General features: G+C 64.5%; 45 protein-coding genes (2 of these 45 cut by a window edge). 6 read left to right on the top strand and 39 right to left on the bottom strand.

Annotated elements, in window-relative coordinates; genetic code table 11:
* The 11 genes from ACG2LG_RS03470 to ACG2LG_RS03420 all read right to left on the bottom strand — a co-directional run.
* On the bottom strand, positions 1-932 hold the 5' end (the start) of the coding sequence (locus tag ACG2LG_RS03470) for a hypothetical protein (protein ID WP_396256335.1). The gene continues 6,064 nt to the left of window position 1, outside the view; only the first 932 of its 6,996 coding nucleotides appear in the window; it begins with the start codon at positions 930-932; its stop codon lies beyond the left edge, outside the window.
* A 34-nt stretch (positions 933-966) separates the two neighbouring features.
* Positions 967-4,293 carry a hypothetical protein gene (locus ACG2LG_RS03465; protein WP_396256333.1) on the bottom strand — a complete coding sequence of 1,109 codons (3,327 nt, stop codon included), beginning with the start codon at positions 4,291-4,293 and terminating at the stop codon, positions 967-969.
* The gene (locus tag ACG2LG_RS03460) at positions 4,290-6,479 is read right to left on the bottom strand and encodes a hypothetical protein (RefSeq protein ID WP_396256332.1); all 2,190 of its coding nucleotides are present in this window, start codon (positions 6,477-6,479) and stop codon (positions 4,290-4,292) included. Before ACG2LG_RS03460 ends, ACG2LG_RS03465 begins: the two co-directional genes overlap by 4 nt.
* Before the next feature lie 89 nt (positions 6,480-6,568).
* Positions 6,569-7,720, bottom strand: coding sequence for a hypothetical protein (locus tag ACG2LG_RS03455; protein ID WP_396256330.1), 1,152 nt, complete (start codon positions 7,718-7,720; stop codon positions 6,569-6,571).
* Between the two features lie 61 nt (positions 7,721-7,781).
* On the bottom strand, positions 7,782-9,314 hold the full coding sequence (locus ACG2LG_RS03450; RefSeq protein ID WP_396256329.1) for a hypothetical protein: 1,533 nt from the start codon (positions 9,312-9,314) through the stop codon (positions 7,782-7,784).
* A 28-nt stretch (positions 9,315-9,342) separates the two neighbouring features.
* Entirely contained in the window at positions 9,343-11,793 is a 2,451-nt protein-coding gene (locus ACG2LG_RS03445; protein ID WP_396256327.1) for an Amuc_1098 family type IV pilus outer membrane protein, read from the bottom strand.
* 59 nt (positions 11,794-11,852) lie between these two features.
* Positions 11,853-12,809: a bifunctional riboflavin kinase/FAD synthetase gene (locus tag ACG2LG_RS03440; RefSeq protein WP_396256325.1), complete on the bottom strand. Its 957-nt coding sequence runs from the start codon at positions 12,807-12,809 to the stop codon at positions 11,853-11,855.
* Between the two features lie 57 nt (positions 12,810-12,866).
* On the bottom strand, positions 12,867-13,424 hold the full coding sequence (locus ACG2LG_RS03435) for a hypothetical protein (protein ID WP_396256324.1): 558 nt from the start codon (positions 13,422-13,424) through the stop codon (positions 12,867-12,869).
* A gap of 8 nt (positions 13,425-13,432) precedes the next feature.
* Positions 13,433-14,167 (bottom strand): tRNA pseudouridine(55) synthase TruB, encoded by a 735-nt coding sequence (gene truB / locus ACG2LG_RS03430; protein ID WP_396256322.1) that lies wholly within the window; start codon positions 14,165-14,167, stop codon positions 13,433-13,435.
* Positions 14,164-15,147 (bottom strand): bifunctional oligoribonuclease/PAP phosphatase NrnA, encoded by a 984-nt coding sequence (locus tag ACG2LG_RS03425; protein WP_396256320.1) that lies wholly within the window; start codon positions 15,145-15,147, stop codon positions 14,164-14,166. Before ACG2LG_RS03425 ends, truB begins: the two co-directional genes overlap by 4 nt.
* A gap of 96 nt (positions 15,148-15,243) precedes the next feature.
* Positions 15,244-16,758 (bottom strand): phytoene desaturase family protein, encoded by a 1,515-nt coding sequence (locus ACG2LG_RS03420; protein ID WP_396256318.1) that lies wholly within the window; start codon positions 16,756-16,758, stop codon positions 15,244-15,246.
* A 73-nt stretch (positions 16,759-16,831) separates the two neighbouring features.
* Between ACG2LG_RS03420 and gluQRS the strand changes: the two genes are divergently transcribed.
* From gluQRS to plsX, 4 genes are all read left to right on the top strand, one after another.
* Positions 16,832-17,662 carry a tRNA glutamyl-Q(34) synthetase GluQRS gene (gene gluQRS, locus ACG2LG_RS03415; protein WP_396256316.1) on the top strand — a complete coding sequence of 277 codons (831 nt, stop codon included), beginning with the start codon at positions 16,832-16,834 and terminating at the stop codon, positions 17,660-17,662.
* A gap of 64 nt (positions 17,663-17,726) precedes the next feature.
* On the top strand, positions 17,727-18,233 hold the full coding sequence (locus tag ACG2LG_RS03410) for a YceD family protein (RefSeq protein WP_396256314.1): 507 nt from the start codon (positions 17,727-17,729) through the stop codon (positions 18,231-18,233).
* A complete protein-coding gene (gene rpmF, locus ACG2LG_RS03405) occupies positions 18,202-18,429 on the top strand; it encodes a 50S ribosomal protein L32 (RefSeq protein ID WP_396256312.1) in 228 nt (75 codons plus the stop codon). Before ACG2LG_RS03410 ends, rpmF begins: the two co-directional genes overlap by 32 nt.
* An 81-nt stretch (positions 18,430-18,510) precedes the next feature.
* The gene (gene plsX, locus ACG2LG_RS03400; RefSeq protein ID WP_396256310.1) at positions 18,511-19,551 is read left to right on the top strand and encodes a phosphate acyltransferase PlsX; all 1,041 of its coding nucleotides are present in this window, start codon (positions 18,511-18,513) and stop codon (positions 19,549-19,551) included.
* A 78-nt stretch (positions 19,552-19,629) separates the two neighbouring features.
* Here the strand turns inward: plsX and ACG2LG_RS03395 are convergent, their stop codons facing one another.
* The 24 genes from ACG2LG_RS03395 to ACG2LG_RS03280 all read right to left on the bottom strand — a co-directional run bounded on the left by ACG2LG_RS03395 (position 19,630) and on the right by ACG2LG_RS03280 (position 48,000).
* Positions 19,630-20,421: a cytochrome c oxidase subunit II gene (locus ACG2LG_RS03395; protein WP_396256308.1), complete on the bottom strand. Its 792-nt coding sequence runs from the start codon at positions 20,419-20,421 to the stop codon at positions 19,630-19,632.
* A 14-nt stretch (positions 20,422-20,435) separates the two neighbouring features.
* Positions 20,436-20,651: a hypothetical protein gene (locus ACG2LG_RS03390; protein WP_396256306.1), complete on the bottom strand. Its 216-nt coding sequence runs from the start codon at positions 20,649-20,651 to the stop codon at positions 20,436-20,438.
* 7 nt (positions 20,652-20,658) lie between these two features.
* On the bottom strand, positions 20,659-20,859 hold the full coding sequence (locus ACG2LG_RS03385) for a hypothetical protein (RefSeq protein ID WP_396256304.1): 201 nt from the start codon (positions 20,857-20,859) through the stop codon (positions 20,659-20,661).
* Between the two features lie 47 nt (positions 20,860-20,906).
* Positions 20,907-21,272, bottom strand: coding sequence for a cytochrome C oxidase subunit IV family protein (locus ACG2LG_RS03380; RefSeq protein WP_396256302.1), 366 nt, complete (start codon positions 21,270-21,272; stop codon positions 20,907-20,909).
* A 57-nt stretch (positions 21,273-21,329) separates the two neighbouring features.
* Entirely contained in the window at positions 21,330-23,159 is a 1,830-nt protein-coding gene (locus tag ACG2LG_RS03375) for a heme-copper oxidase subunit III (protein ID WP_396256300.1), read from the bottom strand.
* Positions 23,160-23,180: 21 nt separating this feature from the next.
* Positions 23,181-25,055, bottom strand: a complete 1,875-nt coding sequence (locus ACG2LG_RS03370; protein WP_396256298.1) for a cbb3-type cytochrome c oxidase subunit I — start codon at positions 25,053-25,055, stop codon at positions 23,181-23,183.
* Between the two features lie 126 nt (positions 25,056-25,181).
* Positions 25,182-25,955 (bottom strand): c-type cytochrome, encoded by a 774-nt coding sequence (locus ACG2LG_RS03365; RefSeq protein WP_396256296.1) that lies wholly within the window; start codon positions 25,953-25,955, stop codon positions 25,182-25,184.
* Between the two features lie 19 nt (positions 25,956-25,974).
* The gene (locus ACG2LG_RS03360; RefSeq protein ID WP_396256294.1) at positions 25,975-26,739 is read right to left on the bottom strand and encodes a hypothetical protein; all 765 of its coding nucleotides are present in this window, start codon (positions 26,737-26,739) and stop codon (positions 25,975-25,977) included.
* 49 nt (positions 26,740-26,788) lie between these two features.
* Positions 26,789-28,276 (bottom strand): cbb3-type cytochrome c oxidase subunit I, encoded by a 1,488-nt coding sequence (locus tag ACG2LG_RS03355; protein ID WP_396256292.1) that lies wholly within the window; start codon positions 28,274-28,276, stop codon positions 26,789-26,791.
* Positions 28,277-28,282: 6 nt separating this feature from the next.
* The gene (locus ACG2LG_RS03350) at positions 28,283-29,092 is read right to left on the bottom strand and encodes a c-type cytochrome (protein ID WP_396256290.1); all 810 of its coding nucleotides are present in this window, start codon (positions 29,090-29,092) and stop codon (positions 28,283-28,285) included.
* Between the two features lie 45 nt (positions 29,093-29,137).
* Positions 29,138-30,514, bottom strand: coding sequence for a hypothetical protein (locus ACG2LG_RS03345; protein WP_396256288.1), 1,377 nt, complete (start codon positions 30,512-30,514; stop codon positions 29,138-29,140).
* Between the two features lie 13 nt (positions 30,515-30,527).
* Positions 30,528-31,229 carry a c-type cytochrome gene (locus ACG2LG_RS03340; RefSeq protein WP_396256286.1) on the bottom strand — a complete coding sequence of 234 codons (702 nt, stop codon included), beginning with the start codon at positions 31,227-31,229 and terminating at the stop codon, positions 30,528-30,530.
* 109 nt (positions 31,230-31,338) lie between these two features.
* Positions 31,339-31,893 (bottom strand): DUF3341 domain-containing protein, encoded by a 555-nt coding sequence (locus tag ACG2LG_RS03335; RefSeq protein ID WP_396256285.1) that lies wholly within the window; start codon positions 31,891-31,893, stop codon positions 31,339-31,341.
* Between the two features lie 40 nt (positions 31,894-31,933).
* Positions 31,934-33,418 carry an NrfD/PsrC family molybdoenzyme membrane anchor subunit gene (gene nrfD, locus ACG2LG_RS03330; protein ID WP_396256283.1) on the bottom strand — a complete coding sequence of 495 codons (1,485 nt, stop codon included), beginning with the start codon at positions 33,416-33,418 and terminating at the stop codon, positions 31,934-31,936.
* 162 nt (positions 33,419-33,580) lie between these two features.
* Complete coding sequence (locus tag ACG2LG_RS03325; RefSeq protein ID WP_396256282.1) at positions 33,581-36,994, bottom strand: TAT-variant-translocated molybdopterin oxidoreductase; 3,414 nt, start codon at positions 36,992-36,994, stop codon at positions 33,581-33,583.
* A 22-nt stretch (positions 36,995-37,016) separates the two neighbouring features.
* On the bottom strand, positions 37,017-37,715 hold the full coding sequence (locus ACG2LG_RS03320) for a cytochrome c3 family protein (protein ID WP_396256280.1): 699 nt from the start codon (positions 37,713-37,715) through the stop codon (positions 37,017-37,019).
* A 735-nt stretch (positions 37,716-38,450) separates the two neighbouring features.
* Positions 38,451-39,755, bottom strand: coding sequence for a DUF58 domain-containing protein (locus tag ACG2LG_RS03315; protein WP_396256278.1), 1,305 nt, complete (start codon positions 39,753-39,755; stop codon positions 38,451-38,453).
* Positions 39,752-40,768 carry an AAA family ATPase gene (locus ACG2LG_RS03310; protein WP_396256276.1) on the bottom strand — a complete coding sequence of 339 codons (1,017 nt, stop codon included), beginning with the start codon at positions 40,766-40,768 and terminating at the stop codon, positions 39,752-39,754. Before ACG2LG_RS03310 ends, ACG2LG_RS03315 begins: the two co-directional genes overlap by 4 nt.
* A complete protein-coding gene (locus ACG2LG_RS03305; protein ID WP_396256274.1) occupies positions 40,765-41,877 on the bottom strand; it encodes a DUF4350 domain-containing protein in 1,113 nt (370 codons plus the stop codon). Before ACG2LG_RS03305 ends, ACG2LG_RS03310 begins: the two co-directional genes overlap by 4 nt.
* Entirely contained in the window at positions 41,874-43,310 is a 1,437-nt protein-coding gene (locus ACG2LG_RS03300) for a DUF4129 domain-containing protein (RefSeq protein WP_396256272.1), read from the bottom strand. The genes ACG2LG_RS03305 and ACG2LG_RS03300 overlap by 4 nt, the downstream gene beginning before the upstream one ends.
* Positions 43,300-44,271, bottom strand: coding sequence for a stage II sporulation protein M (locus ACG2LG_RS03295; RefSeq protein WP_396256271.1), 972 nt, complete (start codon positions 44,269-44,271; stop codon positions 43,300-43,302). The genes ACG2LG_RS03300 and ACG2LG_RS03295 overlap by 11 nt, the downstream gene beginning before the upstream one ends.
* A complete protein-coding gene (locus ACG2LG_RS03290; RefSeq protein WP_396256270.1) occupies positions 44,268-45,020 on the bottom strand; it encodes an RDD family protein in 753 nt (250 codons plus the stop codon). Before ACG2LG_RS03290 ends, ACG2LG_RS03295 begins: the two co-directional genes overlap by 4 nt.
* A 234-nt stretch (positions 45,021-45,254) precedes the next feature.
* Positions 45,255-47,531 carry a catalase/peroxidase HPI gene (gene katG / locus ACG2LG_RS03285; RefSeq protein ID WP_396256268.1) on the bottom strand — a complete coding sequence of 759 codons (2,277 nt, stop codon included), beginning with the start codon at positions 47,529-47,531 and terminating at the stop codon, positions 45,255-45,257.
* Positions 47,532-47,580: 49 nt separating this feature from the next.
* Positions 47,581-48,000, bottom strand: coding sequence for a Fur family transcriptional regulator (locus ACG2LG_RS03280; RefSeq protein ID WP_396256267.1), 420 nt, complete (start codon positions 47,998-48,000; stop codon positions 47,581-47,583).
* Positions 48,001-48,123: 123 nt separating this feature from the next.
* On the opposite strand from ACG2LG_RS03280, the gene ACG2LG_RS03275 reads away from it, so the two are divergent.
* Positions 48,124-50,628, top strand: coding sequence for a DUF1553 domain-containing protein (locus ACG2LG_RS03275; protein WP_396256266.1), 2,505 nt, complete (start codon positions 48,124-48,126; stop codon positions 50,626-50,628).
* 10 nt (positions 50,629-50,638) lie between these two features.
* The gene (locus tag ACG2LG_RS03270; protein WP_396256264.1) at positions 50,639-52,060 is read left to right on the top strand and encodes a DUF1501 domain-containing protein; all 1,422 of its coding nucleotides are present in this window, start codon (positions 50,639-50,641) and stop codon (positions 52,058-52,060) included.
* Positions 52,061-52,116: 56 nt separating this feature from the next.
* Here the strand turns inward: ACG2LG_RS03270 and ACG2LG_RS03265 are convergent, their stop codons facing one another.
* The 4 genes from ACG2LG_RS03265 to ACG2LG_RS03250 all read right to left on the bottom strand — a co-directional run.
* Complete coding sequence (locus ACG2LG_RS03265) at positions 52,117-53,400, bottom strand: citrate synthase (RefSeq protein ID WP_396256263.1); 1,284 nt, start codon at positions 53,398-53,400, stop codon at positions 52,117-52,119.
* 103 nt (positions 53,401-53,503) lie between these two features.
* Positions 53,504-54,745, bottom strand: a complete 1,242-nt coding sequence (locus tag ACG2LG_RS03260) for a DUF6786 family protein (protein ID WP_396256261.1) — start codon at positions 54,743-54,745, stop codon at positions 53,504-53,506.
* 189 nt (positions 54,746-54,934) lie between these two features.
* On the bottom strand, positions 54,935-55,732 hold the full coding sequence (locus ACG2LG_RS03255; RefSeq protein ID WP_396256260.1) for a GDSL-type esterase/lipase family protein: 798 nt from the start codon (positions 55,730-55,732) through the stop codon (positions 54,935-54,937).
* Between the two features lie 132 nt (positions 55,733-55,864).
* Positions 55,865-57,671, bottom strand: partial view of a sialate O-acetylesterase gene (locus tag ACG2LG_RS03250; protein ID WP_396256258.1) — the 3' portion only. It continues 1,595 nt past the right edge of the window; the window shows 1,807 of its 3,402 coding nt (coding positions 1,596-3,402); its start codon lies off the right edge, out of view; its stop codon occupies positions 55,865-55,867.

Raw genomic sequence — 57,671 nt, 5'->3', positions numbered from 1 at the left:
ATGTCCTCGCCGGGCTGGCGGTAGCGCAAGGTGGGTCGCCCGTATGGGTCGATGTGCATCCAGCCGGTGACAGGACCGAGCACCCCGTCCTGATAGAGCGTGCGCCAACTGCCGACGAAAGGCTTCCAATCCTCCTCGGTCGCCTCCCGTCCTGGCGGTTCCTCTTGCTCGTCCTCCGGCTTCTCGACGCCCAACTGCCTGCCGAAGGTCGGAAAGAACGCCTCCGTCCGCATCAACCCGAGCCGCGGCCCTTCCTCCTCGTCCTCCCCGAGAGGTCGAGCGGTGAGCGTGATCGAGTGTTCGCCCGACGTCACCGTAACGTCGATCGGGCTCGGTCGCGGGTTGCTGTGCTTGATCTCGACCACCATCGGCTGGTCCTCGAGGACCGACCCGGTCGCCTGCAGACCGTCGGGGCCAACGGTGAAGAGCCTGAGCGACTCGATGCGCCCGACGCGGACGAGTTCGAAGCGCTTCATCGCCTCAGCCATGTCCTCCTTGTCGACCTGGACGCGGACGCGCTCGGCGGTGTTGTTGATCCGGAACCGGACGGGTGCCTGTTCCCGGCGGACGGGACCTCCCTCCTCCCCGGGCTCCTTCAAGACGAACAGAGTGCCGGAGCCGCCGTAGCCGTCGACGGTCGCCCACAGGAAGTCATCACCGATCTTGATGTCGAAGGGGTTGTTCTTCGGTGGCTTGGAGAAGGTGGCGTGATACCGGTCGCTAATCTGGCGAATGGAGAGTTCAACCCCCGTGTTGCGACCACCGACGTGGATTTCCCAGAGCCCATCGAGACGGATGTGGCCGTAGAGCCGAACCGGTCGCGGAACCGAGTGATATTCGTTGCCGGTTTCGGCAGGTGGATCCGCCGGCGGATCCTGCGCGCCGAGAGGAAATGCTATCAGGGCGGTGGCGAGGAGGCGGAGGAATTTCATCTTCAAGGCAGGGGGAGGGAGAAGCGAGGGAGCATCACTCCCACCAGATGCGGATTTCGGTAGCGGGGGAAAGGCTTTCCCCGGGAGGAAGCCCGACACGGATGAAGAGTTCGTCGCCACCCGTCTGCCACGAACCGGACTCGGGACGAAGCGCGCGACCTTCGGCGTCGAAGAGGTCGATGCGGTCGACGAGGGCGGCTTCCGGACCTGTGACGCTGACCTGCAGATCTCCCTCCGAGGGGATGGTGCAGCGAAACCATTCGCGCCCGTTGAGCGAAAACACGGCCGGTTGATCGCCGGTTGCGGGTTCGACCGATGTGACGCGATCAACCGGCAGCGCTTCCGGGGATACCGCGGTCGGCCGGGTGGGGCCGGCAATCGCGGGCTGGAACTCGCGCAGCAGGTCAAGGTTCAGCCGATTCGTGGCTGGGTCGGCATCACCCTCGTCCGGCACGGAGGCGACCAGACGAAGACTGGTCCCCGGCTGCCACGCCTGCGGCACCGTGAAACTGACCTTGACCGGCCTTCCACGGAAGGGAGGGAGCGAGACAAGCGCGCCGCCTCCCACCTCGACCGTTTCGTAGAGGATTGAGACCCGGGTGTTGGGGCTCGGCTGATCGCCGGCGTTGAAGGCGGCGAAGGTGAACTCCCGGGTTTCGCCGGGTTGGAGATCCCGGGGAAGCTGCGCCCCGTTGGTGGCCAGCACGAGATCGTGGGCGTTGTGACGCAGCTCCGGGCTGCTGAGCTGCGCGATCCGGTCGGCCTCGTCGTTGCTGGTCGCGACGTAGCAGCCCTGGGTCCAGTCGTGCAGGCCATAGATGCTGGCCTTGTCGGAAATCAGAAAGTTTCCGGGGCCGATGCCCTCGGAGTCGATAACGACCCGGTTGGCCGCACCCGAGTCGGTGCTGGCGTCGGCGCGATAGCCGAGCGCGGAGGTAGGCACCTGGAAAAGATAGCGGCCGAAGGGAATCTGCTCCTCCAGCGTGCGCAGTTTGCGGCCGTTGAGGCTGATGCCGGTGTTCATCTCCTTGTAGTGGGCGCGATCAAACGGCGGCGTGAATTCAACCGCGACCGCAGCGTCGGTCACCGGTGCATCCGGCAGGTAGACCCGGCGCGGCTCACCCCATTCGCCATCCTTGAAATCGACCGCGAAGTTGCCTCCCAACTCGGAACCGAACCCGCCTTCCGGAGCGGTTGCCGGCAGCGGCTTGTGGTAAAACATTCGCATCCCGCCGTCACCGGTTCCGATCAGAGTGGGCGGGCCGTAGCCCGCGTCTCCGGTGGCAAACCGACCGGTGCCCTCATCATCCGGGTCGAATGCGAACAGGCTGCCGTCCTGGTTCCGGCCCGCGACGAACAGCCGGTCACCGGCGGTCGCCATCGATCCATCGGTCGCCGGAATGCGCCGCTCACCGTCCCGCGTCCGGAGGACCATGTTGCCGTCATCCGCCTTGGCGAGAAGTGCCAGCCTTCCGTCTCCGAGCGGTTCAGCATCGACCACGGGTCCGGATTCAATCCCGGTCGGCCAGTCGTCGGACTCGGTGGCCTTCAGATCCTCCGACAACGAGATCCGTTTCAACTTCCCATCCTCGCGAAAGACCGTCTCCACGCCCTTGTCGGTCCGCATCGAAACCGGGCTGTCGGCCCTTTTGCCGGGATCGCTGAGGACCACCGATTCACCGGTCTCCGGGTCCACCACCTTCACGACGTTCCTTTCCTCATCCTCGGGATCACCTTCCACGAAGGTCGCGAGTGCCGGCGCACCGGGACGAGGATTCGGGCCCAGCACGGGGCGGCTGACCGGTGCGGGACCGAAGTAGCCGTTGAGTCGGCGACCCTTGCCGGCAATCCCCCAGCCGAAGTTGAGGAACTGGGCGCCGTCGTCACGAGTTCTCCGCGTCAGATGGGTGCGCCTGCCGTCCTGGTCGGCATAGGTGGAACTCTCCTTGTCGTCCTTTTTCCCGGGGCCAAATGTGGTGATGGTTCCCTCGGGAACACCGGGGGCACCCTCGTCCTCGAACGGCTCGAGGTCCGGAGCCCGGAGGTCTGGACTCAAAATGGTCATCTCCCGCAGGCTGGTGCCGAAGGCAGTGGGAGGAAGGAACCCTCCGACCACGCCCTCGGTGTTGGCATCGAGAAGATCGAAGGTACCTTCGTCCGGATTGGCTTCTTCGTCGGCCTCGCCACCCTCGTCGATCTCGTCACTCCATTCCTCCGATTCAACGGTCGATGACTCGCCTTCCCCGTCATCCGATGACTCTTCGCCCCCGTCGGCATCATCATCCAGGGGACCGAAAAGCGTCCAACTTCCATCGTCGGCATCTTGTTCGCCCGGTTCTCCACCGTCCTCGATCTCCTCAGGCTCCAGACGGGGATTGCTGTCCGTCACAGTCAGTCCTCCCCCACCCATGCCGCCCCCGCCACCGAGGCCACCCCCGCCGCCACCACCGCCCCACTCGGTGCTGGCGGGCGTACCGTGGGTCGCGGGCATGTCGTAGCTGGATCCCGGCATGTTGGTGCAGCGGGTGCCGGAATTGCTGGAGCGGCTGGACGTGCGTGAAAGAGTGACAAAAACCGCCTTTCCTGCCGGAACCTCGGCGAGGTACGGCACCCGCTGTTGCTGATTGTGTCCGGTCAGGACGAGATCGCCCGCGAGTTTCTCGAAGCTGGGATACAGGTAGGGCCGAATCCTGACTTCAATGACTTCGCCACTCGCAAGGGTGGTTCCTTCCAGCACCGGGTCGAGGTGGATGGGGTGTGTCGGCACCGCTCCCTCGGATTCGAAATGTATGCCGAGATCCGGAATGTTGGCACCCAAGTTGCGGATTCGAAGAGTGCGCACGAGCCTCGCCTTGTCGACCGGCGCGTTGGAAATCCGCAAGGTGGTTTCGAGTTGGAGTTCCGGCTGCTGGAGGCGCACCACGCATGACTCCTTGCCGGCGGTCGCTCCTTCGTGGACGGCGGTGAGCGTGAGGGTGTAATCGTTCCGCTCGGCGACGCTTCCATGCACCAGGAGCGGAGCCTCCCAAATTTCGCCCTCCGGAATCTCTAGCACCGTGTCCGGCTCCTCCCAATCAGGCGTGCCACGACCCACGAAGCCGACCGGAAGATCGGGAAAGTGGGTCGAACTCAGCCGCAATCGGGCCACACCCGGCCCGTTGTTGCGGATCGGTATGAAAAGGCGCTGGTTGTAGTCGCGCGCGACCTCAAACCCCTCCTGCGGAATGAGGAAGCTCACCTGCGGGAAGTCCTTCGGCCCGCCTCCCGACGGACCGGGCTTGTCCCCATTGAAAACGCAGAAGCCGATCAACAGAACGACAAGCAGGATGACGGCGACCGTGATGTTTCTTCCGGATTTCATTCGGTGAGGCGTTCGATTTCGAAGGTCCAGCGGCGGACCGGCCCGGTGGAGGCGTCGGTGAACTCGACCACGGCTTCCAGCACATCCTCCGAGGACCACGATTGTCCCGCTGCCGACAGACCGAGAATGTAGGTCTCGCCCGCGCGGACCGGCAGCACCTCCGTTTCGATCGGATCCCCGTCCGCGCCCTCGTGCCACCAGTGGCCGAGGTGTTTGCCTGCCCCAGGGCCCGTGGCGAGTCGGAGCCGGACGTGGCCGTCCCCGGCGGGCGTGAACCTGAAGTGATCGCGGTCCCAGGCGGGAAGGATGGCGAAGCGGAAGGGCTGGCCGACCGCGATCTCCGACGCATCCGCGACCTCCTCGCCGGTCTCCGGTGCATCGGGTTCCAAGAGGAATTCGAGCACCGCCGTCGCCGGTGTCGGGGAAGCACGGGCATTGTGTTCATAGCGGTCGCTGCGGACCTGAACGACCACCTCCCCGCCCTCCGCAACCCTCGCTTCCCGGTAACCCGGATAGGCCGTGCCGTCCTGAATCCAGACCGGAAAGAGACCGGGATGAACCCCGTTTTTGTCGGTGCGGGTGAAGCAAACCACCCCGGCTCCGGGCGCGGATGCACGAAAGCAATCCCGGTCGCCACGGGGATTGAGCACGATCTGGAACGGCTTGCCGATCTCCACCATCCGGGCCTGCTCGGGAAGGTCGTTGGGTTCGTCGCCCTCTTCCGGAGTGAACTCGACCAGGCCCGTGATCGACTCGTCGATGGCGACCTCGTTGTGCCCGTAGTAATGGCTCCGGATCGCGAGCACGACCCTCTCCCCCGCATCGACGGCGCGGTCCCACTGACCGGAGCGGAACTCGTGGCTCCGCCCGTCGCGCTCGGTCTCACCCCACCACGGATACAGGCCTGCGGCCTTGGCCGGGCGCTGGGTGATCGTCAACTTCACAGTGCCCCGACCGGGGCTGACGAAGGTGAAATAGTCGCGGTCGAGGCGGGGCGTGAGTTGAAACCGGAAGGGCTTGCCGGGTTGGATGGGCGTCGCTTCCGTGGCGCTGTTGTTGGGCTCGTCATCGAACCGTTCCGTGAACTCGATGATGCCCTTCAAGACATCCGGCGACCCTACTTCGTTGTGGCCGTGGTAGTTGCTCCGGATCGCAAAAACCACCTCTTCGCCGGATTCCACATCCCGGTCCCACTGCCCGGGGCGACGCATGGACTTCTTGCCATTGCCGCCAACCTCCTCGCCCCACCACGGCTCGGGAGCATGGGCTTTGGATGTCTGCGTGAGGCGGAAACGCAACGTCCCCCTGCCAGGGCTCTTCGTCTTGAAGTAATCCCGATCCATCCGCGGATTCAGCTGGAAAGAGAACTCCTCTCCGACCTGGACCGGAGTGGCGGTCTCCATCGAATCGTTCGGCTCCGGACCGACGCGCGGCTCGAAGACGAACCGGCCGCGCAGCACTTCAGGCGAGGACTTTTCGTTGTGACCGTAGTAGTTGCTGCGGATTGCAAAGACGAGTTGCTCTCCCTCGCTGGCGGCGATGTCCCACATGCCGGAGCGACGTTCGTTTTTCCTGTCATCCTCACCGAGAAATTCACCCCACCAAGGATAAGGCGAGTGATCCTTGACCTCCCCGACGAGCACGAACCGTATCACCCCGTCATCAGGGGACATGAGTGTGAAGCGATCCACATCGTGACGGGGACGAAAGGTGAATGAAACCTCCTCGCCGACTTCCGTCCTGATCGCCTCGCCATCACCGTCATTCGGCTCGAGATCAACCGGGGGGAAGAACTCGAAAACCCCCACGAGCACGTCATTCGACTCCTTCTCGTTGTGGCCGTAGAAATTTCCGCGGATCCCGAACACCACCTCTTCCCCTTTCCCGACCCGACGGTCCCAGAGGCCATCCCGCCGGACGTAGCGCTTCCCGTCCTCTCCCTCATATTCGCCCCACCAGGGATGCGGGCTGTGGTCCGGGGCACCCTGCTTCAGCCGGAAGCCGATCACACCATCGCCGGGTGCGGTCAGCTTGAAGTAGTCACGGTCGCCACGGGGCGTGAAACGGAACCGGACCTCCTTGCCGATCTCCACCGAATCGGCCTGCGAGGTTTCGTTGTTGGGTTCGCTCTCCGCCTGGCAGGCGAGGCATGAAGCGATCAGGAAGAATACAAGCCGATTCAACATGAAGCTTCAAGGCTACCGGTCGATCTGCGATCAGGGCGAGCACGAAAAGCGGAGTGACGGAACGGCCATTTCAACAGGCGGTTCCGGTTTCAAGCGTTCTCCCGGGTCGCCTCGCCACTTGGGTCGGTCCCGCCCCCGGCAGGGCGAGAAAGCAGGCCGGGGTTCTCGGCGATCACCTCCGATGCGGCCTGCAACACACGCCGGGCATACCTTTCATCCGGGGCCAGCTGGAGCCGCGTCAGAATCCGTTCCGGATCCGCAATCCCTCGGCAGGAAAGCAATCCGATCACTCCCTGGTCGTCGAGCGGCTGTAGATGGACCGATAGCTCCGAGAGGCGGTCCCGCAAACCTCCACTCAAGGAGGGCACGAAGGAACTCTCCCAGACGTCGCGATTGATCGACACGATCAGGTCCACGCGGGGAGCCTCCTGCCGGATGGTCGCCAGGAATCCGGCGACACGACGGGCACCGTCGGGATCGCCGTGCACGCCCTCGAGTTCGTCGACCACCACGACGACACGCCGGAGCCGGGAAAGAAGGGCCAGCAGGGTGCCGAAACGCTCGGCATCCGCACCGTCGGCCGCGGTCTGAAGCAGACGTCCGACGCGGCCCGGATTCTCCGGCGAGGCGATCGCGTAGCGGAAGAGCGCGGCAATCCAGAAGGCGGTCTGGTTCAATGAACCTTCCGTGAGACGGCTGACCTCCAGGGAAAGGCGGGGACCGAGGACTTCGAAGTTTTCCCGGGTCCAGTGGGCGGTGACCGCCTGGGGGTGGTGAAAGTCGAAGGTTTCGACGGGACGCTTGCGCAGGGCTTCGGTCGCCGCCTCGCGATCCTGGCAGGGCACCTCGCCGGAGACGACGAGCGGCTGGAGACCGCGGGCGAAGAGATGACGGGCATGGAGATCGAGATGCGTGAGCCCGCCCGAGGCCGGCAGCACGCGGGTGAGACATCGCAGGGTATCCTCGACCGCCGCCGCGGGATCGACGTGGCGTCCATCGAGCGGGCGAAGCGGAAGGAACTCGTGACTGCCGGCAAGACCACGCCGGAGCCGTTCGAGGAGGTGGGTCTTGCCGAAACCCGCCCGGGGCGCCATCAGCAGAATCCCCCGCCCCGGCGCTTCCACCGGGGACTTGAGGGCCCGCTCGATGGCGGCACCAGCGCTCGAATTGACCGACCCTGCGTGGGGGACGGCCGCGTGGCCGAGGGTTTCGAAGTAGGGTTGAAGCGAGGGAGCCTGCATGCGCCGGTTGACCGCTCCAGACTGAAAGTCCGGTCCGCTCTCCACAAGGAAAAGAAGCGAATTAGTCCTGCGGCGCGGTCAGGTCGCGGAACTCCTCATCCAAGCCGCGCTCGCCATCGGTGCCGGGCGGAATCGACTCCAGCGTGCCGGCAAGTTGCCGGGCCAGATCGTCGCTCGGCACCTTGGTGGTCCCCGCAAGCTTGACGGTGGCCCAGCGATAACCACCGGCAGCTTTGCCGAACACCCGGGGCACCGCCCGGGTCTCGCTGAGCACGAGAAAAGACTCGGCGATTCCGACTTCGAGTTGCCCGGAAAGTGCGCCCCCCCGGCGTTCCTCGATCCGCCCGCGCACGCGCATCATGCCCTCGGACACGAGGTCGATCTCCTCGAGTGCCACATGGTCCCCGGTCCGGACCACCCGCAGCGTCGATTCCGGATCAAAACTCGGCTGCACGAAACGCGCGGTGTCGAGCACGTCGGCAATCGTTTCGAACATCGGAAAGCGATAGAACTTGAGGTCGGAGCCCGACATTCCCCGCACCGGAACATCGATGCCCAGGGCGTCGAGGCGGGTCACATCGAGGCTCACCCGACCGGTCGAGTCTTCAGGATCGGTCTCAAAAGTGCCTTCGATGATGGTCCCGAGGCCATTCCCGAAGAGGATCAGCGACGGCATGTTCTGCAGCCCGAGACCGAACTCGGCCTTGCCGCCATTCACGGGGATGGCCGGGAAGCCCTCGCCCCGAAGTTCGAACTCCGCATCCTCGACCTCCTCGGGAGCGAGGCGCATGGTGCCGAGGTGGACGCCGTCATGGCTCAGGCGGAAGGAAGCGAAATCCACATCGAAGCGTCCCCAGCGCCCGATCCGGCATTTCCCGCTTTGCAGGATGATGTTGGCCTCGGGACTCTCGGGATTCGCCACCGTGAGGCTCGTGCTGGCCTCATAGACGCCGAATGCCGCGCGCTCGCCGTCGCCAAAGCGAATGTTGAGGCGGCTCACCCGGATCGGCATGCGGAATGGCAGCGGCTCGTCCGGAAGCTCGACACGTGAGGGAGACTCCACCGCACGAAGCACCAGCTCACCACTGCCGGCGCCCAACTGCTGTCCCTGCCATTTCCCGGTGAGATGGCTCGAAACCTTCAGATCGACCCGGGGCGCGTGGACCTTCAAACGCGCGGCCGGCGAATCCTCGGGCCAGGTGAGAATGATGGTGTCGGCGGCGGCATTCACCGGCGTTGCCCGGAATGCCCGCATGTCCAGCTCGGCACCGGTCCAGGCCTCGATCCTCTCGGCCACCTGGTCGCGGTAGCCACTGCTGTTGAGATAGAAGAACCAAGCGATGAAGGCCAGAGCACCGGTCAGCAGGAGCACCATCACGAGGGAGGTCACCACGAGCGTGCGGCGGCGGCGTCTCTTCTCGGCCTCCTTGTGCGGCTGGTGAGACCTCCGCTTGCGCTTCCTGACCCGGACCACCTGACTGCCGTCGGGCCGGGTGACCAGTTGCGGCTCGCCCTCGACGTCCTGACCACCGCGCGCCTGCAGGCGGCTCATCATCTCGTCGATCGAGTAGTTGTCCGGTTCGCTTTCGGGCATGGAGGTCGGACGGGTGGGCGGCTCCACCTCAGGGGTTGAAGGGACGGCCGGCGGCGTCGACGACGCGAACCTTGACCAGGAAGATCACCGCCTTGCTGACCGATGACGTTCCCTTGCTTTGAAACAGGCGGCCCAAGACGGGAATGTCTCCCAGGATCGGCACCTTGTCCTCGTAATTCTCGGTGCGTTCCTCAAGCAGCCCGCCGATCACCATCGTCGTGCCGTCCGCCACCGTGAGGGCGGTTTCCGTCGCCATCTTGGAAAAGACCGGCATCAGGATCTCGTTGTTGGTCACCACCTGCGGCTCGACCTGCCCGAAGAATCCCGCTCCGCCGGCAATGGCTCCCCCGCTGCGGATGGGCGAGCCGTAGTTGATGAAGCCGTCGAAGTCCGTGAGGTTCGGCTTGAGATTGATGTCGACGAAGCGCTTGTCCTTGCTGGCGGTCGGCAGCACCTCGAGGATCACCCCGACCTTGCGCATGTCGAAGGCGGTCGGCGTCGCGGGCGTGACCGGAAAAATCCCTTCGGAATTCGTCCCGACCGAGTTGGGCAGTTCCGGCGGCTCATACTCGGTGGGGTAGATGAACTCACGGATGATCTCGATCGAAGACTGCTGGCCACTGCGGGTCGTGACCGATGGAACGGCGACGACGTCGCTGCCCTTCTTCTGGTCCAGTCCGCGGACGATCATCTGGACCTGACCGTCGGTGAAGAGGCCCGTGAACGACAGGATCCCCGGGGCCACACTGCTGCTCTGGGTCTGCCGGGTGGGGTTGTTGAGGATCGAGTCGATCGAATTCCCCCCGGACCCGAAGTCCCCGGACCGCAGGCCGCCCGTCATGATGTTCTCGACGTTTTGGCCGGCAGCAATCGGAACGCCGGGAATCGCGGTGAAATTCACGGGACTGATGAAGTCCGAGGCGGTGCGCGCCGACCCGCTGCCAATCGTGCCTCCTCCCAGGAACACGCTGTTGGCGGAGAGGCCGAAGGGCGAGAGAATCCAGTCGAAGCCCAGCTCTTCAAGCGTGTCCTGCTGGGTCCGGAGGATGGTCACCTCGACCACCACGGAAGTCGGTTCTTCACTGGCGATGGTATCGACGATCTGCTCGACCAGCGAATGGTTCAGCGGCGTGTTGCGCACCTGCAGGGTGCTGGTGCCCGCGTAGAATGCCGCCGTGGCACCGTCCGGAAACGGAACGCCGAGCTTCTTGAGCTTCTCTTCGGCCGTCAGGCGCTTGCCCATCAATCCCCCATCCTCCTGTTTCGGCGCGAAGGGGTCGAAGTCGGCCTGGCCACCGCCGTCATCGTCGAACGCACTGTTGGTGAGGAAATCCGGAGGCACGCGGTAGGTTCTGGAAACCAACTGCTCGGAATCCGCACCCAGCGGCCGGAAGGTCACGGCGAAAGGCTGGCGAATGGCCTGTGTCCTGGTGGATTCCGCGACGTAATCGACCAGTTGTCCGAGGGTCGCTCCGCGGAGATTGAGGGAGAAGGTGCGCTCGCGAAGCGCCTTGCCGGTTTCCGAGTCGACCCCGCCGACGTCGATCACGAAGTTCACCCCGCGCTCCAAGGGATCGAGTTCGAGCTTGTCGTTCTCGATCGACTGCTGGCGCAGGAAATCCACCGCCTCGGGCAGGGTGACATCTTCCAGAATGGCGACCGGCACGGTGATGGACTCCAGCTTGTCGGCGTAATCGACCACTCCTCCGGCGCCGGCGAGGCCACCACCCCCCCGAAGCGCCATCTCCGGTGGCACCGGCAGCTCCCACTGGCGATCCACTTCGGCGAGCATCTCGGAGCGGGTCTGGTCGTAGGCGGCCCGGTGGTAACTTGAGCGCGCCGCATCGGTGCGCTCCATCCCGCGACGGGCGGCACTGTTGTAGGGGTCGACGCGGAGGACGTCTTGATAGACGGCCCGTGCCTCGTCGAATTTGCCAAGCTCGTACGCCCCGTCGGCCTTGTAGAGAAGCAGCCGGACCTCCTCGATGTTCCCGGTGTGCTCCAGCGAGCTTGCCGGATTCGTCCGAATCGGGTCGAGCAGCTGCTGCTCCATCGCCAGCGCCGCCGGATCGTCCGGGGAAACCTTTTCGTCCAGCACGCCATCGATGACCTGCTGGGCCCCCTCGAGATCCCCGAGACGGCGGAGTTTCCGGGCGCGTTCCACTGATGCCTGGGAAAACCGCTGCAGGGCCGCCTCACGCTGGGCCGCCACCGCGGGGGCGTTTTCCGGCAGGAGATCAATGGCTCCCCGGTAGGCCTCGACCGCGTCGGCGTAGCGTCCGGCTTCATAAGCCTTGTCGCCATTGATCAGCAGTTGTTGGGCCTCCATCGCGGCCTGACCGCGGCGGCTGACCTCGGCCCTCGCCAGATCAGACATGTTCGATTCCTGACCGGAAACATCGCCCAGCGTGCAGAGGATGCCGGCAAAGCCGAAAATCCACCGGACGGGGCGCTCTGTCGGGATGCGAAGGAAAGCCATCGGGTTTCCGGGGGGTTATAGGGACCCGAACCCGCCAGCGTAAGTCGAAAATCGGGAAATTATGTCCCCTCGGATGGACCGCCCGGGGATTCCCGATGCTCATCCAGGACCGCCCGGGCCGCCTGGCAATCCCTGGCAATCTGCCGCTTGAGAGCATCCAGCGAATCGAAGCGCTGCTGGTCCCGGATGCGGCGGACGAATTCCACCTCCATCTTGCGCCCGTAGAGATCCTCCTGCTCGTCGAACAAGTGAACCTCGAGCAACCGGCTTTGCGCATCGACCGTCGGCCGGATGCCCAGGTTCGCGACCCCGTCCGAGGTCACCCCGTCGATACTCGCCCTCACCGCCCAGACCCCGTCCGGTGGATACTGCTCGTCCCCACGCTCGAGATTTGCGGTGGGAAAGCCGATCGTGCGGCCGAGTTTCTGGCCCTCGACGACGGTGCCGGCCACCGTGTAGCGACGACCGAGCATGCGCGAGGCGTCGTCGAGATTGCCGTCGCGGATGGCCTGGCGGATGCGGGTGCTGCTGATCCGGTCACCGCCCATCATCACCGGCGCCACCGCCTCGAAACGGAAGTTCATCGTCGCGGCCAGCGAACCGAGCAGTTGCCGGTCCCCTTCCCGTCGATGACCGAAGCGCCAGTCCTCGCCGGCGCAGATGGTCCGGGTGCCGGCGTCCACCAGCGCCTGGACAAAGTGCTCCCCCCTCACCTTGGCCTGCTCCTGGTTGAAGGGCAGCGCCAGCAGGAAATCGACCCCGAAATCGGCGAGGATGTCCGCCTTGTGATCAAGCGAGGCCAGCAAGCGGCGCGGAGCCTTCTCCGGTGCCAGCACCCACATCGGATACGGGTCGAAGGTCAACACGCCGGCGGAGCCGCCATCCCGGCGCGCCGCGTTCACCGCCCGGGCGATCACCGCCTGGTGCCCCAGATGCACCCCGTCGAAGACCCCGAGCGCGAGATGCACCGGGGCATCCAGCGAAGGAAGTTCAGCGATGGAAGTCAGTCGCTTCACGAAGCAATCCTTACCGGGGTGACGCCCGCTGGCCACCGCAAAGCGGTCCGGCGCCGCTCAGTCGAAACCCAGCCAAACCAGCGAACCCACCACGCCGAGGACGATGACCAGCAGCAGCACCCACAACCAGACCGGCGTGCGGTACTTGATGTGGGGTGTCTGGCGCATGATCTCGCGGTAGTCCGGGGCGAGGATGCGCCGGCCCTTCGGCGCCAGCAGCAGGTAAAGGAAGTAGCCACCGATCAAGCTGCCGATCGGAAAATTGAGGATGGAAAGACCGGCAACAATGATCCCGGGAATCCACGACCACGGTGCCAGACGCCGCAAACCCACGCCGACCACGGCCTGCAGGACAAACACCACGAGGAGAACCCCGATGATCACCAGTTCCGGACCCTGGGGCAGCGAGATGCCACCCCCGCTGGACATGGGCACCGCAAACAGGCCCACGAAGGAGATCGCCACCAGCACCGCACCCAGAATCAGAAGGGTGCCCATCCCCTTCAGGGACGCCTCATGCTTCAGGTGCACCTGGCGGATCCGCTCCGGGTCGGCGATCACCGCCTCCGCCTGGACCTCCCCGACTTCCGGAGCCTTGTAGGGATTCTCCTCCATGTGCCGGACTACGCGCCCCGCATCAGCGAGATTTCCGCAAGACTGATGATCTGCTTGAAAAGCTCATCGCGCGGCGCGGTCTTCAGGGTGTCGACGGTGATCGCGCGGTCCAGCGTGAAACGACCCGAGCGCACCCGCCGCAACGCACTGAGGTGGGCACCGCACCCGAGTTCCTGGCCGATGTCATGGGCGTAGGTCCGGACGTAGAAGCCCTTCGAGCATTCGACGGTGAAGCCGACCTCCGGCAGCTCGACACGATCGATCTGGTAGCGGTCGACGCGCACGGGCCGCGGGTCGCGCTTCACCTCCTGCCCCTTGCGTGCGAGCTTGTAGAGCGGCACGCCGTCCTTCTTGATCGCCGAGACCATCGGCGGAATCTGCTCGAACTCGCCGGTGAACTTCCCGAATGCCGCATCGATGTCCGCGGCGGAAAAACCGGGCACCTCCTTTTCCTCGATCGGCTCGCCCTGCCGATCCTGCGTGGTGGTGGTGGTGCCGAGCGTGAGCGTGCCGACGTATTCCTTGTCCTCGCTCATCAGGAGGTCCTGGATCTTCGTCGCGCGCTGGACCACGAGCATCAGCAAGCCGGTGGCCATCGGGTCGAGGGTGCCGCAGTGGCCGATCTTTTTCGTGCCGAGCGAACGGCGGGCGATCGCCACGACATCGTGGGAGGTCATGTCCGGGGCCTTGTCGACCACCAGAACTCCACTTGGAACATCGGAAACAGGATTTGGTCGGCTCATGATTCAATCTGGGAAAGTTTGGCATCCACCACCTCAAGCACCTTTTTCCGGGCTTCCTCGATCGGGCCCGGCATCCGGATCCCGGCCGCCAACGCATGGCCGCCACCGCCGAACTGCTGGCACACTTCGCAGGCATCGATCCGGCGGTCCTTCGAGCGCATCGAGACCCGGATCTTGCCTCCGTCGAGTTCCTCGAAGAACAGGGCGACGGTCACTCCCTGGATCGCACGGATGATGTCGATCAGGCCTTCGCTGTCCTCGGGCTTGAGTCCGAGCGAGCGGACGGTGTCCATCGTCAGCTGCCAGTGGGCCACGCGTCCCCCGGACCCGACTTCCAGCGTGTTGAGCAGCGAGCGCATCAGCTCCACCCGGCGCATCGGATGGTTGTCGTAGATGAGCGCGTTGATCTTCCCGACCTCGAGGCCACGGCGCACCAGGTCGGCGGCCATTTCATAGGTGGCGCTCGTCGTGCCCGCGTACTGGAACGATCCGGTATCGGTGGAAACGGCAACGTAGATCGCATCTCGGGTTTCCGGTGGCATCGGCAGGCCGAGATCGGTGATGAGATTGTAGAGGATCTGCCCGGTGGCCGGGCTGCCGTCGTCGATGTGGTTCAGATCGCCGTAGCCGGGATTCGACTTGTGGTGGTCGATGTTGATCCAGCGCTCGACATGGCCCACCGCCGCCAGGGCCTTGTCGCCCAGCCGGGGCTTGGTGGCGGTGTCCAGGGCGATCACCACATCGACCTCGATCGGCCCGGCCGACGGCGTTTCGATCCTTTCGGCGCCGGCCATGAAGGCGAGGTTGTCGGGCAGCCCGTCCTCGTTGATCAGGTGGACGGTCTTGCCCATGGCTTCGAGCGCGAACCCGAGGGCGATCTGGGAGCCGATCGCGTCGCCATCCGGTCGCACGTGGCTCAGCAGGGCGAAGCTCTCGCCCTCTTCGAGCCAGCCACCGATTTCTTGAAAAGTCGCGTTCATCAATCCGTTCCTCCGGAAACCGGGGGCGCGGATTCTCCCGATCCGCTCCGCAGGGGCAAGGACAAAGCCGGACAACCCCTCGGGCAATCGGGCGGCTCAGAGAAACGACGGTGCCAGATCCACCCGGTCGTATCCCACGCCGTGGCGGTCGCAGAGCAGGTTCGAGGAGATGCGCCCGCTTTCGTAAATCGTCGGCAGGCCGCTGCCGGGATGGGTTCCGCCACCGACGAGGAACAGGTTCTCGTATCCCTGCATGCGGTTGTGCGGGCGCAGGTAGAGCATCTGGTCGAGGGTGTGGGCGAGATTGAAGGTCGCGCCCATGAAGACATCGAGCCCGTCGCGCCAACCGGCCGGATCGATGATCCGCTCCTCGACGATGTGCTCGCGCAGATCCTTCATTCCGGTCCGCTCCTCGATGCGCTGCAGGATCTTGTCGCGATACTCGCCCTGGAGGTTTTCCCAGTCGTCGCGATACCGGGCGTTGATCGTGGGCACGAGAATGTAGAGGCCGGACTGCCCCTCCGGCGCGACCAGCGGGTCGGTCACGCAGGAATTCCGCACGTAGATGGACATGTCCTCCGACACATCCCGTTCGCCCTGGATCTCACGGACGTTCTTCTCGTAGTCGTCGGCGAAGAGAATGTGGTGATGCGGTTCGTCGCGGTAGATCTTGTCGAGCCCGAGGTAGAGCATGAAGGTCGAGCAGGAATACTTCTTCTTCCCGAGCCGCTCCGGTGCCACCGCCCGACCGTTCATCAGCGAAGTCATGGCGTGAGCGTAGTCGGCATTCACGATCGCATCGTCACACTCGAGCAGTTCGCCGTCCTCAAGCTCGACGCCCGTCACCCGGCTTCCCGAAAACTTGAGTTCCTTGACCCCGGTTCCAAGCCGGATGGTTCCGCCGTGTTCGCGCACGACCTTTGCCATCCCCTCGGAGATGCGGCACAGCCCGCCTTGAACATGGTAGATCCCGTACTTGTACTCGATGTAGGAAAGGATGCTGAAGAGCGCCGGACACTTCCACGGGGACATCCCGAGGTATTTCGCCTGGAAGGTGAAGGCGAGCTTGAGCCGGTCGTCGGTGAAGTAGTGGTCGAGGACGTCGACCACCGACCTCGCTGTGGCGACGTAGGGCAGCGCGGGCACGAGCTTGGTGCTGAAGAAGGACCGGAGCTGATGGTAGGGTCGCTGGAGGCAGGGAAAGATCGCCTTGAGCTTGCCGGCATGGTCTTCCATGAAGCGTCCGTAGCCGACCTCATTGCCCGGAAAGGCGGCGGCGACATTCTCCGCCATCCGGCTTTCGTCCGAGGTCGTCTCCATCGACAGGTCGCCCCACGAAAGGCGCGTCATCGGATCGAGCAGGACCAGGTCCATGTAGTCCTCCGGACTGCGCCCGGCTTCGCGAAAGACCTCGTCCAGGGTGAACTTCTGGTGCAGGAAGGTCGGGCCGGTATCGAAGGAAAAGTCGCCGACCTTGAGTTCCGCATTGCGCCCGCCGACACGGTCCTTTTTCTCGACGATCGTCACGTCGAAGCCTCGACTGGCGAGGATCATCCCCGCTGTCAGTCCTCCGGGGCCGGCCCCGACGATCACCACTTTTTTCGCACTCATTTGCCTTGAACGGCACATTCTTAGGCGCTCCTTGCTTGTCGCGCTAACAAAATTTCCCACCCTTTGCCAGATCGTGAGCGTCACCCGTTTCGCCCCCAGTCCCACCGGTTTTCTGCACCTGGGCCATGCCTACGCCGCCCGAGTGGCCCGGGATATGGCATCAGACGGGGGCTACCTGCTCCGCTTCGAGGACATCGACCACACGCGGGTCCGCTCCGAATACTACGACGCCGCGAGGCGGGACCTTGAATGGCTCGGCCTGCAACCGGACCGCGAAACCGACGCCCAGCTCGGGCGAAGCGACCGCCATGGAGCCGTCCTCGAGCAGTTGCGAGCGCTGGAAGCCGTTTACCCCTGCTACTGCACGCGGAAGGAGGTTGAGGCCGAGATCGCCTCGATGACGGCAGCACCGCACGGGCCCGAGGGGCCGCTGTACCCGGGAACCTGTCGCCGCCTCGACCCCGGTCAGCTTACCGAGTTCGAGGAAATGGGACGGCAACCAGCCTGGCGACTCGATGCGGAAAGGGTCGCCCGGCTCACCGGGCCGTTGACCATTCACGACCGCCGCCACGGCGAGGTCGAGGTGGATCCGGGCCTGCTCGGCGATCTGGTGCTGGCCCGGAAGGACATCGGCACCTCCTACCATCTGGCCGTCGTGGTCGACGATGCGGACGACGGCATCACGTTGGTCACCCGCGGCGAGGATCTTCTGCCGGCCACGCATGTTCACCGGATGCTCCAGAAACTGCTCGGACTGCCCGAGCCGGAATATTTTCATCATCCGCTGATCACCGACGAAACCGGACGCCGTCTGGCAAAGCGCGACGACGCCCGTTCGATCCGGCACTACCGGGACCAGGGGCTGCGGCCGGACGAGGTCCTGACGATGCTGCCGCCGGACTGAATCCCGCGGACGTCCCGGCCTTCTCCGGATTGGACAATCGCCGCCCATCACCGATGATGCTCCCATGAGCGCCAAACGCCTCCTGATCGACCTCAAGATGCTGCCCGAGGAGGGCAAGGATCTCGAAGGAGAGCTGCCTGCGGAAATTTTCGACCTTCCCAAGGGCGATGCCGTGCCCACCGGCCCGCTCCGCTACGAGCTGAGGGCCCAGCGTTTCGGCTCCGAACTGCTGCTGACCGGTTTCCTCTCGGCACCCTTCGAATTCACCTGCGTGCGGACCCTCCATCCCTTCGTGCAGACCATCACCCTCGAGCAGGCCGCCGTTTCTCTGGAAATCGAGGATGGCGGTCCCATCGACGCCACCGACGCCCTCCGCGAGGAGGTTCTGATCCACTTTCCTTCCGATCCGCGCTGCGACGAGGGGGACGAACCCCAGCAATGCGAGATCGATCCTCGATATTTGGCGGTGGACAAACCGGGGGTGGATGCGGTAGAGACCGCGCCCCGCGAGGCAACAGACGACCGATGGTCGGCCCTCGATGCCCTCAAGAACACCGATCCCGACCACTAACTCACTTTTTGTCATGGCCGTACCCAAGCGTCGACAGTCCAAAAGCCGCCAGAAAATGCGCCGAGGCGCCAACCGCTGGCGCGCGCCGATCTTCAAGACCTGCCCCGAGTGCGACAGCCGCGTGCCGTCCCACATCGCCTGCCCGTCCTGCGGCTACTACCGCGGCCGGAAGGTGCTTGAGGTCGATTCGTTCTAAGCCCCCCGGGCCGGACTCCTTCCATCGCCGCCCCGGGGATTCCCGGCGCGGTGATTTTCTATTTCCGGACCCCCAGATTCGATGAGAGTTGTGCTCGATGTGATGGGCGGTGATCGCGCCCCGGAGGTCAATCTGGCCGGTGGTGCCGATGCCCTCGGTCGATACCCGACCCTCGAACGACTGTTCCTCGTCGGCGACAAGGACGTCATCGAGCGGGAAGCTCCCAACCACGGACTCGACCTCTCCGACAAGCGTGTTGAAGTGGTTCATGCTCCCGAGGTCGTCGGGATGTCCGAACCCGGGGCCAAGACGATCCGGCGCAAGAAGCAGTCGTCGATCTCGGTCGGCATGGACCTGGTCAAGGCCGGCGACGCCCAGGCATTCGTGTCGGCTGGAAACACCGGCGCCTGTGTGGCCGCCGCCCAGCTCAAGCTCCGGTTGATCGCCGGAATCGAGAGGGCCGGCATCGCGACCGGTCTGCCGAACGACTTCGGCCCCTGCCACCTGCTCGATGCCGGGGCCAACCCCGAGGCCAAGCCTTCCCACCTCCTCGGCTACGCGATCATGGGCGCGGCCTTCTCCAGCGGCGTCTACGGCGTCGACAAACCCCGTGTCGGACTGATGTCGAACGGCGAGGAAGACGAGAAGGGCACGGCTTTCACCAAGCAGACCTTTGCGATGCTGAAGGAGTTCGAGGCCAGCGGCCGGGCCCCCTTCGAGTTCGTCGGCAACATCGAGGGGCACCACCTCTTCGACACCAAACTCGATGTCTGCCTCTGCGACGGCTTCGTCGGCAACGTGGTCCTCAAGAGCTGCGAAGCCACCGCCAAGACCCTTTCCAAGAGCCTGAAGGCCTCCCTTACCGCCTCACCGCTCCGAAAGCTCGGCGCCCTGCTGGCCCGGGGTGCCTTCGCCGAACTGAAGGAAAAGATGAGCGCCGAGGCCTACGGCGGAAGCCCGCTGCTCGGCGTCAACGGCACGGTCATCATCGCCCACGGCGGTTCCACCGCCCTCGCGATCCGCAACGCCATCCGCACCGCGGTCGAAAGCGTCGACCACAAGGTCAACCGCCACATCGCGGAAGCGCTGGAAATGATTCAGCGAGTCGGTCAGGAGCCCTGATCTCCCGAGGCCACTTTCGCGAAACTCCCGGCCGTCGCGACGGTCCAGCCAGGCGAACGGGCCGAACCAACCGCGGATTCAGCGAAGCGCGACCTTCTCCGGCGTGTTGGCCTTGAGCGAAGCCGCCGACTGCTGGCCGGCCCACTCGTTGAAGGCCGAGGCCGAGATGACCTCCATGTTCCCCGCCATCCGGGCGTGACCGTCGCCACAGAGCTGGGCGCAGACGACGTAAGTCTCCATTTCCTCGGTCGGCGTGAACCACATCGGGATCTCCCGGCCCGGAATCGCGTCCTGCTGGATGCGCATCGGCACGATGGCGTAGCCGTGAATGACGTCGTTGGAGGTGATGTTGAGGATCGCGGGCCGGTTGACCGGCAGCTTCAGGACCGAGGCAATGAAGTCGTCGTGGGCATTCGGATCATCGAGGTCGATACCCGGGTCCATGTTCGAGGTCTTGAGGCGGTGGTCGATGCGACCGAACTTCCCGTCCTCACCCGGGTAGTGATAGGTCCAGCCATACTGGTAACCGATCACCCGCACCCTCACCGGGTCCTGCTGCTGGACCACCTCCCAGGTGTCGGTCCGTTCCTTCCACAAGGGGAAGGCGAAACCGAGAAGAAGCACCGCTTCGAGAATCACGATGCCGATCTCGAGGTGCGACGAAACGTGGTTGCGCACGCCGTGGTAGGAGGCCTTGGGATTCGCGCCCTGGCGGAAACGCACCAGACAGAAGAGGAGGAACAGCGTCCAGCCGATGAACAAGGCGATCATCAGCCAGTGGACCACGTCCATCATGTGATCGACGCGTCCGCCATGCGTGGAGAACGACTCGGGGATGCCGAGGAATTTCGAGGGACTCAGGGAGGTCATGAATGGGAAGGCAATCAGTGGGTGGAAACGGGCTCGGGGCCGTCATCCCGAAGCTCGGGATCCAGCGCCTCGTGCTCACGGCGGGCGATGCGCACCATGAAGAAGCCGATCGTGCCGAGCATCCCGAGGATCACCACAAGCAGGAACATGATCGACCACCCGGCCGCGTTGGGACCGTTGCTGTCGACGAAGTTCTGGGCACAGGTGGTGCAGGCGATGAAGGCATTCATGGCGGTGTCAGAGGAGGATGTTTCGTGCTTTGCGGTAGAAATAGACGCCGTAGACCGGCATACCGACCGAACCGAGGGCACCGATCACGCCGAGGCCGGTCATGGTCACGCTGGTCTCACCCGAGAACCCGAAGGCCCAGACCGCAAGGAACAAGAACAACAGGGTGGTGACGGTCACGAAGACGATGTGAAAAGCGCGGAGTGACATGGTGAAGAATGATAAGTGCCGAATGGTGAATGACAAATGGACTTCGACTATTCGGAGATGACCGCAGACGGCTGGCCGCCGGTGGAAAACCCGTCGTAGTGGATGGGATCACCTTTCGCGAGGAAGATCAGGGCGACCATCGCTGCTCCGAAGAAAAGCCCCATGCCGAAGAGCCAATAGACCCAGACCTTCTCGTGGTTGAGGTGCATGAAGATCAGGGCAACCAGCGTGGCCTTGGTGGTCGCGATCAACAGACCGAGGATCATGTCCCACACATCGAAGCCGTGCCCGCCGATGTCCATCCACGGAATCGTGGCCACCATCACGGTCAGCACCGTGCCCACGAAAAGAGCACCACCGATGATGAGGTAAAGCCGGATGGACTTCTTGATTTCTTCAGGACTGTCGGCCATGGAATCTAGGATTTTGGAATTTGAAATTCATCATTCGTCATTGCGACCGCAGGCCGCCTACATCAGGTAGAAAATCGGGAACGCGAAGATCCAGACGAGGTCGACGAAGTGCCAGAACAGGCCGCCCACCTCGACGCGGTTGGCGAGCCACTCGGGATTCGTCAGATACATCCTGCGACCAAAGAAGAGGTAGTAGCCCAGCACGATCGCTCCTCCCACGACGTGCAGGCCGTGAAGTCCGGTGATGGTGAAGTAGATCGCATAGTAGGAATTCCACTTCGGGGTGAATTTCGACTCGAGAAGGATCTCGGCACGCGGGATCGCGATATGAGGGAAGCTCCGGGCTTCATAATTCGGCCCCATGAAGTGCTCCTTGAGCCCCATCTTCACCTTGGGCGGGGCGTTGGCGTTGTCGGCCAGCTCGATCGTCGGCAATCCCTCCCCGCCCTGCTCCCTGTGAGCCTCGATCGCATCCATGTAGTAGGCGATTTCCTGCCAGCCCATGCGGTAACGGTCCTTCTCTGTCGGGACGCGGTTCTTCTTGGCGAGGATCTCCTCCAGCTGGCCGACGGCCTGCCGATGCAAGGTCCACAGGTCGGCGACGACCGGGTTCTCCTTCACCAGCCAGGAGTTCTCGATGGCGATCTCGGGATCGAGGTTCTTCTTCTCGGCATCCATCGCCAGGTGCTGGAAGTCGATGCCGTCGACCTCGTGGAAATCGACCGGACTCGGCTTGTAGGTGCCCGTCAGGGCCGTGCCGTCCCTAAGCGCGATCGACGTGTTGTCCGGCTTGTAGTCGGTGATCACGTTGCGGCCCTTGTGGCGGACGACGATGGGCTTGTCGCTTTGGAAGCTGGCTGAGTTCGGGGCCGGAAGCTCGCGGCTGGCGTAGGTGACGCCGTCGATCAGCACCTCGACGCTATCCCCGTTGCCGAGCTTGACCGAATCGATACTGACATCTTGGGCCATCTTCGCCCTCATCCCGGCCTTCCAGCGGGTGTAGGCCAGCTTGCGCTCGTCGGCCTCCAGTTCGAAGCCCTTGGGATAGGCAGCCGCAAAGGCCGCCTCGCCGAGCAGGTCGTTCTCCTCGACGTCCGCCCACTTGATCTCCCAGGCAGCCCGCAGGTATTTTTTGCGGGCCGTGGCATTCCGGACGGCGTTGTCCTTGTAGGCATCGGCGATGGCTTCCAGAAGGTCGAGGCTGAGCACTTCGCCCTTGGCGAAGACCAGTTCCGGCTTTTCCTCACCCGGTGCATTGAAATCCATTTTCTCTGCCAGGGTGATCGTCGCCCCGTCGTGCTCGGCATGGGCGAGCAACTCCTCAAGCCAGGGCTTGTAGTAGCGGTTGAGGTTGAAACTGGCGGACTCCACCGCGAACACGTGCTGGTTGATGGCGATCTTGTCGCCGTCAAGGTCGAGGACATAGTCACCCTCCCCATGGTCCGCATCCCCGTGATCGGTGCCGTCCTTCTTCTCCTTGAGATAGCTGGCGTGCCCCTCGACCATCGTGAAGTCGACCATCCGGACCGCCTGGTGCTTGAACTTCACACCGTATTCAACGGCCTTGAAGCCCATGAAGACCAGAGCGCAGAGGACCGTCGCCCCCATGAAGATCTGGAAGTTCCGCCAGTTCCGCATCTTCAGCGAAGCCCAGGCGAAGACGACCGTCACCGACGAGGCGATCAGGATGAAGGTGTTGATCAGGCCGGGCAGCACCGGAAGGGTTCGCTCGGGCCAGGGATAGTCGGCTCCGATCCGGAGGAAGACGTAGCCCGAGAACAGGCCACCGAAGAGCATGACCTCCGAGGCGAGGAACAACCAGATGGCGATCTTCGAGTTGAAGAGCCCGGTGTCCTTGCGCGGATTGACGACGTAGGGGATTTCCATGTCTGGGTAGCAAAAAGGTGATCAGTGTGCGGCGGGGCTTTCCTCCGGCTTATCCGCCGGCCTGGGTGCCTCGATCCACTGGGGAAGAAAGTCCTCGTCGTGGTCGGGCCGGCTGTATTCGTACGGTCCGCGGTAAACGACCGGATCGGTGGTGAAGTTGCCGTGACCCGGAGGCGTGGGAGTCGCCCACTCGAGCGTGGTGGCGTTCCAGGGGTTGTCGCTCCCGACCTTGCGGCCGAAGAACTTGCTCCAAACCAGGTTGACGAGGAAGGGAATCTGGGCCAGCGCCATCAGCCAGGCGCCGTAGGACATGACGATGTTGAGATCGATGTGCTCGGCAACGGTCTGGCCGAAGACGTTCGCGCTGTCGGGATCCACGGCGAGGTAGGAATCACCGCCGTTGTACCAGCGACGGTGGAATCCGGCCATGCCCTGCGTCAGCATCGGGAAGAAGATCATGTTCATGCAGATCAGGCTCGGCCAGAAATGCAGGTGGCTGAGGGTCCGGCTCATGAACCGGCCGGTGATCTTCGGGAACCAGTGATACACCCCGGCGAAGAGACCGAAGAGGATGCCGGGCGCCACCACGTAGTGGAAGTGGCCGATCACGTAGTAGGTGTCGTGGAGGTGCAGGCCGACGAGGTTGAAGGCCAGCGGCAGACCGGTGAGACCGCCGATGCCGAACATCGGCAGGAAGGCGCAGGCCCAGATCATCGCCGGCGTGAAGCGGATGGAACCCTGCCACAGTGAAATGATCAGCGAGGTCAGAAGGATCACCGAAGGGATCGAGATCAGCACCGTGGTGATCTGGAAGAAAGTCGAAACCACCGGACCCATGCCGGTCATATACATGTGGTGGGCCCAGACGATGAAGGAGAGGAAACCGAGGACCAGGACCCCGTAAACCATCGCCTTGTAGCCCCACAGCGGCTTGCGGGTGTTGGCCGGGATGATTTCCGCCACGCAGGCGATCGCCGGCAGCAGGAGGACGTAGACCTCCGGGTGACCGAGGAACCAGAAAAGGTGCTGATACAGCAGCGGCGAACCCCCACCCGAAATCTCCAGCAACCCCTCGGCCTGCGTGTAGAGCCCGGTGGGCATGAAGAAGGAGGAACCGGCGACCCGGTCCATCAGCTGCATGATGCCGGCAGCCTCGAGCGGCGGGAACGCGAGCAGGAGCAGGAAGCCGGTCACGAGCATCGCCCAGACGAAGAACGGCATCCGCATCCAGGTCAGGCCGCGGGCGCGGAGGTTGATGATGGTGGTGATGAAGTTGACCGACCCGAGCAGCGACGAGGTGATCAGCAGCACCAGACCGATCAGCCACTGGGTCTGGCCCGCGAGCCACTGGTTGACGATCTGCCCGTCGGCGATGCCTGCCAGCGGCGAGTAGTTCGTCCAGCCGGACTTGGCCGCACCGGACTCCATGAAGAACGAGCCGCACATGATCAGGCCGCCGGCGAGGTAGATCCAGTAGCTCATCATGTTGAGCTTCGGGAACGCCATGTCGGGTGCGCCGATCTGCAGCGGCGTGACGTAGTTTCCGAAGGCCCCGAAGCCGAGCGGAACCACGCCGAGGAAGACCATGATGGTGCCGTGCATGGCGCCGAACATGTTGTAGGCGTCGCCGGTAAGCTTGCCGTCCTGCAGCCAGCGGGCCTCCCAGCCCTCCGGGAAGAACATCGCGATCCAGCCGGGAAGCGGCTCGTGCGGGAAGGCGATGCTCCAGCGCATCGCGATCATCAGGAAAAAGCCAAACAGCAGGAAGGCCCCGGCGGTGATGCCGTACTGCAGACCGATCATCTTGTGGTCGGTCGAGAAAATGTACTTCCGCACGAAACCAGGATCGTGGTGCTCGTCGTGATGGTGCTCGTCGTGGGTGGCAGTGGCGCTCATGGGCGAAAGTTGGGCTGGAGTGAACGCAAAAAAGGCGTCTTGGAAAGCAAAATATGCGGAGTAGGGTGAACTATTCTGAAACTGTATGGGTTTGATCGACCGGATCGATTCTAACGCCAGCGAAAATCAACCCGCGGCGCCCTCCACCGGTTGCAGGCTGACCGGATCGATCATCATGGTCGGATCCAGCGGCTCGCCTTCGAGCGGAGCGAGGTACTTCTCGTCGAGTTCGTCCTTGCTGAGCGGCTGGTTCGGATCCGAACGTTCCTCAGCGAGTTTCAAGGCGTGGGCGGCCATCTCCTCGGTGATCACGTCACCCGCTTCGTTACCGAAGGAGTTTCGGACGTAGGTCATGACCCCGGCGAGGTCGACCGCCGTCATGCCGGCCTTCTGGGAAGGCATCACGCCGTAGTCCTTGCCGCTGCTCGAGGGTCCCATGAGGCCGCCAAGGATGATCATCGAAAACCGCTGCGTTTCGCCCAGTGCCCACTCACTCCCGGCCAGCGACGGATACGCCGGTCCGCCCTTGCCGTCGCCACCGTGGCAACCCTGGCACTTCGAGCTGTAGATCTTCTGGCCCTTCTTGATGTAAACGGCGAGCGCCTCGGCCGGTGGCGGGCCCTGCGCGCCGTCCTCGCTGAGGTCGAGGCGGACGTAGCCCGGCTTCACGGTCTGGTCGTAGTCGAAGAGCGATCCGAGCGAGCCGATGTTCCCCAGCGCGAGACCGGCGAAGATGAAAATCACCGCGCAGGAGGCGAAGATCCACAGCGACACGGGCTCGCGTCCTCCCTCATCGACGTGCTTCTCGCGCGAAACCGCCGCGGCCTCGCGCAGCATGCGGTCGTGGGATTCGGTGACGTTCAGCGAGTCGTCGAGATCAGGCTTGTTGGATTCTTGCATCGGAGATCAGAAGGAATGTTCAGCCCTGCGGACCGTCGGTGGCTGCGGGCGGCGCGTAGTCCATGGCGGCCGGCACGGGATCATCGTGGCGCAGCGACAGCAGGTAGCTCACCAGGGCGTCCGCCTTGTCACCGGGCACCACCTCCCAGCCGTCCTCGACCGGCACGTCAAGGGCATCGTCGGAGGGTTGCCCCATGATTTCGCGCTCTTCGAACAGGAAGGGCATCGAGGGGCACGACGACCAGTAAAGTTGGGGAAAAAGCCGCGGATTGTAGAGGTGCTTGTAGAGATAGTCCGCCACCCGTCCGGCAACGACTCCTTCGGCGAGATCCCCCTCCTGGGAATCCTTCGCCTGCTGCCGGATCCGGGCTTCGATTCGAGGCACGAGATTCATCAGATCAGGTCCCACACGGGTGTTCCCGATCATCGCGAAATCAAGTCCGCTGTAGTCGAAAACGTTCGATTCGCGGCGGCTGTCGATGCCATCCGGGTGGATCGTCGGCGACAGGCCGCCCACGTCCGGGCGGGCAAGGTCCATGCCCGCATAGGTCGGCCGCACGACCTGCGTGTGGCACTGGTAGCAGCCGTTCGCCGCATACACCGCCGCGCCGTTCACCACGCGTCCGGCCCGCTTGGGGTGGTAGATCCCCTCCTTCTCGTCGACCCCCTCCTGGAACGAGACCGGTGACGGCGTGCGGAGCTTGAAGAACGGCACGACGACCACCGACAGCCAGGCAAGGCCGAAGCTGGCAGTGAGACCGATGGCAAAAAGGCGGAAGGACATGGAATGGGAATGACGAATGATGAATTTCCGAATGACGAATGGGCCGCAATCAGTGGGCGGAGGCGGTGCCGGTGTTGTCGATGTCGCCCTCCGGTCCGTGGGGGCTTCCCGAGTGACGGTGGACCAGCAGCGTCGGATGGGAGCTGCGGCGACCGAGCCGGAGCCACATCAGCGTAAGGTGAATGAAGAAGAAGAAATTCGAGATCAGCAGGAAACACCAGGCCACTGTGTTCAGCACGGCGTAGGGATACACCGTCGAAGAGGCGTTGTACCAAAGTGAATCGTAGGTCGTCTCCTGGGCGACCCCCTGCATCAGCGCGCCGAACAGCGTGACGACCACGATCGAAATCACCCCGTAGATCGAGACGAAGAAGTGCCACTTGATCAGGCGGCGGGACAACCACTCCCGGCGGGTGATGCGCGGAACGATGAAGTAGATCGCGCCGAAGGCAACGAAGCTGAAGAAGCCGTAAACGCCCAGCACGTCGAAGCCGTAGTTGGCGATCGTGAACTGCGTCACGGTGGCGATTCCCGGGCTGTTCAGCAAAAGGCTGGCGGCTCCCAGGGCAAGCAGGAACACCAGGCCCCAGACCGTGAACCGGAGGGTGGGGCTCACATTCACCGTTTCCCCGTCGGCAGCCGCCGTCTTCAGCAGGTTGATCCCCGCGACTGCCGCGGGAACCGCGAAGAGGATCGCGGCAAACGCCCCGAGGTAGGGCAGGAAGTTCGGTATCGGGGCCCCGGTCAGCTTCTGCAGGCCGGCCCAGGGCGCGATGATGGCGAGGCTCCAGAAACCGATCAACGACAGCGCGTAGTTGTAAACCGGACGGCCGGTGACCTTGGGCACGAGATAGTAGGCCATGCCGATGGCGACCGGAGCGAAGAACAGCAGCAGCATCGCCGAGTGGAACCACGCGTTGACCCCGGCCGCACCGAGCGGGCTGCCGGAAAAGCCGTGAACCAGGAAGTGGGCGGAACCGAAGAACCAGGGGAACCAGATCAGCGCCGCCATCAGGTACCACTGCGAGATGTAGGTGTGCCCTTGCGGCCGGACCTTGAACTGGACCATCGACCAGATGGTGATCGCGATGTAGGACAGCAGCATGGGGATCCATGCGAAGGAGGGCATCTCCATCCACGGCATGCCGGTGCCTCCACCGGCAAGGATGCCGATCACCCCGAGGGACAACGCGAGGTTCCAGACGTGTCCGGCCATCAGGATGGTGCCGGCGTTGCGGCAGGGCTGGCGCGACAGGCGCGACATCAGCCAGATGATCATGCCGAAGGCCGCCTGACAGCCCCATCCGTAGACCAGCGCCGTCTCGTGGGCGGGCTGGACCCGGCCATAGGTCATCCACGGGCAGCTGTCCCAGAAGCCGGGGCTGTGGACCTTGGCCGAAGAGATGATGCCGAGCAGGATCGCGACGGCCAACCAGGCGGCGCCGCTGGTGAAGAAGAACATCACGGGGTGACGCAGCGAGCGGTCGATCTCGCTGCGGAGCCGGATGTCGTCGGGTGAATCGGAAGGCGCGGACATGATGGATCAGGAGCCTGGGGCCACGGGGATGAGGTCGCCCTGGGTGAGCATCGGTTTGCCGATCTCGGAGCGGAGCATTTCCACCTGCTCGGGCAGGACCGGCGGAGCGGAGTTGCCGAATGAGTTGCGGATGTAGGTCAGCACCGCCGCGACATCCGCGTCGCTCTGGGCGGCCCCCATGGGCGCCATCGGTGCCGGAAAATTGTACTCCTTGCCGGAAACCACCAGCGGCCCCTGCAGGCCGCGCATCTGGATGCGGATCAGGTTCGATACCGGCCCCGCCACCCAGTCGGCCCCGGCCAGCGGCGGCCCGACCGGTCCTCCTTCGCCGTTCGCCCCGTGGCAGGCCATGCAGACCATGTAGAGCTGCTGGCCCTTCTCCATCACGGCCGGATCGGGAGCCGTCCCGGCTTCCGGAGTGAGCGCGTCGACGGCGGCGAGATCCACCTCGCCACCCGCTGCCGCCAGTTCCTCGGCCGCGGCGGAACCGGGAACCACCCAGGCCGGATCATCGACCTTGGTCGGGGTCGATCCGACAAGCTGGCCGCCCAAGTGCTCGAACACCCCTTGCGGGTGGAGTTGAACGATGGATCCCTCCTCGATCACCTTGGGCGCCAGGTTCGCCTTCTGGGCGGCCTCGACCTCGGCCAGGGTCTTCAGGCGCACCTTGCGGGCGGACTCCTCGAGCGGGTCGGGCGCATCACCACCGCCGACGAAGAAGCGGGTGACCAAAAGCACCACAAAGAAGAGCAGGATCACGCCGATGCCCCACCAGAAGGCGGAGAAGCGGACGAGCGGATTGTCGTGGGAAGACATGGGGCAAAAGCTGAAATGCTGAAAACGGAAACGCTGAAACCTTGATCAGTTCGAGACGTTGGCCGACTCGAGGATGCGCGGGTCGCGGTTGGGATAGAGGTTGTTGGAGCCGAGGGCGCGCAGGAAGAAGAACACGAAGCCGGAGCCGATCGTGACAAAGGCGAGAAGGTCCCCCCAGAAGGCCCCTGGGATCGCCGTGGTCACGTGACCGAAAGTCTCGGGCAGCATGTTCATCAACGACACCGAGCGCTCCGGAATCACGATGATGTAGAGGTCCACGACATGCATCACGAGCATGTAGACCGCCATCAGGCTGAGCATCTTCGGGTTCCTCTTCAGCCATGCCTGCAGCAGGATGACGAAGGGCACCACGAAGTGGCCGAAGACGAGGAAGATGTTCGCGGTGTTCCAACCGCCGGTGTTGCGGATCAGGAAGTAGCTCGTTTCCTCCGTGATGTTGGCATACCAGATCAGGAAGAACTGCGAGAAGGCGATGTAGGCCCAGAAGATGGTGAAGGCGAGGAGCAGCTTGCCTTTGATGTGGAAGTGCTCGGGGCTCACCACCCGCTTCATGTAGCCGGCCTGGTGCAGCAGGGCGACCGTGATGATGATCACCGCCATCGAGTTCAGCGCGGAACCGGCGAAGAGGTAGACGCCCCACATCGTCGAGAACCACTTGAAGTCGAGGCCCATCAGCAGGTCGAAGGCCGCGAAGGTGATGGTGATCGCGAAGAGGATGAAGGTGTAGGTCGAGTGGAAGCGGGCCTGGAAAAGGCGCTTGGTGCCGGGATTCGGATCGGTGTCCTGGGCCACCGAAAGCTTGCGGAGGCCGCGGATGACGAGGGTCATCGACACGAAGTAGAAGATCATCCGCGTGTACCAGGCGAACAGGTTCATGTACCACGCCTTGTACTTCAGCAGCGCGTGGTGGTTCTCGTAGAACCACGCCTTCATCGCTTCCGATCCGTAGAAGCCGAAGAGCGACTTCGGATTGGCTTCGAAGGTGGAGATTCCGTCGATGGCGGCGGCCTCGCGGTGGGTGTTCATCCACTCGTAGAGGTACTTCTGCACCGCCGGGCAAAGCAGCGGGATGGCGAACAGGCAGATCCAGGGGAACACCGAGCCCAGGTTCTCCATCACGCGGCGGACCGCGGTCCCCCACCCCGAGTTGGAGACATTGTGGAGCAGGGTCCAGAAGATGCCGCCGATGGCGAGGGTGAAGAAGAAGAAGAAGGCAAAGAGCCAGGAATAGGCGAAGGGAGCCTTGACCGACTCCGGCGCGAAAAAGAGCAGCACGGCGCTGACCAGCGAAAGCAGCGCGCAGAGGCCGCCGGAGACCGTCTTGATCTTCGACGCGGTCGCGTTCTGCAGCCGCTCGCCGTCGGCGGGGATGTCAGCGGAGGTGACGAAATGGGATGCCATGGTGAAATTGGGATTACTGGGCGCCTTGCTCCTCTTTCAGTTGGGCTTCGAAGGCCGCCTGGATCGACGGCTCGGAAAGCGGCGCCTTGCGCGAAAGCTGGAGGGCCCGCACGTAGGCGACGATCGCCCAGCGGTCGCGCAGCGGCAGGTTGTGCTTGTATCCGCCCATGTTGCCCTTGCCGTTGGTGATCACGTCGTAAAGGCGACCATCCGGATACCCGGGGTGCTTGAAATTATCGAGGGTCAGATTGGCGATGCCGGGCACGCCGTAGCTCGCCGCCACCCCGAGACCGTCGCCGGACTCCCCGTGGCAGGGCATGCAGTTGACATTGTAAACCTCCATCCCGCGGCGGATGAAGGCGTCGACGTTGTCGTCGTTCAGGCCGAGTTCCTCCGGCATGCCGTTGGAATAGTAGCCCTCGATACCACCGGTCTCGTAGTAGCCGGCACCACCACCGAATTCATACTCCGGCACTCCGCCAAGGTCGGTCTGTCCGTCGGGAAGGAACCCGAGTGGATGAGTGCCCGCGACCGGATGACGCCCCCCGGCACCGTCGGCGAAGAACTCGCTCGGCTTCTGGGACTTCAGCTTGTCCTGGTCGTCCATGTCGGGGAACAGGCGCAGCGGCGTGTCCGGCGACTTTTCACCGCGCATCGGCAGCAGCCCGATGACGAGCGCGGCGATGATCGCGTAGGCGAGGAAGAAGTATTTCACGATGTCTTCGACGGAGAGATTAGCAGATTGGGAAATTGGGGGATTGGGGAGCGGAAGCGTGGCGAATGTTGGAACTTGGCACTTTTCACTTGGAACTTCCGCGCAGCGGTCAGTCCTCCTCCTCGATGAGTTCGATGTTGGATCCACCGGCCTCTTCGAGAAGCGAGCGGGTGCCGTCGGGGCTGAATTTCGGATCGCGGGCCTCGATGGCGATGAAGAAGGCGTCGTCGGTCGCCCGATGGAACTGGCGGCTGGCGAAGAGCGGGTGGTTGAGCCGGGGCAGCTTGATCAGCGCCAGCAGCCCGAAGAGCACGGTGAACCCGGAGAACAGGATGGTCAGCTCGAACATCGGCGGGAAGAAGGCCGGCACGGTGAAGATGTTGGTCGGCTTCGACTGGACCACCGTCGGGTAGATCTGCACCTGCGTGATGTAGGCGAGGAAGAATCCCGTCGCGAGGCCGGTCATGCCGCCGAAGAAGACGAACCAGGGCAGGATCGAGCGCTTGATCCCCATCGCGCCGTCGAGACCGTGGATCGGATAGGGCGAATGGCAGTCCCACTTGCGGAAACCGGCATCACGCACCTGTTCCGCGGCCTTGTAGAGGGCGGAGGCGCTCTTGAACTCGGCAAGGTAGCCGTAAACTCGTTTGCGGGTGGTACTCACGGTGAAAGTTCCAAGTTCGAAGTTCCAGGTTCCAATTCCATCACGCGGTCGCCTCCTTTGATCCGTGGAGTTCCTGTTGGTAGGCCGCCTCAGCCTGAACGCCCTCGTCGGGATGATCCTCGTGGTCGTCGTGGTGCGGGTCGGACTCCGGCAGGGTCCATTTCACCTCGGCGATGTTGATGCACGGCAGGAAGCGCAGGAAGAGCAGGAAGAGCGTGAGGAACATGCCGATCGTGCCAATGAACAGCAGCATGTCCTGCCCGCTCGGGGAGTAGTACTTCCAGTCACCCGGCAGCCACATGCGGGCGAGCGTGGTGACGATGATGACGAAGCGCTCGAACCACATGCCGATGTTGACGCACATCGCCACGGCCATCACGACCCACAGGTTCTCGCGACACCACTTGAACCAGAAGACCTGCGGCGAGATGACGTTGCAGAACATCATGCAGAAATAGGCCCAGTTGTAGGGGCCGGTGATGCGGTACTTGAAGGCCTCCATCTCGAATTTCGCACCCGAGTAGAAGGCGACGAAGAGCTCCATCAGGTAGGCGTAGCCGACGATGGTGCCGGTCAGCAGGATGATCTTCGCCATGTTGTCGATGTGCTTCATCGTGATCAGGTCCTGCAGACCGTAGATGAAGCGCGCCGGGATCATGATGGTGAGCACCATCGCGAAGCCACCGAAGATGGCGCCGGCGACGAAGTAGGGCGGAAAAATGGTGGTGTGCCAGCCGGGCACGACCGAGGTGGCGAAGTCGAAGGAGACGACCGAGTGCACCGAGAGCACCAGCGGCGTGGAAAGCGCGGCGAGCAGCAGGTAGGCCATCTCGTAGTGGCTCCACTGGCGGTTGCCGCCACGCCAGCCGAGCGAGAAGATGCCGTAGAGCAGCTTGCGCAGGCCCGGCTTGCAGCGGTCGCGGATGGTCGCGAGGTCGGGGACCATGCCGAGATACCAGAAAATCAGCGAGATGGTGAAGTAGGTCGAGACCGCGAACACGTCCCACAGCAGCGGCGACTTGAAGTTCTGCCAGATTGCGTTGGCGTTGGGGATCGGGGCGAGGAACCAGGCCATCCACACGCGGCCGACGTGGAAGGCGGGGAAGATGCCGGCGCACATCACCGCGAAGATGGTCATCGCCTCCGCCGCGCGGTTGATCGAGGTCCGCCAGTTCTGGCGGGTGAGGAAGAGAATCGCCGAAATCAGGGTTCCGGCGTGGCCGATGCCGATCCAGAACACGAAGTTCACGATCGGCCAACCCCACATCACGCGGTTGGTGTTTCCCCAGACCCCGACGCCGGTGGAAACCAGGTGGAAGAGGCCGAAGCCGACGCCCACGGCGGCGATGATCGAGCTCGGAATGAAAAGCAGCCACCAGAGGAAGGGCTGGCGGTTCTCCAGCACGCCGCAGATCCGCTCGGTGATCCAATGGTAGGACCGATCGTTGAGGATCAGCTTCTCGCGCTTGAGGACCGGAAGCTTCGGTCCCTCGCGGGTCGGTTTGGTTTCTGTGGCGGTGGCCATCTTGGGAAATCAGTTGGAGACGGAAGACTCGAAGACAGAAGACCGAAGACTTGAGCAAGCCTGAGTCGCGGTTTTCACGGGATGCGAGCTTCGCATGAGATGGGTGGAATACTTTTTCGGGATCAGATCTTTCGTCTTCAGTCTTGAAGTCTTCCGTCTCGACTAGTGCATGTGAATGGTGGCTTTGCCGATGCTCTGGGCACCGGGCATGGCTTTGTTCGGATTCTTCACGCGGGCCAGATAGCTGGTTCGCGGGCGGGTGCCGATGTAGTTGAGAAGGTCGTAGTTCCGGTCGAGACCCTTGACCTTGATCTTCTCGAACTCGTCCTCACCCACGATGTCCCGGATCGACTTCATGTCGTTGCCCTTGGCCCGGGTCATGCGCGAGTCGGGATCGAGCAGGTTGCCGAAGGCGATCGCATCGGCGGGGCAGGCTTCCTGGCAGGCCACCTTCACCGAATCAACCGGGATGCGAAGCTCCGGCGTGCCGATCTTCGTCGACGCCGAATCGCCGCTGGCGAGCGACTCCTGCTTCTGGCGGCGCTTCTGGCGGATCTGGGAATCCTTCAGGCGCTGGACGCAGTAGGTGCACTTTTCCATAACCCCGCGCATCCGGACGGACACGTTCGGGTTGCGCTGGAGGTGCGGCGCGGTGCCGACCTGTTTCTCGCCGAGCGGCCCGCGGTAGAGGTTGTGGGGAACGAGCGGGTTGCGCTTGTTGTAGTCGAAGAAGTTGAAGCGGCGCGCCTTGTACGGACAGTTGTTGGCGCAGTAGCGGGTGCCGATGCAGCGGTTGTAGGCCATCGCGTTGAGGCCGTCCTCGGTGTGCACCGTGGCGTTCACCGGGCAGACCGTCTCGCAGGGAGCGGATTCGCACTGGACGCAGGCCACCGGCTGCGGAATCAGCTCGATGTTTTCCTCGTCGTAGACCTTCTCGCCGTCCTCCTTGACGTAGTTGCCCTCGTCGTCCTTGAGCGGCTGGACGGCAAAGTAGCGGTCCATGCGGATCCAGTGCATCTCGCGGCCCATGGCGAGCTGCTCCTTGCCGACGATCGGGATGTTGTTCTCAGCCTGGCAGGCCACGAGGCAGGCGTTGCAGCCCATGCACGAGCTGAGGTCGATCGACATGCCCCACTGGTGAAGCGGATCGGTCGGGTTGGCGGGCTTGTAGAGGGAGATGTTCGGCGGGATGTGGGAATCCATGCCGTGCTTCTTGACGCTCGCGAGCTGCTGCTCGAAGTCGCCCTTCTTCTTGTCCTCGAGGGTCGAAACCTCGCGGGCAAGCGCCCGGCCATACATGGAGTGGTGCTCCTGCACGGCGGCGATCGAGTAGCGGGTGCCGGTCGCCACGAGCGTTCCTTCCACTGCGGCAAAATACCCGGTGTCTTTCGTCCGCAGAGGATAGACGTTGAACCCGCTGTTCACGCCGACCAGGCCGACGTGGCTCTCGTTGAGCGGGCCACGGCCGAGTTCGTCGTCGGCATTGAAACCCTGACCGTATCCGAGCGAGACGATGACGGTGTCCTCGGCCTGGCCGAAGCCAATCTGCACCGGAAGCTCCATTTCGACACCGTTGACCTTGATCTTCACCAATTGCCCGCTGCGGTGCTGGCCCTCGCCGTCCTCCGGCTTGGCAGCCGTCGGCGTCTCCAGCTTCACGATCTTGTCGTAGATGCCGAGCTTCTTGGCTGTCTTCGGGGCGATCAGCGCGACGTTGTCCCAAGAGACCTTTGAAATCGGATCGGGTGCTTCCTGGAGCCAGCCGTTGTCGATCCAGCGGCCGTCGTAGATGGAGCCGTCGGTGGCGAAGATGACCTCGAGCCCGCCGTCCACGGCCTTCGGGGCCTTGGCCACCAGCTCGCTCGCCTTTGCGGAATCGAGTGAAGGCTCGGCGGCCTCATACTTGGAATCCGCGTAGAAGCCGTCGCGGAGGAACTTCTTCCAGTCCTCCTCCTTGTCACCGGCGAGCCCGGCGAAGGTCTTGCGCACCTCCGCGTGGGCCGGCGAGGCGGCTCCTTCCTCCCCTTCCCCGGTGAGCAGCACGCCTGCCTCGGAAAGCAGGGCCGCGAGCACCTCCAGTTCGCTGGCGCAGTCGGCGTAGAGCGGCAGAATCAGCGGCTGGACCACCGTGTGCACGCCGCTGGCACTGCGGGTGTCCGACCAACTCTCCAGGTAGTGGCTGGCGGGAACGTGCCAGGTGGACAGGTGGGCGGTGGCGTCGGTCCGTGGTCCGAAATGGATGCTGGTCTTCGCCTTGGCCAGCGCATCGCCGAACTTGAGATCGGCAGGAGCGTCGTAGACCGGGTTGGACGGGGTGAAAAGCAGCAGGTGCTCAACCGCCCCGGAGTCGAGGTCGGCGGTCAGCGCCTCGATGTCACCCAGGCCCTCGTTGCCGGTGAGCACGGACCGCAGCGGCTTGTCCTCGCCGACGTTGCCGAGCTTGGCATTGATCGCGGCGACGAAGTGATGAACCACCTCCGGCGCGCGGCTGCCGGCGACAACGGCCGAGCGGCCGGCATGCTCCTTGAGGTCGTCGACCAGGGGCGTGATCCACTCCTGCAGCGACTTTGCAGGAACCTCCACCCCGCCGACAGGCGCATCGGCACCGACCAGACGGGCGATATGGGCGGCGACCTGCAGCAACTGGCTCGGCTTGATTCTCAGGCGGTGATCCGCCATCCCGCCGGTCAGCGAGAAGCCGCTTTCCACTGCATAGAGGCGGTTGAGCCCGTCCTGTGAGGCGGGCTTGTCGTAGTCCTTGCCCTCCGGCTTGCGGCGGTCGAAGAACGGCGTCACCGGACCCACGGGATCGAGGCCGGCGAAATCGCAGTCGAGGGAAACGATGCGGTCCGCCTTGGCAAAATCGGCCACGTAGCCCTTGCCGTCGCCCGCCGCCTTGTGGGCCTCGCCCTCGAGCGCCTCGTAGCCGTAGAAGCGGGCGTTGGAGAACTTCGCGGCGAGTTCCTTGCGCAGGCGGGCACGGGTCGGCGAATCGTCGCGCCCGAAGAGGAATCCTACCTTGGCACCGGTGTCCTTCGCCAGCGCGGTGAAGGCGACCTCGAAGTCCTTGCGCGACGACGGCTGGCCGTTGCGGAGCACGCGGGTCGAGCGGTATGGCGAATAAAGGTCGAGCACCGAGGCCTGGGCGAAGGAGTCGGTGCCGGCATGATCCGGGTGCAGCGTGTTCGGCGCCAGCTTGGTCGGGCGGCCCTCGAAGGAGGTCACGACCAGCGGCGTGGCCCCGCCCATGCGGGGGAAACTGCTCGCATAGTAGGTCGCCTTGCCGGGGATCACCCACTCGGGCGCCTGAGCGTAGGGAAGGATGTGGGCCTCGGGGCGTCGGCACGCGGCCATGCCGAAGCCGGCCAGCGCGGTCGAGGCCCCCATCAGCTTGAGGAAGCTCCGGCGGGAGGTTTCGGCCTCCTCCTGGTTCGCCATTTCGGCGGCCCCGCGGGGGAACTCGCGTTCCAGCCACTCGCGGAAGTCGGCGGTGTTCTCGAGCTGGCCCGTGCTGCGCCAGGCGACGGTGTTTTCGTCGGCGGGCAGTTCGGGGTGTTGCCAGATGCGTTTGCTCATGGGTGGGCGAAAGAAAATGAAATCAGTGGTGGCAGGTGGCGCAGGACTCGCGGGGCTGGACCTGCCACAACTCCTTGAGCTTCAGCCCGAGGTCCTCGGTGGTCGTGACGCCCTCGTCGTTGGCGACGTACTTGGCCACGTCGCCGTCGCCATACTCGAAATTGAAGATCTCCTCCATCGGCCGCAGGTGCTTCTCCGGTGCCCGGTGGCATTCGAGGCACCAGCCCATCGACAGGTTCTCGGCCTGGTAAACGACCTCCATCTGGTCGACCCGCCCGTGGCAGCTCTGGCAGGAAATGCCGCGGTTCACGTGGGCGGCGTGGTTGAAGTAGGCGTAGTCCGGCACCTTGTGGATGCGCACCCACTCGACCGGCTTGCCGAAGTCCGGGTGGTCCGGATTGAAGCGGTCGCGCAGCGGCTGGAGCTTCGGACTCTCCTGCTGGACGTGCTGGTGGCAGTTCCAGCAGGTGTTCGAGGTCGGCACGTTCGAGTGACCCGAGACGTCGACGAAGGAGTGGCAGTAGCGGCAGTCGATGCCCAACTGCTCGCTGTGGATGCGGTGGGAGAACGGAATCGGCTGCGACGGCTGGTAGCCGACCGCGAGGGTTTTCGGCGTCGCGTAATAGGTGAACCCGGCAACCACACCGATGCCGAGAGTGATCACGCAGATTCCGATCTTGAAGGGCAGGAGATTGGTCCAGCGCGGGAAGAAATTGGCCATGGTGATCGTCGACAGGATGCTCGGCGGCGGGGAAAACAGGAGCTTGTGAAAATTTTCACAAGCAATTTTCAGGTCCCTCCGGCACAGGGGTCCGGCGGGGCGCGCCGATGTTGCAAACGAACCCGATGCTGGCAACCGCAAAAACCGCTGGATTTCTGAAAAATCGCGCGGGGGTAATCATTATTGAGACTCAATCCAAGGAAGACCTCTGGGATCTCCCATCCGCCGACGAACCGCTCCGATTTCCGGCTCCATCCCCGCTCTCCGGGCCGCCGCCGGGTTCCAATTCCTGTCCGCGCTTTCCACCGATTCCGTGAAGGAATGTCCACGGACGCCGAAGGGGGAAACATCCGGCGTCCGTGGGCCCTTTGCGGGGGCAGTGCTTCCTTACGTGACGACCCTGTCACGTCGTCCCCGGTCCGGCCATTACGTGATCGCGTCCGTGCCCACCGCCCTGAAAAAGCGCGGGCGCCGGAGGGGGAGACTTCCAGCGCCCGTGCGAGTCGCCCCGTAGGGGTTTCACAGCACGGGAAGAGTGCCACCCTCTCCCCCATCCGGGTATTACGCCATCGCGGGAAAAGGATCGCGCGACGCCGTCGCGCATCGCGAGTTTTCAGGGCACGCCATCCACACAGCTCCCTTCAGTTCAGGGAGACCGCAGAGAAAGCCCCTCCAACCCTTTCACCAGCAAACCCCTCCCCGTCCCACGATGCGCGACAGCGTCGCGCGGTCCTTTCAAAGCCGCCCCGCGGCCTTGATGTCGAGATAGCGGTTGGCCAACGCCACCGGCAACTCCTGGGCCGGGACATCCAGAGTCAACACCCCGTGACCCCGCAGGGTGGCCATCACTTCCTCGCGCTCCCCGTCGTAGCGCTCGGCCGCGGCGAAACGCAGGGCATCACGATAGGCCTCGACCGGAGTGGTCCGGGCCGCCTCCACCGATTGCTCCCGCAGGCTCGCCAGCATCACCAGATGCCGCGACGCGAGGATCTTCAATGCCGGCAAGACCTCGGGGGCATCCTCACCCCGCAGGTTCGTGAGCAGCACGACCAACGCCCGCCGCCGTTGCCGCGCCTGCAGCCGCTCGGCTCCCGCCGCGAAGTCGCTCGGCTCGGGGGTCGTCTGGTAGTCGAACAGGTGATGCAGCAGGGTCGCCATCGAGTGCGCCCCCTTCACCGGTGGCAGCCAGCGGTTGCTGCCGCCGAAGGACTGCACCCCGACCTGGTCGCCCTGCCTCAGCGCCACGTAGGACAGCAACAGCATGGCATTCAGGCAGTGGTCGAACTGAGGCAATTCCCCATCCATCGCCCGCATCCGGCGACCGGTGTCCGTTAGAAAGACAATCGTCTGGTTCCGTTGCTCCTGGAACTCCCGGCTGATCAACGACAGCCGCCGCGAGGTCGCCTTCCAGTCGATCTGCGACAGCGGATCACCCTCACGGTACTCGCGCAGTTGATGGAAGTCCCGGCTGCTGCCGGCCAACGACCGCCGGACGATCCCCATTTGCTCCTGGCGCGCCTGCATCGCCAGCAGGGCGAACCGCACCACCGGCTCGTAATCCGGATAAACCTTCACCTCCTCCTCGGCGCAGGCGGTTCCCCGACGCCACCACAGTCCAAGCGGCGACCGAAATCGGAAATGCACCGGCCGGAAGAGGGCGACACCACGCTCCAGCATCCGCACCGGATGATAGACCAACGCCCGCCCCTGGGCCTGGATCGGCCCGCGCCACGGCATCGCCTCGGCTTCCGCCCCCTCCGGGATTCCATCGAAAACCTCCACGTCCAGAGCCCGGACCCCGGGATTGGAAACCTCCATCCGAACCTCGCCCGCCTCACCCAGCGCAAAGCGGTCCGGCAAGGTGCGCTCGATCGACGGCACCGCTGAGAACCTCAAGGCCAGACCGTCGAGCAGCAGGAAGAGCAGCAGCACGCCGCCGATCACCCACCACGCGATCAGCCCGTCGGGCCGGATCGACACCACGACGCCGACCGCACCCCACAGGGCGACGGCATGCAGCACTCGGCGGGTCGGGGTCACTGCCGGGGAGCGGGCACGGAGTCCACCAGACCCCGCAGGATGTTATCGATGTCCTGGCCGCCGATGGCGACCTCCGGAGCGAGCTGGACCCGGTGCCGAAGCACCGGCAAGGCCGCCGCCTTGATGTCGTCGGGGGTGACGAAGGAACGGCCGTGCAGCACCGCCACCGCCTTGCCGATCCGCACCAGCGCGATCGCCCCGCGGGTCCCCGCACCGAGGGCCACCGCCTGCGATTCGCGGGTCGCCTTGACGATCGCCACCGCGTAGTCGACCACCTCCGGAACCACACGCACGGCGGCGGTTTCGGCCTGCGCCGCGACGATCGCCTCGGGCGTCGCCACCGCCTCCACCGCCTCCACGGGACTCGATCCGGGCTTTTCCGCCGCCGACCGGGTCACGATTTCCGACTCCGCTCCGGCATCGGGATAGTCGAGCAGCACCTTCATGACGAAGCGGTCGAGCTGCGCCTCGGGCAGTGGATAGGTTCCCTCGTGCTCGATCGGGTTCTGCGTCGCCAGGGTCATGAACGGCGGGCTCAGCAGCATCGATTCGCCATCGATCGTGACCTGCCGTTCCTGCATCACCTCCAGCAGCGCCGACTGGGTCTTGGCGGGTGCCCGGTTGATCTCGTCGGCCAACAGCAGGTTGGTGAAGACCGGCCCCTTCCGCAGCTGGAAGGTCTGGCTTTTCATGTCGAAGAGCCGGAAACCGGTGACATCGGAGGGCATCAGGTCCGGCGTGAACTGGATGCGTCCGAACACCCCGGAAAAGCTCTTCGCCATCGCCAGCACCAACTGCGTCTTGCCGAGCCCCGGCTTGCCTTCGAGCAGCACGTGACCACCCGCCAGCAAGGCCGCCAACACCTGGCTGATCACCTCGGTCTGACCCAGCACGGCACGGCCGATCTGTTCCCTCATCGCGTTGGCGACCCGGCTCGCCTCGGACAGGGCCGGTGCCGGGGCGGCCTCGACGGGTGCCTCCGGTGTGGATTCGATTTCGTTTTCTTCGTTCATGGAATGGACAGGTGGAGCTTCTGGAGATCGGCGACCAGGCGGGTGAATCCGCCGGCATCGCGGGCACGTTCGAACGTCATCGCCCGCTCGGCCCGCTCCCGGGGAATCCCGGAGCGCTCGGCCATCAGGTCGAAAATATCGGCATCCGGCCGGCCCGTCGAGATGGCCAGGCGATGCGCGCGCTCGACCAACGACTCGCGCAGTGGCCGCAGCAGGCCTTCGCCCCGGTCCAGCCGCCAATGGAAATCGCCCAGCGACTCGAGGTGGTGATCGTAGGCCCGGAGAATGCCCTCGGACTCGACGGAATCCAGCGGGCCGAAGCGCGGCAGGTTCTTCCACAGCCAGAAAGCCACCAGTAGCAGCAAAGCGACCAGGGCGGGCCATCCCCGATTCCACAGCAAGGCCCAGAACGAGAGGGAAGCGTTCCGAACGAAGCTCACGGTGCCGTAGCACGGCGAAAGCTCGACCAGCCTCGCCAGCAACGAGGCGTGATCATAGTCGCCGATGTATCGGTTTCGGAAGGGACGGGCATCCGCGACCACGGTCAACCGCCCCTCCCCGTAGGGCACGGAGATCAAAGGGGATTCCTTCCCCTCCCGCTCGACCGAAAACGCCGTCTCGATCGACACCTCGAATGTCTCCCCCTCGATCACCACCTCCTCGGTCAGCGTTTTGTCACCACCATCCCACCGGCTTCCCGAAATCGTCAGCCCCGCGCGCCCGGCCCAGTCCTCGAAAGGGGTTGCGTCCTTCTCCATCAATTGGTCCAGATGCCTCCAATCCGGAAGCTCATTCCAGTCGCTGAGAAACGTCTCGCCCCGTTCGAGGAAGATCACCGTGTGCCCGCCCCATTGCGTCCACTGCTCGAGGTCCCGCACGTAGCCCTCGGCTCCGAGCACCGAGGCCGGCATCAGCACCATTGCCTCCTCGCCCTCGAAGGCCGGCCAGCCCGGCTTGCTCACCACCTCGTAATCGAGGCGCTCCAGCAGGCGTTCCGCCGCCAGGTAGGGATTCACGCGCGCCCGGCCCTTGTGACCGACGTCGCGCGTTTCCTCGACGTAGTCGCAAGCCACCAGCGCCAGCGCCAGGATGACGGCCAGCCACCTCACGCGCTCCCCCTTTCCACGAAGGGCCAACTGCCGCACAGGGACTCGATCCGGGCGTCGGTCGGCAGCTCGCGGGCGTAGGCCAGCCGCACCCACTCGCCGGTCAGCTCGGAGAAATAACCGGCGTGTCCCGCCCCCGCCCGGTCCACCCGGCCGAGGCAATCGTTCTCGGTGTCCGACTCGGCGATCTCGACGCCGCCGTGCCGGATCATCCATGAAATCGCCCCCCGGTAGAGCAGGCTCATCGCCTCATGGTGCCGGCCCTCGCGCCACGCCCGCAGCGCCGTGCTCGCCACGTCTTCGGGCAGGCTCTCCGGCGTGACCTCCATGCCCATCACCACCCGCGCGGCGGCACCGTTCCGCGGCACCCTCGCGCCGCCCCTGCCGGCAAACAGATGCCGGTAGCGGTAGATCAGCCAGACCAGCAGGCCGACCAGCCCCGCCGCGAGGGCGACCTGGAGAAACAACACCAGCGCCCCCATCACGCCTCCCGCCGAAGGATTCCAACCCCACCAGTCGAAGTCCCACCCGGTCCAGCGCTTGCTGGTTTCACTGTGGACCTCGAAGTCCGGATCCTTGAGCACCTCCTCGATCACCCGCTGCGCCTCCGCATCGGGCGCGGCGTGGGCCGGCCCACCGAAACCAAGGACCAACACCAGCATCACCGCGACGGCCAGCTTGCCGAGACGGTTGGCGAGGCGCCGGAAGGCCAGCTCGACATCCCAGCCCTCGATCCACGTACGATGATTGACGTAGATCCCGAAGCCGCAGCCGGTCGAAAACAGGTCCACCAGCCAGATCGAGAGCGCAAAGGACAGCATCACCGCCATCGCCAGCCCCGCGGGCGGATCGATCAGATCGCCATCCCACCACAGGGAGATCACGTCGTTCCATTCCGAGGAGGCGACGTCGGGAATGAACAGCATCCCGGTGCAGAAGAGGGTCAGCGCCAGCCAGAAGGTGAGAAAGAAGCGCCACATCGCGAGGATGATCACGCTCGAGTCGCCGCGCCGCATCAGGATCCGGCAGCGGTTCGTATAGTCCTTGCCCCGCAGACCCTCGAGATCCTCGACCGGCATGGTCAGCGGCCGCCATGGCGACAGTCGCGCCCAGACGAGGCGGTAGAAGAAGCGCCGCCGGATGGCCCGCGGCAGCTCGCGAAACAGATCCCCCCATCCGGGCTTGTCGCCGAAGAGGATGCGGCTGAGCTGGAACAACGCCAGCCGCGAGGCGACCGGCACCCACAACCAGAAGACGACCGTGAACCAGATCGGATGCCGCCAGAGTAGCGGAAAGACCAGCAGCGTGGGCAGCATTCCCAGCCACCAGGCCCCCGAGAGCCGCCAGAAATCGCGCCGGACCAGCGCCAGACCGAGGTCCACCGACTCCCAGTCACTGCGGGGCCGCAGCTCGGCGGTCACTTCTTCAAGCTTCACGCGACGCCCCCCTTCCCAACAGCGTGAAGTAGGCGATGTGCAGCACCCAGAAGCTGATGCCCACGGTGTATTTCACCTCCGCCGGCATCCGCTGCGCCGACCAGAAGCCCTCGATGAAAGCGGCGATCACGGTCATGCCGGCCGCTCCGATGATCAGCGGCAGGGCCCGTTTCGCCGACGCGGCGATCGCCTTGCCGCGGGACATCCTCCCCGGCTTCAGCACCGCCAGGCCGAGCCGCATGCCGGCCACCCCGGCGATGATCATTCCGATCAACTCGAAGGAGGAATGGCCCGCCACGAAGGTCCAGAAGGACTGCGGGTTGCAGGCGTAGGTCACGTAGCCGGCCGACGCCCCGATCGCCAGGCCGTTGTAAACGATGAAGAAGATGGTCCCGAGGCAGGCGACGATCCCTCCGGCGAAGATCCGGAAGTCGATGCTCACGTTGTTCTGGATGTAGTGGCCGAACATCATGAAGTTCGAGCCGAACTCCTCGCGCAGGTGGGCGATCTGCTCCTCCTCCCCGCCATACATCGCCTCCAGGCCGGCCATGCCCTCGGGACCCAGGATCGCCTGCACCCAGTCGAGGTCGATCCACGCCATCGCCATCATGCCGAAGAAGGGCACCCAGAAAAGCGCGCTGCACAGCCAGAACAGGCGCCATTCGCGCCGCACCACCGCCGGGAAATCCGCCACGATGAAACGGACGAAGGACTCGCTGCCCTTGCGCCGGCTCCGGTAGAGCAGCTTGTAGCCCCGGATCACCAGCGCATTGAGCCGGTCGACCATCCGCCCGCGGTACATCCGGTGGCTGGCCAGCGCCAGATCCGAGCAGACCTCGCGGAAGCGCCGCGGCAGGTCGGCCACCCCCACCTCCGGCTTGCCCTTCTCGACGCTGGTCACCAGACGCTCGTACTCCTCCCACGCCTCCCGCCGCTGCTCTTCAAATCCGCCCTCGTTCATCTCCGGTCGCGGTCCTTGAGCCAGTGTGCCATCGCCATCAGCCGCGAGACGCCCGCAGGGCCCCGGCTGCCACTCAGATCCCTCGCATGATCCGCGATCTCCTCACGCCGTCCCTCCGACCACAGCCCGGCCCGGTCGCGGAAGGCCGCCAGCGCCCGCGCCTCCTCGGGCCGCAGGGCCACCGCCGGTGCCACCGACTGGATCGGCGGAGGTGCCGGCACCTCCGGCTCCGGTGCCAGCCGGTCGTAGACCACGACGGTGCCCGCCGCCAGATCCCCGAGCCGCTGGAAGCGCCGCGTCGCCACCACCGTCGCCAGCGCGAAGCCAAAGGTCGGCAGACCCGCGAAACCGAAGCCGAGGAAGGGCATGCCGTCGGCGTAGCGCAGGAAGTTCCGCAGCACCGCCTGACCGAAGGTGATCGGTGAACCGGAGGTCTGCACGACCCGCAGGCCGACGATCTTTTTCCCCGGCGTCGCTCCCCATTTCCCCCACTCGAAAAAGACCGGATACCACCACCAGATGAAAAACCACAGCAGGCTGATCAGCCCCGCCGATGTCAGACTTCCGACCATCAGGCCGGCGATCATCAGGACAAAGGAAACCAGCAGGATCACCGCCCATTGGATCACCAGGTCCAGCGCCAGCGCGCCACCCCGCAGCAGCGGTCCCGCGATCCGGAGTCGGACCTCCACGCCCTCCGCCAGCTCGATGGCCTGCAGGGTGTCCAGTCGTGTTCCGGCCGGCTCCATGGTGAAAGGTCGCGCCCACGCTAACCCCACCTTCCCCAAGGTAAATCCCGAAGTCAGCCCGGGGATGGATCCCAGACCAATGCCGCCTCCTGAAGGAGGAACTACAAACATCACAAGTCCGCCTGTTCGGTTCGTAGTTCCCCCTTGAGGGGGTCCAACCGCCCCACCAAAAAAGCCCCCGACATCACCCTTCACAGGCAACATCGGGGGCTTGAATCTCGGGCGTTTCGCCAATCAACCGTGCAGGTCGAAGCGATCCAGCTCCATCACCTTGGTCCAGGCGGCGACGAAGTCCGCGACGAACTGGCTTCCGCCATCGGCGCAGGCGTAGACCTCGGCCTGGGCGCGCAGGATGGAGTTGGAGCCGAAGACCAAGTCGGCACGGGTGCCGCTCCACTTGGTTTCCCCACTCGCCCGGTCGATCGCCGCGAAGGCATTGCCGCAGGGCGACACCTGCTTCCACTCGACGTCCATGCCCAGCAAGTTGACGAAGAAGTCATTGCTGAGCACGCCGACACGATCGGTCAGGACTCCGTGCTTGGATCCATCGTAGTTGGTCCCGAGCACGCGCATGCCGCCGACCAGGACGGTCAGCTCGGTCGGCGTGAGCGTGAGCAACTGGGCCTTGTCGATGAGCAAGGCCTCGGCCGACACCGCCAAGGTTCCCTTGAGGTAGTTGCGGAAGCCGTCGGCCAAAGGCTCGAGCACCTCGAAGGATTCGGCATCGGTCTGCTCGGCCGTGGCATCGGTGCGACCGGGCGTGAAGGGAACCGTCACCTCCTGCCCACCGTCCTTGGCCGCCTTCTCAACGCCGGCACATCCGGCGAGCACGATCAGATCGGCGAGCGAGACCTTCTTGCCATCGGACTGCGCGTCGTTGAACTCGCTCTGGATGGCCTCCAGCACTTCGAGCACGCGGGCGAGCTGGGACGGGTTGTTCACCTCCCAGTCCTTCTGCGGCGCAAGACGCACGCGGGCACCATTGGCGCCACCGCGCTTGTCGGATCCGCGGAAAGTCGAGGCCGAGGCCCAGGCGGTGGACACCAACTGGGAAACCGTCAGACCGGAATCCAGCACCTTGGCCTTCAGCGCGGCCACGTCCGCCTCGTCGATGAGCGGATGATCGACCTCCGGAACCGGGTCCTGCCAGATCAGGTCCTCGTCCGGCACTTCCGGACCGACGTAGCGGGACTTCGGCCCCATGTCGCGGTGGGTGAGCTTGAACCAGGCCCGCGCGAAAACGTCGGCGAACTCGTCGGGATTCTCGAGGAAGCGGCGCGAGATCTTTTCATACTCGGGATCGGCGCGCAGCGCGAGGTCGGTGGTGAGCATGGTCGGCTTGTGCTTCTTCTCCGGATCGTGGGCGTCGGGAATGACATCCTCGGCATCCTTGGCCACCCACTGCCAGGCGCCCGCCGGGCTCTTGGTCAGCTCCCATTCGTAGTTGAACAGGTTCTCGAAGTAGTAGTTGCTCCACTGCGCAGGGGTCTGGGTCCAGGTCACCTCGAGACCGCTGGTGATGGTGTCACCGCCCTTGCCGCTGCCGTAGCTGTTCTTCCAGCCGAGACCCTGCTCCTCGATCGGAGCCCCTTCGGGATCGGCCGAGACGCTTTCGGCCGGGCCGGCCCCGTGGCACTTGCCGAAGGTGTGCCCGCCGGCGACCAATGCCACCGTTTCCTCGTCGTTCATCGCCATCCGCGCAAAGGTCTCGCGGATGTCATGCGCGGCCTTCTCCGGAATCGGCTGCCCCTCGGGACCTTCCGGGTTCACGTAGATCAGACCCATGTGCGTGGCACCAAGCGGTGCCTCGAGATTGCGGTTCTCCAGATCCACATCACCGGAGCTGGGCGCGGTTCCCTCCAGCGGGGCGCCTTCCGTCTTCCCGCCATCGGACTTTGTGGTCGTCGCCGAACGACCGTAGCGCTCGTCGGTGGCAAGCCACTCGGTTTCCCGGCCCCAGTAAACGTCCTGGTCCGGCTCCCAGGTGTCGGGGCGACCACCGGCGAAGCCGAAGGTCTTGAAGCCCATGGTTTCGAGCGCGACGTTGCCGGCGAGGATCATCAGGTCGGCCCAGGAAAGCTTGCGGCCGTACTTCTGCTTGATCGGCCACAACAGGCGACGCGCCTTGTCGAGGTTGCCGTTGTCCGGCCAGCTGTTGAGCGGCGCGAAGCGCTGCTGGCCGCGACCTCCGCCACCGCGACCGTCCTGGATGCGGTAGGTGCCGGCGCTGTGCCAGGCCATGCGGATGAAAAACGGTCCGTAGTGACCGAAGTCCGCCGGCCACCAATCCTGCGAGTCGGTCATCAGGTCGGCGAGATCCTTCTTCAGCGCGTCGTAGTCGATCGACTTGAAGGCCTCGGCATAGTTGAAGTCGGCTCCCATCGGATCGGACTTCTCGGAATGCTGCGTGAGCAGCTCGACCTTGAGGCGGTTCGGCCACCAGTCTTCGTTCGTGGTTCCCCCGCCGGCGGTCGCGGCGGTGGAGCTGAAGGGACATTTGGATTCTGACATGGTTGTTTCGGGTATGGGGTTGGTTCGTGGTTGGATGGATTGAAAAAGTTCAGCGGTGCTTCCTGCGGCAGTCCTTGCACCTGCCCCAGTAAACCACCTCGGCCTCATCGATCTCGAAGCCGTGGCTCTGGGCGGCGGTCAGGCACGGGGTGTCGCCCACCGCGCAGTCGACATCGACGGTCACCCCGCAGCTTCGACAGACCAGGTGGTGATGGTTGTCGCCCACACGGTCCTCGTACATCGCCGGCGAGCCCGCCGGGTGGATCCGCCGCAAGAGCCTTTTCTCGGTCAACACCCCGAGAACGTTGTAAACCGCCTGACGCGAAATGGTGCCGATCGACGCCCGCACGTCCTCGGCGATCGCATCGGCCGTCCCGTGGGGCCGCGCCGCCACCGCCTTCAGGACGGCCACCCGCTGCGCCGTCACCGGCACGCCGTGCGCACGCAATAGGTCGGAGGGATCGGTCACGGCACCCAGCTAGGACCCTGATCTGGACTTTGTCAAAAACTTGTTGCAATCCATTTCAGCCAGCCTTCCTCCGACCCTTGACTCGACCCGCTCATTGCCCACCCTGCCTGCGATTCCCTGATCATGCGTCCGACTCTCATCGCCCTGCTTCCCGCCATGCCGCTCGTCGCGTTGGCGGAGCCGATCTCCTACAACCGCGACATCCGCCCCATCCTCTCGGAGAACTGCTTCTCCTGCCACGGCCCGGACAAGGCTTCGCGCGAAGCCAAGCTCCGGCTCGATGTCCGCGAGGCCGCCATCGACCGGGATGCCATCGTTCCGGGCAACGCGGCGGAGTCCGAGATGATCTTCCTGATCAACAGCGAGTTTGAGGACGAACTCATGCCGCCGCCCGAGTCCCACAAGTCGCTGACAGCTCAGGAAAAAGCCCTGCTCGCCGAGTGGATCAACCAGGGCGCCCCCTACGAATCCCACTGGTCCTACATCCCGCCCAAGCGTCCTGAAGTGCCGGACATGGGAGCCGGGCATCCGATCGACAATTTCATCCTCGCCGGCCTGAAATCCGAAAAGCTGACTCTCTCGGAACCCGCCGACGACCCCACCCTCATTCGCCGCCTGTCGCTCGACCTCACCGGCCTGCCGCCCGTCACCACCGGCGTCACGGATCCCGTCGCAGCCATCGACCGGTTGCTCGAGTCGCCCCATTTCGGCGAGCGGATGGCTGTCCACTGGCTCGATCTCGCCCGTTACGCCGACACGATCGGCTACCACGGCGATCTGGAACGCGACGTCACACCCTATCGCGACTACGTGATCGAGTCCTTCAACTCGAACAAGCCCTACGACCGGTTCATCGTCGAGCAACTCGCCGGGGACCTGCTCGACGATCGCACCATCGAAACCCGGGTCGCCTCGACCTTCAACCGCCTCAACCAGATCTCCGCGGAGGGCGGCATCCAGGATGCCGAATACATCGCCAAGTACTACGCCGAGCGGGTCCGGGCGACCTCGGTCGCCTTCCTCGGTTCGACCATGGGCTGCGCCGAGTGCCACGACCACAAGTTCGATCCCTTTTCGATGAAGGACTTCTACGCGATGGAGGCCTTCTTCGCCGACATCTTCGAAAAGGGCGCCTACACCGGAGACGGGCGCTACAACGAGGGTGCCGACATCAAGGACCATCCCGACCTCGTCATGGGTCGCTGGGGACCGGAGCTGCGGCTTCCCGACCCCGAGCAGTCCAGGGAACTCGAGCGGATCCAGTCGGCCATCCCTCCGCTGGAAGCAGAACTCAAGAAGGACACCCCCGAGCGCGAGGAGGCTTTCGCAAAATGGCTGGCCGAGATCCGCGAAGCCGAGGCGCCCAAGCTGCCGAAACCCGTCGCCAACGCCCTGCAGCAGACCCGGGACAAGGAGCCGGACGCCAAGCAGAAGGAAATCCTCCAGAACCACTTCCGTTCCGTGGACCCGGAACTCAAGGAAGTGGAGGCCAAACTCAAGAGCCTCCAGCAGCAGGAGAAGCAGCTGCTCGGCCGCATCCGCTCCACCCTGCCAAGCGTTTCGACCAAGCCGCGCACCGTGCGCCTCCTGACCCGGGGCGACTGGACCACCCCCTCCGATGAGGTCATGGAGCCCGCCTTCCCCGAGTTCCTCGCCGGCAGCGCTTCCGTCGAATCCGCCGACCAACGCCTCACCCGTCTCGATCTCGCCCGCTGGATCGCCTCGCCGGAGAATCCCCTCACCGCCCGCGCCTACGTCAACCGCGTCTGGGCCCTGTTCTTCGGCACCGGGCTCTCGCGCGACCTCCAGGACCTCGGCAATCAGGGCCAGTGGCCGACCCACCCCGAACTCCTCGACTGGCTGGCCGTCGAGTTCATGGAGTCGGGATGGAACGTCAAGCAACTCGTCCGCACCATCGTCACCTCCCGGACCTACCGGCAGTCGTCGAATGTTTCGGATGAACTGCTGGAGCGCGACCCCTACAACGTCCACTACGCGCGCCAGAACCCGCGGCGCCTCGACGCCGAGTTCATCCGCGACAATGCCCTGGCCGTCTCGGGCCTGCTCAACCCGCGGCTCGGCGGACCCAGCGCCCGCCCCTACCAGCCGGCCGGCTACTACGCGCAGCTGAATTTCCCGAAGCGGACCTACCAGCACGACACCGATGACAACCAGTACCGTCGCGGGCTCTACATGCACTGGCAGCGTTCCTTTCTTCACCCGATGCTCAAGGCCTTCGACGCGCCCTCCCGCGAGGAATGCACCGCCAGCCGCGCCTCCAGCAACACCCCGCTCCAGGCACTCGACCTGCTCAACGATCCCACCTTCGTCGAGGCCGCCCGCGCCCTCGCACAGGAGATGCTGGCGGACGACGCCAGCCTGGAAGCCCGGATCGACGGGGGCTTCCAGCAGCTTCTCTCGCGATCGCCCACGCCGGAGGAAACCGGACTCCTCTCCGCTCTCCATGAAAAGCAGCTCGCCCGCTACCGCGGGAACCCCGACGACGCCAGGGCGTTCCTCTCCGTGGGGATGCACCCGGCCGGCAGCGAGGATCCGGCGGAACTCGCCGCGATGACGGCCGTCGCCCGCGTCATGCTCAACCTCCACGAGTCCATCACCCGCTACTGAAAACCCTCCCATGATTTCCGATCCCAAGCTCGCCCAGCTGATCAACCGCCGGGCATTTCTACGAAACTCCTCGTACTCGGTCGGCAGCGCCGCCCTGGCCTCCATGCTCACCCGCGACCTCGCCGCCGCGGAAACCTGGAACGGCATCCTCGGGGGAAACCTGCACGTGCCGCCGAAGGCGAAGCGCGTCATCCACCTCTGCATGGCGGGCGGCCCCTCGCACTTCGAGACCCTCGATCACAAACCCTCGCTCGCCAAACTCGACGGCCAGCCGATGCCGGAGTCCTTCACCGCCGGCCAGCAGCTGGCTCAACTTCAGGGCAAGGCCCTCAAGTGCATGGGGCCGCAGTACGAGTTCAGGCGATACGGGAAATGCGGACGCATGATGTCCAGCGCCTTCCCCCACATCGGCTCGATCGCCGACGACATCGCGGTGATCCGCTCGATGCACACCGAGCAGATCAACCACGACCCGGCTCACACCTTCATGAACACCGGGTCCATCATCCCCGGACGCCCGTCGATGGGCTCGTGGCTGCTCTACGGCCTCGGCGCGGAGACCGACGAACTGCCCGGCTTCGTCGTGATGACCTCCTCGGGCGGCGGGCAGGACCAGCCGATCGCCTCGCGCCAGTGGCACAGTGGATTCCTTCCCTCGAAGTTCCAGGGGGTGCAGTTCAACTCCAAGGGCGACCCGGTCCACTACGTCAACAACCCCGCCGGAGTGACCCGCGCCGACCAGGCCGAGATGGTCCGCACGATCAACGGCATGAACGGCCTGCTCGGGCGCCGGCAGAACGATCCCGAGATCGCCACCCGCATCGCCCAGTATGAGATGGCCTTCAAGATGCAGGCCTCCGTGCCGGGACTGATGGACGTGTCCGACGAGTCGGATGCCGTCCTCGAAAGCTACGGCGCGAAGCCCGGCGACGGATCCTTCGCCTCGAACTGCCTGCTCGCCCGCCGTCTGGCCGAGCGCGGCGTGCGTTTCATCCAGCTCTACCACCGCGGCTGGGACCACCACGGCGGCATCAAGAAAGGCATCCAGACCGTCGCCGGCCATGTCGACCAGGCCACCGCCGCGCTGGTCAGGGACCTCAAGGAACGAGGCATGCTCGACGACACCCTGGTCATTTGGGGTGGCGAGTTCGGCCGCACGCCGATGGCCCAGGGCAGCGGCCGCGATCACCACATCCAGGCCTTCTCACTGTGGCTCGCCGGTGCCGGGATCAAGGGCGGCACGACCTGGGGCTCCACCGACGAACTCGGCTATGCCGTCGCGCAGGACGGCGTCTCGGTCCACGACCTCCACGCCACCATGCTGCATCAGCTCGGCATCGATCACGAACGCCTGACCTACAAGTTCCAGGGTCTCGACTTCAAGCTGACCGGCGTCGAGCACGCCCGCGTGGTCAAGGAAGTGCTGGCGTAGTATTGGCCAGGGACCGGGGGAGCATGCCCCCGCATCGCCCGGGAGCCACCCTCGGATCAACGTTCCTCCATCGGCACGTAATCGCGCTCGGGAGGCCCCGTGTAGACCTGACGCGGCCGGTAGATGCGGCTGTTGCCGTCACGGACTTCCTTCCACTGGGCGATCCACCCTGGCATGCGCCCGATGGCGAACATGACCGTGAACATGTTCTTCGGGATGCCGATCGCCCGCAGCAGGATGCCGGAATAGAAATCGACATTCGGGTAGAGGTTCCGGCTGACGAAATAGTCGTCGCTGAGCGCCCGTTCCTCCAGCGCCCTGGCGATGTCGAGCAACGGATCCTCGGTGCCCAGCTTCTCCAGCACCTTGGCGGTGTGCTCGCGCAGGATCACGGCCCGTGGGTCGTAGCTCTTGTAGACTCCGTGCCCGAAACCAAACAACTTCTCCTCCTTGCGCTTCACCCGCTCCACCAGGTCGTCGATGCTGGTGCCGGCCCCGTGAATCCTCTCGAGTTGATCGATCACCGCCACGTTCGCCCCGCCATGAAGGGGGCCCCACAGGGCGCAGACCCCGGCCGCACAGGAGGCGAAGAGATTGGCGCCGGATGAGCCGACCATGCGCACGGTCGAGGTCGAGCAGTTCTGCTCGTGGTCGGCGTGCAGGATCAGGAACATGGCCAGCGCCCGGATGACCTCCGGATCGAATTCGGCGTCGAACTCCGGATCCGAGAACATCATGTGGAGGAAGTTCTGGCAGTAGCTGAAGGACGGCCTCGGATAGAGCAGCGGCTTGCCCATCGAGGTCCGGTGGGCGTAGGCGGCCACCGTGCGGATCTTCGACAACAGGCGGGCGGCGGCGTTTTCGAAACTCGTGTCGTCCTCCAGCACGAGCACCTCCTCGTTGTAGCACGCCAGCGTGTTGATCATGGCGGACAGGATGGCCATTGGATTGCCGTGCGGGGGAAAGCCCTGGAACGACTTCCGGGTGCCCTCGTGCAGGGACTCGTGCTCGTTGAGCAGCTCCCGGAAATGCGCCAGATGGTCCTCGGTCGGGAACTCGCCATAAATCAACAACAGCGCCGTCTCGATGAAGTTCGACTTCTCCGCCAGTTGCTCGATCGGAACTCCGCGGTAGCGCAGGATCCCCTTTTCGCCATCAATGTAGGTGATCGAGGAACGGACCGACCCGGTGTTGCGATAACCCTCGTCGTAGGTGATCAGACCGGTTTCAGCACGCAACCGGGTGATGTCCACCGCCCGCTCGTTCTCGGTTCCGGTGATCACGGGCAGGGTCAGGCTCTGACCATCCAGGGCAAGTCGGGCGGTGTCGGGGGAGTTCATGATTTCAAGGGTTTCGCGTTCCGAAGGGGAGCCATCCTAAGAGGGAGCATGGCTCCTGCCAAGGGCCGGATGGCACCCGCCACCCATGATCCCGTCAGGTTTCTCAGAGCGCCTCGTTGATTTCCTCGAGACCGACGCCGAGCACCCTTCTTGCGATCGGATCGAGGAGCTCCTCCGTGCCGTGAATGTGGAAGGTGCGCTGGACGTGCCTCATCGTCTCTCCGGGCTTGAGGGCTGCCGCCGGCGACGAGGTTTCCAGCTCGTAGAACGGCCCGAGCGGAGGCACCCCGGGTTCGGGGGATCCGTCGTTGTAGGCATTGATCACGTCCCCTGCGTAGGGTTCCTCCTGCATTTTCCACATCGAGTTGACGAATCCATCCGGCGCCGCCTGCACGTTGTAGGTCACGAGGTTGAGCACCTTGCCCGCGGCATCGTAGCTGCCGGCGATGCCCTTGGATCGCTGCGGCGTCACTCCGATCTTTCCCCGGCGGGTTCCGTCCCCTTTGAAGAACAGGACATCCTCCTCCACCTTCAGATATTCGGCAGGCACCTTGCCGAAATAGGCATCGTTCACCTTCGGACCGAGTTCCTCCTCCGGCCCGGCCTTGAAAGGAACAACCACCGTCGTTTCCGGCGACGGATTGTACATCCCGAGGATCCAGATCGAGAGCAGTCCCGTCTCCGCGGTCCATGCCCGCGAGCCCGTGTTGGTGAGGCGGTTGTCGGTTTCATAGCCGACCATGCGGATCCCTTCCCCGAGTTCCACCTCCAGTTGCTCCGACGCCTCTTTCCTGCCCAGCAGTTTGACCGTGCGCTCGATCCCCAGCTCGAACCGGGTGCCGGTGTAGTTCGTGAGTTCGGCCGCGTGCTTGAAGCGGGCGGAAGTCGGCGTCTTCTCGACCAACTCGAAGGGCTCGGTGTCAATCACCGCCGGCGTCCGCCAGTCGGAGAACTCGAACTTGGCCCCAGGCTTGAAGAAGATCGCATACTGCCCGCCTTCCGGTCCCAGCCAGAAACGCTCCTCGCCGCCGAAGATGTAAATGTGCTCCTCGAGTTTCCCCTTGTTCTCGTCATCCGAAAGGAACCCCTTCTCGATCACCGGCCGGTTGATCCAGCCGAAGCTCGGTCCCGCCTCTCGGTCATAGGTGCTGGTCATCACCCGCCCCTGGTAGTCGGGCGCCACCGCCACCGCCGCCTCCCCATCCTCAAGCACCACCACGGGGGTGTGCTGCTTCATGAAATCCACATCGTCGGCAAAGCCGCCCGAGCCGGACGCGTTGCCGGCCAGAAGGCACAGGGCCGTGCCAGCCACCCCCCATCCCACCGGTCTCTCATTTTTGTCCATTTCTCTGGGTGTTGAATTCTTCCTGCTGATCCCGCCCACAAGCTTCTCCTCGCATCGACAGGACTGGAATATCTCAAAACGACCCCGGGGGCGTCGAGCACAAGCACGCACCGCTGCCGCGCGCCGATCCCCGTCCACCCGCAGCTCCACGCCACATGCTTGGTGCGGGAAGCCTGCATGTCCCCGGACCTACTCGTTGCACAGCAACTCTTCGACCATAGACTCCATCGCCCTGCCCCAGGCGCGGTAACCTTGCTCGTTGGGATGCAGCCCATCCGGCATGAGTTCGCGATTGATCCGGCCTGCCCCGTCGAGAAAGACGTGGCCGACATCCAGCCAGTGGACGGTTTCATGGTCCACGTAGCTACGAATGATTCTGTTGATCTGGTCGTTCCGCAGGCGACCTGGGTCCTCCGGGGTGTCGCCGCGCGGGAAGATCGGCATCAGCAGGATCTTCGACTCGGGCAGCTTGGCGTGGATCTCCTTGAGCAGGGCGAGGATGCCGTAGGCGGTGTCATGCCCGTGCAGCTCCGGGATGCCGCGGTTGTTGGTGCCGATCATCATCACGACCAGCTTCGGATTGCGGTCCTTCATGCCGTCGAGCCCGCCATTCTGGAAGTGCCAGAGCATGTGGTAGGTCCGGTCGCCGCTGGAACCGATGTTCACCGCCTTGCGATTGCCATAGAACTCGTCCCACACCTTCCTTCCCACGCGCGACCAGCCGAATACGATCGAGTCGCCGACCATCAGCAGGTCGACTTCCTGCTCGGTGCACCAGCGCTTGCGGTCCTCGTGGTGCCGCAGCCAGGCGGTCCAGCTGTTGGGATCTTCCTCCGGCCCGGGCCGGGATTCGGCCTGCGTGGCCCGGATGGTGGTCTCGTAGGCGGGATTCTCCCATGGCATGGGCTCGGCGGTTGGCGGAGAAGCCGCGGCGTGGAGTCCGCACAGGGCGAACATGCATGAGAGGAGGGTGGCGGAGTGCTTCATCGGGTGTTTCGTTGGACGGGGGTGTTCGACTGGTCGCTTTCCGATCGATTGCAGCGCGGTCGACCGGCGTCTGGCTAGTCCCACAATGGGACGACCCGGAAGCGGCCTCGGCGTGGAGGTGAGAGCGGTCCGTCACGGCGTCAGCAGGTCCACCATGTCGTCACCCAGCGCCTGACCGATCCGGAAGTAGCTGCGGGCGTTTTGGTTCCAGTGGTAGCCCTGGTCCATCGGGGAATCCGCCACCGCTTCCCAGAAGGGGCGGGTATCGCTGGATTGGGTCTCGGCGGGTTGGGCCACCCCGGCGACCCAGAGTTGCGCCTTTTCCACCAGTGAGTAGCCGGAGTAGGGGAAGGCCTCAACCGGCGCCGCGGTCATGCCGCTGCTGGCGATGGCGAAGGGCAGGTCGGGTTTGCCGAATTCCCCCCGCAGGTCGCTGATCAGGTCGGGCAGGTTGTCCTTGTATTCGGCGGAGAAGTCCGGGTTGACCTTGTCGTTGAAACCCTGGTGCCAACCGATGCCGACGATCTGGTAGCCTTGTCCGCTCCAGTCCGGGAATTCGGTGTCGAGGTTGTCGAGTGCCTGGCGTGTCTGATCGATGATGGCCTGATAGTAGAACCCGACTTCGCCGCCGCGGTCGGCGACGGCACTGGGCGGGCGGAACTCGGAGGCGAGTGCCTTGCCACCCCAGGCGGTCTTGATGATGAGCACATCATTGGAGCCGTAGAAGTCGCCCAGAACCTGGCCAAAGGCATACTCGGGGCCGATCATGGTGCCGTCCTTGCCGAAGCCGACCGTCAGGTCGCCCTTGCGGATGTTGGTGGTGCCGAGGGTGTCATTCCCCGAGGTGTTGGCGAGCCACCAGACCCGGACATCACTGCGGGAGGCCCAGGTGCTGTTGGCGGGATCACTGGGCGTATCGAGCATGGTGCTGTAAGCGTATTCCGGATAGCTGGCATCGTTGTTTGCGAGGTAGCGCAGGGTGCCCTTCACGTCGACGCCACTGCCCTCACGCCCGTAGCCGACCATGTTCGACTGTCCGGCGAGGATGAAGACCTTGATCCCGTTCGGGTCGTCGTCCCAGGTCTGGAACTGCCCCACGCTGTCGCCGACGAGCGGCTCGCCGTTGGGGCCGGTTACATTGCCAAGCGTCACGTTGTAGGCGCTGGCCAAGCTGAGGCTGGAACCCAGGCTCAGGGTGACCGTCTTGCCGTTCTCGCTGAGCGATGCTCCGGTGACAGTGATGCTGCCTCCCCCGTCCAGTTCCACGGTGTAGTTTTCGGTGTTGGTCGCTGTCCCTTCATTCAGCGCCTCGGTGAAGTTCAAGGTGATGGTGCTGCCGGTGCCCCACAGGCTGATCAGCTCGGGTGAGGGTCCGAGGACGATCAGTTGTGCGGCGACCCTGACGAAAAGCCGGGGCTCGTCGAGCAGGGCAGGCGTCAGCGCGACATCGACGGTCTCGACACCGTTGAGCAGGGCGCCGGGCGTCTGGAGGGCGCCGGCATCGAGTTCCCACTGGTCGAGGTCCGTGGAATAGAAGATCTGGTGGGTCAGCCCCGTGAGTGACGGGCTCCGCCGGGTGTAGCTGAAGGTCCCGGCGGCGGGGTCGAAGGGGGACGTGAACGGGGTCACCGAACTCGAATCCGCCGGGTCCAGGCCGAAGATCCGCTCCGTGTCATTGCTGAGGCCGTCTCCGTCGTAGTCCTCCTGCTCGCCGGTCCCGGGGTCGCCAAGTGTCCAGTTCTGCCCGCTGCCCCAGGAGAGGTAGTCCGAAATGGTCAGCGTTCCCGAGACCGCGAAGTTGTCGACCCGGAATCCGGTGTTGCCCGCGGGATTCTCGGGGGGACCGGGCGACCAGGTGAAGTAGGCGAATTCGCCGGTGGCGAGGGTCGTGTCGGCGAGGAAATCGCCGAAGCTCACATCATGACCGGTCACCCCGTTG

This window comes from Haloferula sp. A504 (assembly GCF_044385805.1).
Lineage (GTDB): Bacteria > Verrucomicrobiota > Verrucomicrobiia > Verrucomicrobiales > Akkermansiaceae > Haloferula.
Note: the sequence above shows the minus strand (reverse complement) of the source record. Positions and strands in the feature narration are given on the sequence as shown.

Coding starts and splice junctions, on each gene's coding strand:
- ACG2LG_RS03465 (WP_396256333.1), bottom strand. CDS start 4,293: ATGAAATCCGGAAGAAACATCACGGTCGCCGTCATCCTGCTTGTCGTT.
- ACG2LG_RS03350 (WP_396256290.1), bottom strand. CDS start 29,092: ATGTCTTCCCACGACAATCCGCTCGTCCGCTTCTCCGCCTTCTGGTGG.
- ACG2LG_RS03355 (WP_396256292.1), bottom strand. CDS start 28,276: ATGTCCGCGCCTTCCGATTCACCCGACGACATCCGGCTCCGCAGCGAG.
- ACG2LG_RS03360 (WP_396256294.1), bottom strand. CDS start 26,739: ATGTCCTTCCGCCTTTTTGCCATCGGTCTCACTGCCAGCTTCGGCCTT.
- ACG2LG_RS03380 (WP_396256302.1), bottom strand. CDS start 21,272: ATGGCCGACAGTCCTGAAGAAATCAAGAAGTCCATCCGGCTTTACCTC.
- ACG2LG_RS03275 (WP_396256266.1), top strand. CDS start 48,124: ATGCGTCCGACTCTCATCGCCCTGCTTCCCGCCATGCCGCTCGTCGCG.
- ACG2LG_RS03310 (WP_396256276.1), bottom strand. CDS start 40,768: ATGAACGAAGAAAACGAAATCGAATCCACACCGGAGGCACCCGTCGAG.
- ACG2LG_RS03410 (WP_396256314.1), top strand. CDS start 17,727: ATGAGCGCCAAACGCCTCCTGATCGACCTCAAGATGCTGCCCGAGGAG.
- ACG2LG_RS03425 (WP_396256320.1), bottom strand. CDS start 15,147: ATGAACGCGACTTTTCAAGAAATCGGTGGCTGGCTCGAAGAGGGCGAG.
- ACG2LG_RS03375 (WP_396256300.1), bottom strand. CDS start 23,159: ATGGAAATCCCCTACGTCGTCAATCCGCGCAAGGACACCGGGCTCTTC.
- ACG2LG_RS03445 (WP_396256327.1), bottom strand. CDS start 11,793: ATGGCTTTCCTTCGCATCCCGACAGAGCGCCCCGTCCGGTGGATTTTC.
- ACG2LG_RS03420 (WP_396256318.1), bottom strand. CDS start 16,758: ATGAGTGCGAAAAAAGTGGTGATCGTCGGGGCCGGCCCCGGAGGACTG.
- ACG2LG_RS03460 (WP_396256332.1), bottom strand. CDS start 6,479: ATGTTGAATCGGCTTGTATTCTTCCTGATCGCTTCATGCCTCGCCTGC.
- katG (WP_396256268.1), bottom strand. CDS start 47,531: ATGTCAGAATCCAAATGTCCCTTCAGCTCCACCGCCGCGACCGCCGGC.
- rpmF (WP_396256312.1), top strand. CDS start 18,202: ATGCCCTCAAGAACACCGATCCCGACCACTAACTCACTTTTTGTCATG.
- nrfD (WP_396256283.1), bottom strand. CDS start 33,418: ATGGCCACCGCCACAGAAACCAAACCGACCCGCGAGGGACCGAAGCTT.
- truB (WP_396256322.1), bottom strand. CDS start 14,167: ATGAGCCGACCAAATCCTGTTTCCGATGTTCCAAGTGGAGTTCTGGTG.
- ACG2LG_RS03450 (WP_396256329.1), bottom strand. CDS start 9,314: ATGCCCGAAAGCGAACCGGACAACTACTCGATCGACGAGATGATGAGC.
- ACG2LG_RS03395 (WP_396256308.1), bottom strand. CDS start 20,421: ATGACCTCCCTGAGTCCCTCGAAATTCCTCGGCATCCCCGAGTCGTTC.
- ACG2LG_RS03270 (WP_396256264.1), top strand. CDS start 50,639: ATGATTTCCGATCCCAAGCTCGCCCAGCTGATCAACCGCCGGGCATTT.
- ACG2LG_RS03255 (WP_396256260.1), bottom strand. CDS start 55,732: ATGAAGCACTCCGCCACCCTCCTCTCATGCATGTTCGCCCTGTGCGGA.
- ACG2LG_RS03390 (WP_396256306.1), bottom strand. CDS start 20,651: ATGAATGCCTTCATCGCCTGCACCACCTGTGCCCAGAACTTCGTCGAC.
- ACG2LG_RS03455 (WP_396256330.1), bottom strand. CDS start 7,720: ATGCAGGCTCCCTCGCTTCAACCCTACTTCGAAACCCTCGGCCACGCG.
- ACG2LG_RS03370 (WP_396256298.1), bottom strand. CDS start 25,055: ATGAGCGCCACTGCCACCCACGACGAGCACCATCACGACGAGCACCAC.
- ACG2LG_RS03295 (WP_396256271.1), bottom strand. CDS start 44,271: ATGAACGAGGGCGGATTTGAAGAGCAGCGGCGGGAGGCGTGGGAGGAG.
- plsX (WP_396256310.1), top strand. CDS start 18,511: ATGAGAGTTGTGCTCGATGTGATGGGCGGTGATCGCGCCCCGGAGGTC.
- ACG2LG_RS03265 (WP_396256263.1), bottom strand. CDS start 53,400: ATGAACTCCCCCGACACCGCCCGACTTGCCCTGGATGGTCAGAGCCTG.
- ACG2LG_RS03435 (WP_396256324.1), bottom strand. CDS start 13,424: ATGGAGGAGAATCCCTACAAGGCTCCGGAAGTCGGGGAGGTCCAGGCG.
- ACG2LG_RS03385 (WP_396256304.1), bottom strand. CDS start 20,859: ATGTCACTCCGCGCTTTTCACATCGTCTTCGTGACCGTCACCACCCTG.
- ACG2LG_RS03320 (WP_396256280.1), bottom strand. CDS start 37,715: ATGGCCAATTTCTTCCCGCGCTGGACCAATCTCCTGCCCTTCAAGATC.
- ACG2LG_RS03325 (WP_396256282.1), bottom strand. CDS start 36,994: ATGAGCAAACGCATCTGGCAACACCCCGAACTGCCCGCCGACGAAAAC.
- ACG2LG_RS03365 (WP_396256296.1), bottom strand. CDS start 25,955: ATGCAAGAATCCAACAAGCCTGATCTCGACGACTCGCTGAACGTCACC.
- ACG2LG_RS03290 (WP_396256270.1), bottom strand. CDS start 45,020: ATGGAGCCGGCCGGAACACGACTGGACACCCTGCAGGCCATCGAGCTG.
- ACG2LG_RS03260 (WP_396256261.1), bottom strand. CDS start 54,745: ATGGACAAAAATGAGAGACCGGTGGGATGGGGGGTGGCTGGCACGGCC.
- ACG2LG_RS03345 (WP_396256288.1), bottom strand. CDS start 30,514: ATGGCATCCCATTTCGTCACCTCCGCTGACATCCCCGCCGACGGCGAG.